Source organism: Bradyrhizobium ingae (genome assembly GCF_055791185.1).
The window spans coordinates 113,508-170,584 of sequence record NZ_JBVUBB010000010.1; the positions used below are offsets into that span (position 1 = coordinate 113,508).

Sequence of the window (57,077 nt, forward strand, 5' to 3'; positions counted from 1 at the left end):
TCCGAGCGGCTCGTCCATCATGATGATGGCCGGGGAGTAAACGATGCAACGAGCAATACCAACGCGCTGCTGCTGGCCACCTGAAAGTTGGCGGGGCTTTCGTTCATCGAACCCCTTAAGACCAACTCGATCCAACGCATCCAAGACCTTTCTTCGAATAGTCTCGGAGGGCTCTCGCCTTACACGAAGTGGGTAGGCAACGTTTTCGAAGACCGTCATATGAGGCATAAGGGCATAGTTCTGAAACACCATGCCGATGCCTCGATCGCGCGGCGGCATGCGCGTAATATCCCTGCCGGCAAGGAGTATTTCACCGGAACTAGGCGCGATCGCTCCCGAGATCAGGTTCAGGAGAGTTGTCTTTCCGGAGCCGGAGGGCCCGAGCAGGGTAAGAAACTCAGATTTGTTAACAGCCAATTGGGTGGCCTTAAGGACCGTCGCCGAACCGAAGGTCTTCGAAATCCCTCTCAAAGATATGGCTTCACCAGTGGGAAAATCGCCGGCGTGCATTCTTTTACTCCCAGAATTCGTGCTGCTCAGGGGAATGTCTGAGCTCAAGTCCGTCGCGCAGCGAACTGCAATTGTGCGTGCCTTGCTCAAGAGACTTCCTCGCCCGTGGATTTCCTCAAGCCGATTGTCACGATGCATACGAGCAAGGACAATGCGGTCAGCAAAGCAGATACGGCTGCGATGACCGGTGAGACTTCCCACTCAAGGGCGCTATACATCTTAACTGGTAGGGTCACCGTATCGCTGCCGGTGAGGAACCAAGAGATAATCACCTCGTCAAACGAAAGCAGAAACGCGAAGAAGGCGGCACTTATTAGTGATGGGACGAGCTGTGGGATCACAACCGTAAAGAACATGCGGATAGGAGCCGCCCCCATCAGCTCAGCGCCAAACTCCAGGTTTCGGTCGAGCTTCTGTACGCCTGCAATAATCATTACGATTACATACGGCAATGTTACCATCACGTGGCCCAGAACCAACGAGAGTGTGGTCCCGCCAATGCGGACATAGGAGAAGTACAAGTAGATGCCCAACCCTGAGACGATCGTGGGAATGACCAGTGGGCTAATCAGAACTCCGGAAATCAAAAGCTTTCCCAGAAATTCATAACGCGCGATCCAATATGCCGAAGGTACGCCAACAAAGAGTGCCGCAGCTGTCGAGAAAATGGCGACTTTCATGCTCGTATATAGCGGCAACAACCAAGCATCAGAGGAGAAGAAGATTCTGAACAAATCAAGCGAATATGTTGAGGGCGGAAATTCGAGCGCGTTCGTAGGCCCAAATGCCATAGGAAGCGTAACGACAACTGGTGCGAGCAGGAATATGTAGACGACGGCCGCGAGGCTGGAGCCAACGGAGCGATACCGCTGCGACAGGGGATCAAGCACTGAGTTCGCCATGATAAGCCCTCAGATCTTATGCCGACGCCAAAACGCCATCGGAACGATGAAGATTGAAGCCAATGCGAGCAAGATCACGCTTATTGCCGATGCTTTCGGCCAGTCGAGTACCCGGCGATTATAGAAGTCGACCAGGTTGGAGAGCATTTGATCCTGAGGACCGCCGAGGAGTGCGGGGATGACAAAGGCGCCCAAGGACATAACAAAAACGCTCAGCAGACCCGCAACGACACCCGGTACGCTTAGAGGGACGGTCACCGTCCAAAACATCCTCGCTGGTTTCGCGCCCATGACAGATGCAGCTCTGTAAAGCGTATTGTCGATTGCTAGTAGGCTTGCGAGCACTGGAAGGACAACGAGAGGGACCAGAAGATTGGTCATGCCGACGAGCAACCCGATACGATTCAGAACGAGCGGCAGTTGCACATCGAGGCCTGAGGCCCAGCTGAGAAGGTTGTTTATAATACCGTGCCGGCCCAAGATAATAGTGAAGGCGAAACACTTGACCAAAACGCTTGTCCAGAAGGGCAAAAGAATAAGAACCATCAGCATGGTCCGACGATCCGGGCTCTGCCTCGCCAAGTGCAGAGCGACGATGTACCCCAGTATGAGACTTAAGGCGGATGAAATTGACGCGACGACGAGGGTCGTTGTTAGTGTTTGCCTAAACAAGCTGCTTGCGACGATTGCTTTGTACGCAGAGAGTGGACCGGCGTCGGACTGGAAACCTGTCAAGAGAACGTAGCAGAGGGGTGGCAGCACTATGCCCACCGCGACCAGGACCGCGGGCGACATGAACAGTGACTGCGCTTTGAAGTCGGTCGAGCGATTCATGTGAGCATCGGCAGATGTTCGTTAGGGACGTGATCTCGCGCTACTGGCATGCGGACCGCGCGAACAATATTCCGGGATGCGTGGCCTTCTCGGCCGATCGGATGGTGTCGTCCACTGTCGACTGTTGGTGTCGATATTGGCCAGGAAGAGTTCTCGGGCCGTGTCCAGATGTGCGAACCTGTTGCACGGGGCATCGCCGCGCACGCCTCGTTCACGAGCGCAGTCAAGTGATGCTGAATTGCTGAACGAGTTATTGGATCAACCGGTGTTTTCACATTTCTGACCTTCGTCATTTACGGAGTTACTTCCGATAAAATTAGCTAGGTAGATCGACGTCCCTCAGGCCGCGCCGAGCAAAAGCTCCTGACCTGCAGCAAAAACTGCCGCGAGCACTTGAATGAGATTCGGATATCACCCGAACAACGAGCTCCGGCGCGGTCGGTTTTTATGATGCTGTAAGCCCTCTGCTCTCACCTCCCGAACGACTATTTTTATGCGATATTGTTATCCAATATCGCATATTGTTTTATGTTGGTCAAGTGGGTGTTGGCTTGTAGCGCCCATCGAACCGCCGCCGCACAAATATGGGTTGAGCTTTGTGTGCGCATTGAATAGCAATATGTACAACCGCATTTCGCAAGGATTGGCAGTGACGATGCTCGACAACAAGAACAAGAGCAGGAGTGGGCTTAATTCGCCTGCTTCATTCGCAAAGCCGGACATCGACGACCGGCTCTATCTGGGAACTATCGAGAAAGGGCTGCTGATCCTCGATACCTTTTGTGCCAATCCTCGACCGATGACGCTTGCAGAAGTCTCGGAGGCATCTGGGTTGAACAAGAGCGCGACCCAGCGAGTGCTCTACACATTGCGGGCGCTGAGGTACCTAGCCCACAGCGAAACAACGCGACAATATTCGCTGGCAGCAAGGGCGATGGACATAGGAAACGCCTATCTTCGTAGTAATCCCATAGTGGAAGCAACGTTTCCGTACTTGCTTGAGGCCAACAAACGATCGCAGGAGACAGTCAACCTCACGGAGCTCGATGGGGCGGACATCATATTTATCTCTCGTGTTCCCAGCAGGAACGTGATGAGCTCCTACGTAACGATTGGCGCGCGCCTCCCCGCTTTCGCCACTGCGCCAGGGCGCGCGATTCTGGCAAACCTCGACCCCGCCACAACTAACGAGATTTTGAAAGCCTCGAACCTTATTGCGATCAGTCCGCACACGATCACCAATCGGCAAAAACTCCTCAAAGAATTGGAGAGAGTGCGCCAAAAAGGCTTCGCCTTAGCCAACCAAGAGGCGATGCCTGGAGACATTTCGACCGCCGCGCCGGTCTTCGGTTACGACAATAAAGTTGTCGCTGCCGTCAATATCGCTGCGTCAACCGCTAATTGGACGCCTGAGAGAGTGGAGGCTGAACTGAGTCCGATTACCGTTGAAATCGCGCGTCAGATGTCCAAGGTCGTATCCCAATATAGACGAGCATGAGCAGCATTGGCTGGCGCTCTTGAAGAGTGCTGGCGCTCAGTCCGAAGCATCTATGATCTATCGGTCTGATCCCACCTGCACCTGGCCAGTGATGCCCAAAGCGCGCTGGTGGCTGCCAGTGGCGAGCGTTCAGCGCTGGCAGCGCGGGTTGGTCACCACGGCGGTCGACTCGACCGATGATGAAGCCCGCGTACGAAGCGATCGGCAGCGCGAACCGCGGTCTGCGACACTGGTGAGCCTCAGTACGACTGCATCGCCTCATTGGGGAGAGCAGGGAGCAACGTGGAGCGGACATCCCCGCTTTGATGCCGGCATTGTTCTCTCCCCGCAAGGTGACCCGACCTCCTGGCTCGGTTTTCTAAACAATGTACGCCAGAGAAACCTAAATCCATAAAGCCCGTCTATTCGCAGTGAAAAAACCTGCAAATTCGATGCAGGCGATCCCCATGTGTCCCGGTTTTTCCGCGGCACACGCTTCGGACAAACCACCATTCAAATCCGAACGGGCGAAAAGGACGCTTGACTTACCTATGCGGCCCATCCACACTATTCGATATAAGATATTGCATTCCAATATAGAGGTGAGCCGTGGAGCGCTATATTTTGATCGACAGGCAGGATGCGGTTGCTGTCATCACACTTAACAGGCCGGAAATCCTCAATGCCTGGCATGCTCCAATGCGGAGCCAGCTCGTTGACGCCCTTCTGGAGGTTCAGAGCGACCAAGCTGTCGGTGCGATTGTTCTGACGGGCGCGGGCGACCGGGCATTCTGTGCAGGTCAAGATTTCAACGAAGCGAAGACGTTCGACGGTGACACCGGTTCCAAATGGATCGGAGAGTGGGAGCGTTTGTACGATGTTATTCGCTCGCTACCCAAGCCATTGATCGCGGCTTTAAATGGTGTTGCCGCTGGTTCGGCGTTCCAAGTTGCGCTTCTCTGCGACTTTCGCATTGGCCATCCAGGAGTACGGATGGGGCAGCCCGAAATTAATTCGGGCATTGCGAGCGTCACGGGGCCGTGGATCATGCGGGAAATCCTAGGACTGGCTCGCACCACAGATTTGACCCTCACCGGCCGATTGATGGATGCGACGGAATGCCACTCGATCGGAATCATCAACAAGGTTGTTCCAGCGGAAAGTGTCCTTGATGCTTCTCTCTCGCTAGCCCGCGAGTTGGCGGAGAAACCCGCTCTTGCCATGCGCCTAGACAAGCAATGGCTTCGCGAGATGACGGAGGTCCGATTCCGCGAGTGTCTCGATGCTGCGGTGCGGATCCATCGAGAGGCCTACGCATCAGGCGAGACAGCTCGGATGATGGAAAAATTCCTGGCCGAACGTTCGGCCAGGAAGGCCTGACCATGGTCGAGTCCCTTAAAGGCTTTATTGCTGACTTCAACAAGAAAGCCGACCAGAATCCGGGCCAAATCTTTGCCAAATTCAACGGTGAGGCGATCACGTTCGCTACGTTGAAGAAACAATCTGCGACATTTGCGGCCGAGCTACGTCGTCGAGGCCTGCAGCCCGGCGATCGTGTCGCGGTAATGATGCGGAATTCGCGGCTGTCCCTACCTGTACTTTTCGGGATTGCCCGCGCAGGCGCCGTCTGGGTTCCGGTAAATGCTCAGCAGAAGGGCGAGGGGCTACGCTACATTCTCGACCACAGCAAGCCCAAACTGGTCGTCTGCGATCGGGAGTTTCTTCCGACCATTGTGGATTGCCACGCAGGGATTCCATCTGATGCGGTAATCACGAGTGGTGAACCGCGAGATGAACGTTCACTCGAGACAATTCTGCAGAAGGACTTCGCTTTCGCCGACGCTCGGATCGTAGCCGATGATCTATTCGCAATAATGTATACGTCCGGCACCACCGGACGACCGAAGGGCGTTCTCGTCACGCATGGCATGTTGCGGCTTGCTGGGGAGGCCGCTCGCATCCTGACGGCAATGAAGCAAGGGGATGTATTCTTCGTTTGGGAGCCGCTCTTCCACATCGGCGGCGCTCAATTGATCACTTTGCCGATCATCGAAGATGTCACATTGGCCATGATCGATCGTTTCAGCGCGCGTACTTTCTGGAGCCAGGTACGAAGCGCTGGCGCGACACACATTCACTATCTGGGTGGCATTTTGCAGATTCTGCTCAAGCAGCCAGAAAGCGATCTCGACCTTCAACATTCCGTCCGCATCGCTTGGGGCGGCGGCTGCCCAATTGATGTTTGGCCAAGTTTCAGGGACCGCTTCGGCGTGGAAATCCGGGAATGCTACGGCATGACAGAAGCCTCGAGCATTACCACCTGCAATACTGAAGGCGTGGTCGGTTCGGTCGGCAAGCCGATGCCTTGGTACACCGTTGACGTTGTAGGCGAGAACGGCAATCCCGTAGCTCCTGGCAGCAGAGGTGAGATCATTGTTCGGTCCTTATTGGAGGGGGCGCTTTTCAAAGGGTACCTGGACAATCAACAAGCGACCGACAAAGCGCTTGTAGCGGGAGCACTGCACACCGGCGACTCGGGCACCTTGGACACTGAAGGAAATCTCTGGTTCCACGGGCGCATCACTGACAGTGTCCGATGCAAGGGCGAGAACGTGTCGGCTTGGGAGGTTGAGCACGTCGCGGCCAGTCATCCCGCTGTCGAAGATTGTGCAATGATCGGTGTTACAGCGGGCGTCGGCGAACAGGACATCAAGCTGTTCGTGAAAGCCAGGAAAGGCAAGTCGATCGAACCGGAACGTCTATCTGGCTGGCTCTCCGAACGTCTCGCATCCTATCAGAACCCCCGCTACATCCAGGTCGTCGGTGAGTTCGAACGCACGCCAAGTCAAAGGATTATGAAGCATCTGCTTCCGAAAGACTTGGACAATTGTTGGGATCGGCTTGCGGCGCAACAGTCAGCTCGGATCTAGGCGTGCTCAGCTCCACTCGGCCATCTCGACGTGATCCAAAACAGCCATCGCTTGTGGGCAAAACGTGAGCGACTGCGAAGGGAAGAGCTAGATGGTCGGCACGGCAACAACAGCAATGGACGATCGCTTGATACTCGTCGGTTGCGGAAATATGGGTTACGCGCTTTTGAGCAGCTGGTTAGCCTCAAAGGCAGTTGATCCGAAGAATGTGCATGTAGTTGAGCCGGTGGTCGACCTTCGCGAGCGAGCGGAACGATTGGGGACCAAGGTACATGAGACGCCAGAGAGCCTGCCGGACCAGGCCGACCTAGTCATCTTCGCTCTAAAACCCCATGCAATAGCAGCAGAGGCCCCAGTTTATCGTCGTTTTTCCAGGCAAGCTGTTTTCGTTAGTATTGCTGCGGGTGTGACCATCAGGGATTTGGCGGCAGTCCTTGGAAGGGCGCGCGTGATACGGGCGATGCCCAATACTCCTGCCGCAATCGGGAAGGGGTCGACGATTGTCGTCCCCGGCGACAGCGTTCAGGATCGAGACCTAAACACCGTGGCGTCCCTGTTTGCCGCCGGAGGTCCTGTACACAAGGTGGGTAGTGAACCCTTGTTGGACGCTGCCACAGCTATCAGCGGTTCAGGCCCAGCCTATATCTTTTATTTTATGGAGTGCCTTACTACAGCCGCTCACCAACTCGGCCTTCCAAAAGAGCTCGCCGCGAAGCTCGTTAAGGAAACTGTTTACGGCGCCGGCGCTCTGGCCTTGCAAACTGACGACGAGCCGGTCCAACTCCGGCGACAAGTGACAAGCGCCAAAGGGACGACAGAAGCGGCACTCTCGGTGCTAACGGCAGAGGATGAACTCTTGTCCCTCATTTGCCGGACGACGAAAGCGGCTTTCGATCGATCAAAATCACTTTCGGCTAATGAATGAAGACCCGCGCAATCAGTTCTCCCCGGTGACTTGGCTGTCGTCGAGAATATTCCGGCGACAGCCACTCTCTCTTCGAGCGGCACGGGTTGGCTCAGAAGTCGTCTGGGACTGCGCGGGTGCGTAGGGGCAATGGAGACGAGCAATGAATACTGCCGTAAGAAATCAATCGTCGACAACCCGGGAATGCTTCATTTTTGGATAGCGTCGAAGCATACATGGATCGTGCGCTTGCACAGCCTTCCCTGTCCGAAGGATTGGCCGAACGCATCAGGGCCTGCAACTCCACTTACACTGTGGGGTTTGGCGTCCGAAACGGGGCAGAATGTATAGTTTCACGGCCAATGCGGCCCGGTGCGATGTGGTAGGCTGCCGTGCGCAGATCTTTGATCTCCGGCGGAGAAGATCCTTCTCGATAAGGGAATCACCATCCTCATAAGCCCCGATCTCTTCGTGAACGCCGGCTGGAGAAGACATCCTCTGAGCACATGAGGCATTCATGCGGATTTCAACGTTTCACCCTATCCACCTGCGAAGCAAGCGCATCACACCTCCGCACACCGCGGCGCCTTCTCCATTCGCGCGCAGTTCTGAAGCTCTCGCCTCGGGCTTGAGCCCAGCAGCGACGGGACCGGCTCGCGGTCAAATCCGGCACATCTTGCGTTATTGGCTTCGATCAGCGGCCGCCTGATCAGCAGCGGATCTTTGAGCATCAAGGCGATCGCGCTGGCGGCGTCGATCGTCGCCGGATCAACCTCGCCCGACGTCACCCGCGGCGCGGCTGGGTTGAACCAGGACCGAACCGGCGTGTTACCGAAGAATGTGCATAGATCGGGCGCGGTCCAGGGTTCGGTCAGCAAGCTCTTCGCCACGATATGATGACCCGCTGCCTCCAACGCGTAAATCTGGCGCGCGTTCGTTCCGCAGCCGGGCTTCTGCCAAAACAGAACCGTAGTCATGTCAAGAGTCCCCATTTCATCACGCTAAGTTGGATCGTTGGCGCCGCTCTGCCGTGGCCCAAGATGGTGTTGGCCTTCTCACCCCCTCCAACGTCTGCGGTGTGATCACCGTGCCATGGCAAGCTCGTCTTTCCGCGCTCAGGTGCGCTCACCTCGTCGGACGTGTCGGTAACGATGAGAATGCCGACACCTCCGAACCTTCCGGTGAGTTCGCCAATCAGGTCCGGTCCGCGGTTCTTCAGCAAAGTGACACCGAGCAACATCTGCGGCCAGTCAGTCGAAGCTCGCGGCATAGGCCTCTTCAGGCGTGGCCAGCTCGTGGGTCTCGATCTCGTCAGGAAACAGGAACTGCAACGCCGTATGGGTGATCTATTCCTGGTCGACCTCGAACACGCGCCGCCGTTTACAGCCTTGTCTGTCTCGACGCCAAACCGCATGTCGCCTTCCTTTCAAATCGCCTCACGATGCGGAGTTGGCAATTTTCGTTCCGTTCTGTGCGGTCGCAGTCCCCGCAAAATCGCGTTTTGAGAGGCGTAATCCTTGTCCTGTTTCCGACAGAACAACAAAAGGTCCGACGCACCGCCCGTCGATTGCGTCTGTCGTCCATTTTCGAGTATGCGCTCAAAGCACGCGCGGCGAATGGCACGCTAGTTGCTACTTGGCTAGTTGCTACTCGGATGTCGCAACTGCGAGTGAGGGCTGAGGCCACGCCGGCGCGTATGGCGAGCGCTGTTCTCTTTCCCGACGCCCGTGTGCCCACGTTTCTGAGAGAGAAATAATCTAGCGTAAGTCCAACGCGAAATCATTGGCAATCGGTTGATGGAGAGCAACATGGCGTCACTGAGACAAATCGCGTTTTATGGCAAGGGTGGTATCGGCAAATCGACGACCTCGCAGAACACCCTCGCCGCACTCGCCGAGATGGGTCACAAGATCCTGATCGTCGGCTGCGACCCGAAGGCGGACTCGACCCGCCTGATCCTGCACGCCAAGGCACAGGACACAATCTTGAGTCTGGCGGCAAGCGCCGGCAGCGTCGAGGACCTCGAGCTCGAGGACGTCTTGAAGGTCGGCTACAAGGACATTCGCTGCGTCGAATCCGGTGGTCCGGAGCCGGGCGTCGGGTGCGCCGGCCGCGGCGTCATCACCTCGATCAACTTCCTGGAAGAGAACGGGGCCTACGAGGACATCGATTACGTGTCATACGACGTGCTCGGCGATGTCGTCTGCGGCGGCTTTGCAATGCCGATACGTGAGAACAAGGCGCAAGAGATCTATATCGTCATGTCCGGCGAGATGATGGCGATGTATGCCGCCAACAACATTTCCAAGGGCATTCTGAAGTATGCCAATTCGGGCGGCGTGCGGCTGGGCGGCTTGATCTGCAACGAGCGCCAGACCGACAAGGAACTGGAACTGGCGGATGCGCTCGCCAAGAAGCTCGGCACCCAGCTGATCCACTTCGTGCCCCGTGACAACGTCGTCCAGCACGCCGAGCTGCGTCGCATGACGGTGCTGGAGTATGCGCCGGACTCCAAGCAGGCGGACCACTATCGCAATCTTGCGACCAAAATCCACAACAATGGCGGCAAGGGCATCATCCCGACCCCGATCAGCATGGACGAGCTTGAGGACATGCTGATGGAGCACGGCATCATGAAGCCGATCGATGAAAGTCAGGTCGGTAAGACTGCTTCCGAGCTCGCTGCGCTATCAGCGTAATCCATCTTGCCGGCCTCCAAAGGAGGCGCGCATCAAGACTGATAGGATCCAACCAGTGGAGTTGTCCGTGGCTGCAGTGCAAGAGGGTCTAATCGCTGCGAGGTCGATTCCGCCGGGTGGGACCCTCGCTGACAGGCAGGTTGTCGGAATTGAACTCTACCATGCTCTGATTGGCTGCGATCCGGCAGACGCTGACGTAAGGGATAATGACAAGTTTGACCGGCATGTGCTCGCCTCAGTTCTTTGTGCCGCTGTAATGGATGGAGGGCCGCTTCCGGAGCGCACGGGCCTGACCGCGGAGGAACTCAATGAACTCCTGGCAGAATGTTTCCCATCCGCGATGCGGACCATGATCGCGATGGAAAACTCCGGTTCAGCCAGTGACGAAGAGATCATGCTGCGCGACCTCCTGCTCGGGCAGCGATCGGCCAAGGGCGAGATCAGTCGCTGGCTCGCAGCCATGGTCGCAAGGCGTGCGATGGAAGCCAACCATTTGTGGGAAGATCTCGGATTACGCGAGCGGGCCGAGTTGACGCGCTTGCTGATGCGCCATTTTGCGCCGCTGGCGGCGCAAAACACCAAAAACATGCGCTGGAAGCGCTTCTTCTATCGCAGATTGTGCGAGAACGAAGGTTTGGTGATGTGTACGACACCGGTGTGTACGCAATGCTGCGACTTCAGTCACTGTTTCGGTGAGGAGAGCGGCGAGAGCCGGATGGCGGAGCGTCGCCGCGAACATTTGCGGGAAATAGAAAGTCATGTCGGAGCCGCGGCAAATCCGCAGATGTGAACAATCGACTATGCGCTCCGCCAGAAGTCGCGAAGGACCCCCGCATGCTGCGATGCCTGGACCCTTGGGCTTTGGCCTTGCCGGAAATTGCGCGAAAGCGTGCATGCGGCGGCTGCGCGATGCGGGCCTGCGGCCGACGCGCCGGCGCGTGCTGCTGGCTCAGCTGCTCTTTGCAAGAAATGACCGCCACGTCACTGCCGAGATGCTCTTCATCGAGTCGATCGAAGCCAACATCAAGCTCTCGGTTGCGACCGTATACAACACGCTGAACCATTTCACGCAAGCTGGCTTGTTGCGCCGGATCACGCCCGACGGCTCAAGGTCGTTCTTTGACATCGATACCAGCATCCACCCGCATTTCTATCTCGTCGGCGAAGATATTTTGATCGACATCCCCGAAAAGCTCCAGCTCGCGCGGATGCCCGAGGCCTTACCGGACCACGAGATCTCCCGGCTCGACATCATCGTCCACATTCGCCGTAAGCCAACCGACATCTGATATGTCCGACTTTCGACATTGTTACATTTATGGCAACCTCAGTTGCTGCCTAGAAGTGGAGTGATTTCAGGCAGTTCGTCAACCGCCGCCCTGGCACGGCTGTTGCTCACCAGTCAGCCGGAAAGATGGAATCTGCACATGGCCTTCGGTGGAACGACTCTGTCCGGCAGCTCGCAGACACGACAGATAGTCCTGAACGACACCACGTTGCGCGACGGCGAGCAGGCTCCCGGCGTGGCCTTTTCAACGGCGGAAAAGCTATCGATCGCGCGCGCGCTAGCAAAGGCCGGGATCACCGAGATCGAAGCTGGTACGCCGGCGATGGGCCATGACGAAGTCAGCGCGATCCGCGCTATTGTCGAAGCTGGCCTGGCCGCGACAATCATTGGTTGGTGCCGGATGAAATCTTCCGACGTCGATGCGGCAATCGATTCCGGCGTCTCAATGGTCAATGTCTCGATCCCATCCTCCGACGTGCAAATCGCGGCCAAGCTCGGCGCCGACCGGGTTGCCACGCTCGAGCAGGTGAGGCGGGTCGTCGGTTACGCTCGCGACAACGGGCTCGATGTCGCAGTCGGAGGCGAAGACTCCTCGCGCGCTGACGTCAACTTCCTGATCCAGCTGATCACCGCAGCAAAAGACGCGGGCGCCCGGCGCTTTCGTGTCGCCGATACGCTCAGCGTGCTCGACCCAGACGCAGCCTTTGCGCTGGTGGCGGCGCTACGTGCCGCCACCGATCTCGAGATCGAGTTCCACGGCCACGACGATCTGGGCCTCGCGACCGCTAACACGCTCGCCGCAATTAAGGCCGGCGCAACGCATGCCTCGGTGACCGTGATCGGCCTCGGCGAGCGTGCGGGCAACGCGCCTCTGGAAGAGGTCGCTGTCGCGCTCAAACAGCTCTATGGATGCGACACGGGCGTTGTGCTCCCGGACCTCGACAATGTCGCGGCAGTTGTCGCGGCCGCTGCCGTTCGCAGCGTTCCGCTCAATAAGGCGATCGTCGGTGAGCATATCTTTACCCACGAATCCGGGATCCATGTCGATGGCCTCCTGAAGGACCAACGCAGCTATCAGGCGCTCGATCCGCGGCTGTTCGGTCGCTCTAACCGTTTTGTCGTCGGCAAACATTCAGGGCTAGCCGCGATCACGGCGCTGCTGAACGAATTGCAGGTTTCCGTGAGCGCTGAGGAAGGCAAGGCGATCCTTGCCCGCGTTCGGCAGCATGCCGTCGAGCATAAGGGCGGGGTCGCGCGCGAGACTGTGATGGCGATCTGGCGCGAAGTCCGCGAGCGCTCCATGCTCAACGGAATGTGAGGCCGCCACGCCCCGAATAGTCGCCATTTCTGTCATCGAGGAGCTCGTTAAGTCGTCACGCCAGCAGTCTGTCCCTCGTTTGACGAGCATGCGTGGCTACCCATCCTTGCACACGGTAGAAAGAAAAGATGGAGAAAGCGAATGGCTGACGGAATCCTTCTGCGATTGAGCAAGGCGGCCGCGGCCGAGGAGTTTTTTGACTTACTCGGCGTCAAGTACGACCCCAAAATTGTCAACGTGGCTCGGCTCCACATACTGCAGCGCATGGGGCAGTATCTCGCAGACGAAGACTTGACCGGTGCGACCGATGCTGCGGTCGCGGAACGTTGTAAGGCCGTGCTGGAGCGGGCATACACGGACTTCGTCGGCTCCTCCCCAATCGATCAACGCGTTTTCAAGGTCCTCAAAGAAGCGACCGCGCCACAGGCGAAGAAAGCGTCAAACTTGGTGCAACTCGAGACGCTTTAGTCATACTCGGGTTTAAAAGGTCCTCTCACCCGTCCTGGTCGTCCCACAAGGACGGGAGTATGCAGCGTAGTCCCAGATTGCTCGCAGGCCGGTGTGTTTGTGAGACCTCTGACTTGAGACGTCGTGCTTACACTGCCTTGCGGTGGCCATGTTCTTCGTGGAGGCGGCCATAGGATGCGCCTAACACCTCTGTTCGGTCTCCGACGCGCGTCGCCGTATCCTTGTCAGCTCGAGTGCTTCCGGCTGGACGAAAGTCATGTCGCCGTGGTCGTAAGCCTCTGTATTGATATCAACTTTCGATCACGCCCGCGGTTGGTACGACACTTGCTGTCTCTATTCGCAGCAAAGCCTTGGAGAAGCGCGTGCATATCAACGTCTGCTACAAGCAAGTTGCGGCTTTCCCGCGGACTCGAGTGCCCGCCGTGAGCAAGACCGTTATGCTTCAGAGGGCGAAGCCCAACCCCCAAGTTCTGCTTTCGCTCCTGCAATGTGACCTCTGCAGCCTGCCGTCGGTGCCAACGCTTCCTTGGACCGAAGCGGCGCGGCAAAGGCAGCTGTAACCGCGATCGGGCGAGGAACGGCTGCTGTGCTGAGAGAGATGATCGTCGAACGCCAGACGAACCTGGAAGCCGATCCCGCGGCTGGGGCGCTCGGCTAACAAAGTAAGGAAACCAATTCCATGAGCTCTACACCCAAAAGTCGCGCTCCGGCCGCCGCCGCTGCTGGGCGCGCTGCGACCAAGAAGGAGTTGCCCGATCGCTTCAAGGCTTACAAGCACGTCTGGGTTTTCGTCGAGCAGGAACGTGGTGTTGTGCACCCCGTGTCCTGGGAACTCATGGGTGCCGGCCGTAAGCTCGCCGATAAGCTCAAGGTTGATCTCGCCGCTGTCATCATCGGCCCGGAGGGTGAGGCGACGCAGCAGGCCGCTGCCCAGTCCTTCTGCTATGGCGCCAACCTCGCATACATGGTCGCCCACAATCTCTTGGCCGACTATCGCAACGAGTCCTACACCAAGGCCCTGACCGATGTCGTCAACACCTACAAGCCGGAGATCCTGCTATTGGGAGCCACTACGCTCGGCCGCGATCTCGCGGGCTCGGTCGCCACGACCCTGCTTACGGGACTTACTGCAGATTGCACTGAGCTCGATGTCGATGCTGATGGATCGCTTGCTGCGACGCGACCGACTTTCGGCGGCTCTTTGCTCTGCACGATCTACACGCTGAACTACCGTCCGCAAATGGCTACGGTCCGCCCCCGCGTGATGCCGATGCCAAAGCGTGTCGCACGCCCGGTCGGCCGCATCATCACCCACCCACTCGGTCTCGTCGAAGACGACATCGTCACAAAAGTTCTCTCCTTCCTGCCCGACCGCAACTCAGCAAAATCAAATCTTGCTTATGCCGACGCGGTCGTTGCGGGCGGGCTCGGGCTCGGATCACCGGAGAACTTCCAGCTGATACATCAGCTCGCGACCGTGCTTGGGGCCGAATATGGCAGTTCGCGACCGCTCGTGCAGAAGGGCTGGGTCACCTCTGATCGCCAGATCGGCCAGACCGGCAAGACGATCCGACCAAAACTCTATATCGCCGCCGGCATTTCGGGTGCGATCCAGCACCGCGTCGGCGTCGAAGGGGCCGATCTCATCGTTGCCATCAACACCGACAAGAATGCGCCAATTTTCGACTTCGCTCATATAGGCATCGTGACCGATGCCATACATCTGTTGCCGCCGCTCACCGACGCGTTCCGCACGCGGCTGTCGCCACATTCCCGTGACCGGAAGCAGGTCGAAGGAGTCCGATCATGATCGAGGAAAAATTCGATGCCATCGTCGTTGGCGCAGGCATGGCGGGTAATGCGGCAGCGCTCACCATGGCCGAGTGCGGGATGAAGGTATTGCAGCTCGAGCGCGGCGAGTATCCGGGCTCAAAGAACGTGCAGGGCGCGATCCTCTATGCCGACATGCTGGAGAAGCTTGTTCCCGATTTCCGTGACGACGCCCCCCTTGAGCGACACCTGATCGAGCAGCGCTTCTGGATGATGGACGACCGCTCGCACACCGGCTTGCATTACCGCTCCGAGAACTTCAACGAGGAGAAACCGAACCGATACACCATCATCCGCGCTCAGTTCGACAAATGGTTCTCACAAAAGGTTCGCGAAGCCGGGGCCACAGTTTTATGCGAAACGACGGTCACAGACCTGGCCCGAGACGCCCATGGCAAGGTGATCGGCGTACGGACCGATCGGCGCGACGGGGAGATCCATGCTGACGTCGTCGTGCTGGCGGAGGGCGTCAATGGCGTGCTCGGTACACGCGCTGGCCTGCGCGAGCGGCCGCAGCCCGAGAAGGTTGCGCTCGCAGTCAAGGAAATGCACTTCCTGCCGCGGGAAACCATTGAATCGCGCTTCAATCTCAGGGGTGACCAAGGCGTGGTGATCGAGGCCGTAGGCACGATTTCTCGCGGCATGACCGGCATGGGCTTTATCTATGCCAACAAGGAATGCATCTCGCTGGGTATCGGCTGCTTGGTCGCCGACTTCCAGCGCACCGGCGAGACGCCTTACGGCCTGCTCGATCGCTTCAAGCGGCATCCTTCGGTCGCGCCTCTGATAGAAGGCTCCGAGGTGAAGGAATATTCTGCCCATCTGATCCCCGAGGGCGGCTTCAAGGCAATCCCGCAACTGTACGGCAAGGGCTGGGTCGTGGTCGGCGACGCCGCGCAGCTTAACAACACAATTCATCGCGAAGGATCGAACCTCGCGATGACGTCGGGCCGGATTGCGGCGGAAGCGATCCTTCAGATCAGGTCGCGGAACCAGCCGATGCTCCCGCAGAACCTGGCGCTATACAAGAAGAAGCTCGATGAATCCTTCGTGATCAAGGACCTAAGGAAGTACAAGGATATGCCGGCGCTGATGCACACCCGGTCGCAAAACTTCTTCCTGACCTATCCGCAACTCGTCTCCAAGGCTATGGAGAACTTTCTGCGTGTCGACGGCACGCCTAAAGTCGAAAAGGAGAAGCTCACACTTAAATCGTTCACCAAGGCGCGCTCGCGGAGCGGCCTGTTCGGCGACGCCTTCCGCCTCATGCGCGCGTGGCGGTGAACGGAGAAACAGCAGCGACCAACGACGGAGACCAAACGATGTCGATCGAGCAATCCATGCGTGTCGAGGACAAGCTATTCTACAACCGCTATCTCGTCGATACCGGTCGTCCCCACATCAAGGTGCGGCCGCACACCAAGCCTTCGCCGCAGCTTTTGTCGATGCTGAAGGCCTGCCCGGCGCGCTGCTATGAACTCAACGAACAGGGCCAAATAGAGGCCACTGTTGATGGCTGCGTCGAATGCGGCACTTGCCGGGTGATCTGCGAGGAGACCGGCGACATCGAATGGAGCTATCCCCGAGGCGGCTACGGCGTGTTGTTCAAATTCGGCTAAGCCAATACGGGCGGCTTTCGCAACGATCCGAAACAACGTGCAAACTTCGAGGCACCTTCCATGGGACTAGCCGCAGGCCAGACCGCGAGAATAATCGGGTCTTCGGCCGAATGGCAGGCCCTATTAAGGATTCTGCGTATGATCGGAGCAGATCTAACTCAATCATCGCAGAGGGGTTGATGACGACAGAACATCGCGCCCCCTACGTCCTGAGGGGCGGAGAGGAGGGGCGGGCGCGTCTTGCAGTGATCGCCCGTGTGCTGGCTGAGCCGACGCGCTTGCTGCTCGATCGATCCGAACCGCTCGAGGGCTGCACAGCTGTCGATGCGGGCTGTGGCGGTGGCGATGTGACGTTCGAACTGGCAAAGAGAGTCGGCCGATCCGGCCAAGTCATAGGTCTTGACTTCGACGAAGACAAAATCGTCCTCGCGCGAGCAGAGGCGAGGCGGCGTGGCATCCCCAATGTCGAATTCTGCTGCGCAAACGTCACACACCATTGGCCGGTGCATGGCGTGTCGCTGGTAAGTGTGCGGTTCGTGCTGACCCATCTCGTCGATCCTGTCGAGGCGCTCGGACAGGCCTACGAGGCGCTCCGTCCAGGGGGCATGATCGTGGTGCAGGATATCGACTGTGACGGCGAGTTCTGCGATCCGGCGTCGGCTGCATTTCTGCGCAAAGGCGAACTCTTTGTTGAGGCGGTGCGGCGACGTGGCGGTGACCCCTTGATCGGCCGCAGGCTTCTCCGCCTTCTCGAAGCCGCTGGCTTCTCTGATGTTCATTCCTCAATGGTCCAGCCGTACGGGCGAAATGGTGACGTCAAACGAGTTCCATTGCTGACCTTCGCGGCCATTCGCGACGCGCTGAGTCAGCTGGGGCTCGCTAGCATCGAGGAGATCGGCGGCATTACGGCCGAACTCGAAGCGTTCCTCGATAGGCCTGACACGACCGTCGGGCTGCCACGCATCTTCCATGCTTGGGGGCGAAAGCAGTGAAGCTTGAGTCTGCCGCTTGGTATCAACTCAAGCCGGTTCCGCGACCGTTCGGCAGCGCGTGGGGGCGGCGTGCCCTAAGCCGTCCTCGCCTGGGCTGCCGGTGCGAACAGTGACCACTAGCGAACGCAGACGATACGAAAGTTGCTCAGCGGTGTCTCACCACCTCACTCCACCAAACGATGTACGCCAGGACAAAGTTGTGACGACGACGATCAGCGAGGATCTTGCTGCCATGCGCAGTCATCGTAATCGCATCCACCGCTATCGCGGTTTACTTGAAGGTCAACCGACTGACCTTGAGCGACAATATCTCGAACAACGTTTGTCCGAAGAGCGCTGTGCTTTCGACGCCCTAGTGGCAGGTAGTTTTCCCCTAGTTTTTAGAATTCCCGCATGAAGCCGGTCGAAACCATCTGTTCCTGTCAGATCAAAGGTCGCCACCTTGTGCCTGGCGTCGCCTAGTTTCAGGCCACTCAATGCTCTTGGGATCGAAATCGGGTGCGCCAGAGACTGTATTTGCCGCAAGCCAAGTCGTTGTGCCTCTCGTCGGACTGATTCGCCTTTCGCGAGCCAGGCGCTCCGCAACAGGACCTTACGACATCAAGAGCCATCGAGCGTATCATCTGCGGCCCGTGATCGGCGCCCGCCTGTCATCAGAGAAGGTGCTCCTGCACATCATCAAACGCTGTACGCGATGTAGGAGTCTTCCTTGTAGTCGAGCATGTGGGCCTCACGATGTGTGACTTTCGCTGAGAAGCAGGATGAGGTGTCGTGATCAAAGCCGCTGTACGCCTCTGGGCCGTCCGGCATAAGCACGAACTGAGATCCCTCTCCCTGGTGGTGTAGGTTGGGTAAGTCGCCGCTGACGCAACTATGGCTCATGCAATCATATCCGCTAACTCGGTCCTCCCGCACCAAGACGCTGATGTGATGGGCGTCAGTCTCGTATTCGTACACCTGATGACAAGACGCCGGAGACTATGAGCTAATGCGACCGCCGCAGCGGTCGCCCGAATGCGCGGTTTCACATTGTCTCCTTGCTGATTGGCCGTCGAAACCAGAGCGAGGGCGGCTCATGTCTAGCCCCGAAACGCGCCAAGCCCACCTGTCGATTTCGTGACTAAGAAAGCAAGCGGTGTGCCGAACCACGATCGGGGTGAGATCGCGTCCGAAGAGGGCTTGAATCGGACGTTGCGTCAAGTTGTACGTAGCGAGCAAAACCGGTTCCAGAAGACATAGCCAAAATGAGACAATCCTTCTTTGTTGCTACAGTATGTACCGTATTCGGCTTGATTGGGATGAGTGGAGGTGCGCGCGCGGACACAATCGGGCACTACGACTGCACCATAGTCGCGACAGCTCGAGAGCCGGTCGGCGATCGGAATGAGCACGACATCGTCAGCTTCCAATATACGTGTCGTGGCGTGGATGGGTTATTCAAGGACGCCATAGTCACAGCAATATCTGTCGTTGAGTGTGATAACGAGAAGGGAACCTATTTGGCTTCTTTCGGTCTTCACCGCTCGCCCGCTGGCTTCGCGGCTGAGCAGCTGTTGGAGGGCATCGGCTACATTGTCATAGAGGGCGACAAAGCTGTTGGCGTCGAATCGTACGGTAAGACGTCGTTTAAGTTTGCATCCGGTACCTTGGCGGACCTCCCAGAAAAGACCCTGACATTCACGGCCACGCCCACCGGATTGGGTCGATTCAGGCTGGAGTTTACGGACTGAATTGCTCGTCAACTGAAGCCCTCGTTGTCCACTTGCAAGCAGTGAGACGTCGCTGACTTGTCTCTGATTGCTGGCAGGCTGCAGGGGTTATGCGTGTCTGCTGGCGACGCGGGCGTCCTCGCTGACGGTCGTTCCGCGGAGTCGCTCACTTGCAGCGGCTCAGCAAGTTGTCGATCCGCACGCCGTTCTGCGCGCGTCATATGGAAATGAAGGAGGGCCGGCTCAGATGCACGGCGCTCGTATTGCGCGGCCCCCTTTAGACATGAACCTGGCCAAGACCTTGGTCAGCTCTTCGACAGATCGCTGGGATATAACAGCTTCAAAGCGTTCAGCCAGTACGTCGATTGCACTGGAAACACCCCAGCCATGGCTGCCCAGTCGTAGCCCCCCCCCTTGACTCGGCAAGTCAGGCCAAATTCGAGCAAGAGGACACGAATTGGCATGCCGCGGCTAGAGGCGCAGGTCGGTCGCTGTGGAGCGATACTCGCTCCCGCGCAAACGAGCTGATATCGAAGCAAGGCAAAGAAGTCGAAATTCTCCGATAACCAGCTGCCAAACCTAGCTGGATCGCATTGACAGCGCATAATGCGCGATTGCTCATCTGGCTTAACCAGCCGTGCCAGCGCTTGGGACAAGAGCGCCGTTCGGAGGCACGGTGCTGGCGCGTCCGGTGACTTGGGGAACCGCGGAGATCCGTTTGTTCGTTACCGCGCGCGCGGCTGTCCCACCATGAACGTGCATGACGACAATAATCCACCATCGTCGCTGGACGTGGCGGTGGACCGGAAGCGTTACACGCGTGTTCGCCTGTATCCCACTGGCCCAAATCCTGCACTGCACAAATGCGAGACGCCTGAGCTTACAGAATGGAGGCGCATGTGAAACTTGATCAACCAAAACGACGATGTAGAGGTGGTTCCACTGCTGGCGAACAATGGCCGCATTTCGCCGAAAAGGCTGTCCGGCGCGAGGCTGAGGTCATCAACGACTTTAGCAGAAGCCTCGACGAACTCATTCCAGATCAATTTGCAGGCGCCGATCTAGCTTGCACAAGGACTTTCCTAGGAGCCGAAGGCCACCAACCTGATCTTGATCGCTTGCCCGGGGATGCACCCGCTCGCTGGCGCCGATCATGCCACTTGCGGTGATGCGGGCTTGGGAGATCTCGATGGTCGATCAATTGGATCTAGCATCATTCAAGCTGCACCCTGAGCGTGACGCAGTGCTCGGCGAAGTGCATGCGCGCCCGTTTACCGGTCTCGTTTCATCGCTTGGCATGGTCCGCTTCGTATTTCTCGCAAAGGGCGACGATGCCGCACGCGATCGCCGCCGGTTTATCGAGTTCTGCCGGGCGCACAAGGTGCCACCGCCGGAGGCGTCCGCGAAACATCATCAGATCGGGTTCGGACCGGTAGTGCTGCGCTGGGAGCAGCATTCGGAATTTGCTACTTTCACGTGGATCTGGAGCACTGCGAACAGTCCAGCAACTCGGCAATTCGGCGATGTCCGTGACAGCGTTCGATCACTAATCCGCGCACTATCGCAGACCGGAGAATTGCTCGCCGCGATCAAGCTAGAAGTAGAGCGGGGTGCTTCTCCAACGGAACGCGCCGAGCAGATTTTTGACAAAAGTAGTCTGGCGATGGTCCACGTCAAGGGAGGCGCAGGCGCCGTGGCCTCCGACTTCCGCGCAGACGAAAGAGGTTTTACGAGAATTCTAGTCTACGATCTCGGACTGACGCCGCACGATCTCGGCGCACTGGTACAACGTCTCCTGGAAATCGAGACCTACCGCTCGTTAGCGCTGCTTGGTCTGTCGACCGCGCTGGAGCTTGCGCCGTCGGTCGATCGGATTGATCGTCGTCTCGTCGAAGTGCTCGAGGAGATGCAGGGCGCCGAAGGGCTGAAGGTCAACAACCATCTGCTTGAGGAACTGACCGCATTGGCCGTCTCCTTCGAACGAGACGTCGCCGGCAGTCTGTTCCGTTTCGGTGCCAGCAGAGCATACAACGAGCTCGTGCAATCCCGACTGTCGATCATCGAAGGCGAAGATGTCGTGGGTTATCCGACCTGGTCGTCGTTCCTGGGCCGCCGTATGACGCCCGCGATACGAACCTGTGCGACGATGGAGGAGCGTCAGGCCAATCTATCAGAGAAGTTGGCTCGTGCCGCCGATCTGTTGCGAACACGCGTCGACGTGGAAATCGAACAACAGAATCGCGATCTTCTACACTCGATCAACGAGCGCACGAGACAGCAACTCCGGCTGCAGTCTACGGTGGAGGGGTTGTCAGTCGGGGCCATCGGATACTATGTGGTCAGCCTGTTTGCCTATCTCGCAAAGGGCGCGCAAGACGTCGGACTGCACGTCGAGCCCGCGTCTGTAACTGCGGCCTTCGTGCCGATCGCCGTCGGCGTGATCTGGCTGGTGAGCTACAACATTCGGAAACGGCACCTTAAGCCCGACGATGCACCGTCCAGGGTTCGCAAATAAGTTTGCCAAGGACGAGAATCTTGCTGTGCGCGCGAGGCTCGGCGATGTGCATGCTTCAATTTCGTGTGGGGGCCCTGCCGCTGTGCGCCTCTGCGTGATCTGCCGTCGTGTAGGCTGACTATTCGCGTGTCTTTGTGGATAGGCTGACGTTCTGTATTGTCATAGATGCAACGGATCGTCGAGGCAATAGGACGGCTCGGCGTGGTTCCTTACGAGCACGGGACGTTTAGGTCGCGCATCGTGCTTTGTCGGAGTGTCTACAGTGTGACAGTCGGTTGGTCGGAGTGATGTTCGGTTTGCTACAAATTGTCCGAGAATAACCGAGCGAAGCGCATCCGCCCGAACAGAAATGTGCTGCCAAAATGGCCGAAACAACCCGCTGAGACCGCTTTGATCTTGATGAAGGTCTGGCAATCGGGCGCGAACAGATACAAATTGACATCAGCTAAATTCACGCGGTTCGAGCATATGAGAAGCTTGCAACAAATGTAAGCTCGCCTCGGCACACCACTTGCTTTGTTCAAACCAGCATCACTAGGCCCCCCCTGGTGGTGTAGGGGCGGACTCGGCGCTTCTCCAGGTCCAGGCGTCGAGGCCGCCCTGCGGTGCTTTCTAGGGGTCGCCGTCGGGGACCGATATCAAAGGGTATGTTGCCGACCGCTGCGGTCGCGTTCGCCCGGACTTTTGAACCGTCTTGTCATCAAGCTGTACGCACCCGAAATCCGGCGCATGGCAGGATCAGCGTTGCCGAGAGTTGGGACCGTTCGAGCGGTACGGGCTTGTTAGCCTTTGCGATCTCTTGGGCGAGGTCCGCTTCGCGCGATGGACCCGATCGCAGAATCTGAATCTTCCAGCCGAGGAATTCCGTCAGAGGAATAACGGAGATTGGGCTCCACGAAGCCGGAAAGCGGCGTAGCTGCGACTTATGTTAACGCGCTAATGCGCCGAATCGCCGACGAACCAATGGAAGACGCATGTGCTGGATACGATCGACGTCGAATATTCCACTCGCATCCCCACGTAATATCGGCCTATGCGACAATCGTGCAGCGCTCCGCACGCCCGAGCGATGGGACCCGTTATCACCCATTATAACGACTGGATGAACATAGATCCAACCGGCTTGTAGAGCCCTTGATCTATCTGCGCACCGCTCTCACGATCGATGCCAGAGGCTGGGCAAATTCGGTTAAGATGCAGGTTCTGAATGGCCGATTGATCGGGAGCTCTGAATTCGCCTTCCCGCCGGAGCCATTCAATCGTGCCTCGCACCTCATTACGCCGAACGCCAATCGTACCGGCAAGGCCGCCTTTGCCCAAGATGGACTTAAAGATGGACACTGGAGAAATTCTGCGCTTCAGGCTGACAGAGAGGCGGAAGGTTAATCGTCCAGGCGGCGCAGTCGGTGAAGTCATCAACCAAGGCCGCTCGTAAGCGCCAGATCCGAAATGACGGCGCTCACGCACTGAGGGTTGGCCCGCTTCTTGCTGCCCGTGCGTCCATCGATGCCTCAAAGAAGACGAGAGGGTTCATGGAGGTAGCGACGGAAACATTCTATAGCGTAATCAGGCGACAGGGCATCACGCGCCGAAGCTTTCATAAATTCTGCAGCCTGACGGCGGCGAGCCTCGGGCTTGCGCCGCTGGCGGCGAGCCGCATTGCCACCGCGCTCGAAACAGAGCCGCGAATGCCGGTGATTTGGATGCATGGGCTCGAATGCACCTGCTGCTCTGAAAGCTTCATCCGTTCGGCTCATCCCTTGGTGAAGGATGCCGTGCTGTCGATGATCTCGCTCGACTATGACGACACCATTATGGCGGCAGCCGGACATCAGGCCGAAGCGATCCTCCAAGAGACCCGCGCCAAGTACAGGGGCCGGTATGTGCTCGCGGTCGAAGGCAATCCGCCCCTGAACGAGGGCGGTATGTTCTGCATCGACGGCGGCAAGCCATTCGTCGAGAAACTGAAGATGATGGCCGAGGATGCGATGGCGGTCATCGCCTGGGGGACTTGCGCCTCCTGGGGCTGCGTTCAGGCGGCCAGGCCCAATCCGACGCGGGCAACGCCCATCGACAAGGTCATAACCAACAAGCCGATCATCAAGGTGCCGGGATGTCCACCGATCGCCGAGGTCATGACCGGCATAGTCACCTTCATTATCACCTTCGGCAAGTTGCCCGAGCTCGATCGCCAGGGGCGGCCCAAGATGTTCTATTCGCAGCGCATCCACGACAAATGCTACCGGAGGCCGCATTTCGATGCAGGCCAATTCGTCGAGGAATGGGACGATGAGGCAGCGCGCAAAGGATATTGCCTGTATAAGATCGGCTGCAAGGGACCAGCTGCCTACAACGCCTGTTCCACGGTGCGCTGGAACGGTGGCATCTCCTTCCCGATCCAGTCCGGCCACGGCTGCATCGGCTGCTCGGAAGACGGGTTCTGGGACAAGGGCTCGTTCTACGACCGTCTCACCAACATCAAGCAGTTCGGTATCGAGAAGAATGCCGACCAGATCGGCATGGCGGTAGCGGGCGCCGTTGGAGCTGCGGTCGGCGCGCATGCCGCGGTGACGGCCGTAAAATGGCTCGCCAGCAAGCGCGAAGACGCAAATCAAGATCACTAGTCGATTTCAGGGACCGCAAGCGATGGGCATCCGGACACCCAACGGGTTCAATCTCGAGGATTCCGGCAGGCGCATCGTTGTTGATCCGCTGACCCGCATCGAAGGTCACATGCGGGTCGAGGTCAATGTCGACTCCGACAACGTGATCCGCAATGCGGTCTCCACGGGCACGATGTGGCGCGGCATAGAGACCATCTTGAAGGGCCGCGATCCGCGCGACGCCTGGGCCTTCACCGAGCGGATCTGCGGCGTCTGTACCGGAACGCATGCGCTCACTTCAGTGCGCGGTGTCGAGAACGCGCTCGGTATCACCATTCCGGAGAACGCCAACTCGATCCGCAACATGATGCAGCTGTGCCTTCTGGTGCATGACCATCTCGTGCACTTCTATCACCTGCATGCGCTCGACTGGGTCGACGTGATCTCGGCACTCAATGCCGATCCGAAAGCGACATCGGCGCTGGCGCAGTCGGTCTCGTCCTGGCCGTTGTCCTCGCCCGGCTATTTCAAGGATCTCCAGATCAGGCTGACGAAGTTCGTCGCATCCGGCCAGCTCGGACCGTTCAAGAACGGCTATTGGGGCCATGCCGCCTACAAATTGCCCTCCGAAGCGAACCTGATGGTGGTCGCGCATTACTTGGAAGCGCTCGATTTCCAGAAGGATATCGTCAAGATCCACGCCATCTATGGCGGCAAGAACCCGCATCCGAACTGGCTGGTCGGCGGCGTGCCCTGCGCAATCAACGTCGACGGCACCGGCGCGGTCGGCGCCGTCAATATGGAGCGGCTCAACCTCGTCTCCTCCATCATCAACCGCTGCATCGAGTTCACCGAAAAGGTCTATCTGCCCGATATCGTCACGATTGGCTCGTTCTACAAGGACTGGCTCTATGGCGGCGGCCTCTCGGGCAAGAGCGTGATGGCCTATGGCGACATCCCGGAGACGGCTAACGACTATTCGGCCGGCAATCTGAAGCTGCCGCGCGGCGTGATCATTGACGGCAATCTCAATGAAGTGCTGCCAATCGATCATGCGGACCCCGAGCAGATCCAGGAGTTCGTCATCCACTCCTGGTACAAATATGCCGATGAGTCCAAGGGCTTGCATCCCTGGGAAGGCGTCACCGAGCCGAACTATGTGCTCGGTCCCAATGCCAAGGGCACCAAGACCGACATCAAGGAGCTCGACGAGGGTGGCAAGTATTCCTGGATCAAGGCGCCGCGCTGGCGCGGCAATGCGGTGGAGGTTGGGCCGCTCGCCCGTTACATCATCGGCTATGCGCAGAACAAGCCCGAGTTCAAGGAGCCGACGGAAAAGCTGCTCAAGACGCTCGGCCTGCCCCTCATCGCGCTGTTCTCCACGCTCGGCCGTACCGCGGCGCGGGCGCTGGAATGCCAATGGGCGGCGCACCAGATGCGCTACTTCCAAGACAAGCTGGTCGCGCGCATCAAGGCCGGTGACTCCTCGACCGCGAGTATCGACAAATGGAAGCCGGATAGCTGGCCGCAGGAAGCCAAAGGCTACGGCTTCACCGAGGCCCCGCGCGGCGCGCTCGCGCACTGGATCAAGATCAAAGCAGCTAAAATCGACAACTACCAGTGCGTGGTGCCCACCACCTGGAACGGCTCGCCGCGGGATCCCAAGGGCAATATCGGCGCCTTTGAAGCCTCGTTGATGGATACGCCTATGGCGGATTTGCAACAGCCGCTGGAGATCCTACGTACCATCCACTCCTTCGATCCGTGCCTGGCCTGTTCGACGCATGTGATGTCGCCAGACGGCCAGGAAATGGCGACGGTTAAGGTCAGGTAAGGAGGAAGGAACGCCATGATGAGTGCAGTTGCGCCCCCGCCGGAAACTGAGCCGGACCTTGCTGCGGACGCGACCGATGCCGCCGGCGAGCACGCCATCGCGCGGCCCGTGTATATCTACGAAGCGCCGGTGCGAATCTGCCACTGGGTGAGTGCGTTTTCGATTTTCGTGTTGGTGGTTACCGGCTATCTGATCGGAACGCCGCTGCCGTCGTTCGCGGGCGAAGCGTCCGACAATTTCGTGATGGGCTATATCCGCTTTGCCCATTTTGCGGCAGGACAGGTGCTCGCGGTGTCCTTTCTCACCCGCATCCTATGGGCCTTCGCCGGCAACTACCATTCCCGGCAGATATTCTACATTCCGGTGCATCGTAGGCAGTTCTGGAAGGACGTCTTGCACGAGATCCGCTGCTATGCCTTCCTAGAGCGCAAGCCGAAGTTGTATCTCGGCCATAATCCGCTGGCGCAGACCGCGATGTTCACGTGCTTCACGTTGGGCGTGGCCTTCATGATTGTCACGGGATTGGCCCTCTATTCGGAAGGCACCGGGAACGACAGCTGGCAGCACAAGCTGTTCGGCTGGGTGTTTGCGATCTGGTCGAACAGCCAGGACGTGCGCACCTGGCACCATCTGGGCATGTGGATGCTGATCACATTCCTTATGCTGCACGTCTATGCCGTCATTCGCGAAGATATTATGTCGGGCCAGAGCATCATCTCCTCGATGATCTCCGGTGTACGTCGGCACCGAGACAAGGCGTCTAGGCCGGTGCCGACATGTTTACAGCCAACGCGCATCCTGGTGCTCGGTATCGGCAATATTCTTTGGGCAGACGAAGGGTTTGGAGTGCGAGCCGTGGAAGAATTCCATCGCCGCTACGCGGTACCCGATAACGTCACCATCCTGGACGGCGGTACACAGGGGCTCCAACTTGTGAACTATCTTCGGGAATCTGACTGCCTGATCGTATTCGACGCGGTCGATTATGGCCTAGAGCCTGGACAGTTGAAGGTCGTGCGTGACGAGGACGTGCCGCGGTTCACCGGCGTTAGGAAGATGAGCCTGCATCATACCGGTTTTCAGGAGGTTATCAGTGCAACTGATCTGCTCGGACATTGCCCAAAACACCTCGTGCTGGTCGGTTGTCAGCCACTCGACCTCGAGGACTGGGGCGGGTCCCTGACACGGGCGGTGCGCAATCAGATCGATCCTGCGGTAGAACTTGCCAGCTCAATCCTAGCTGAATGGGGCGTGGAGGTGACGCCACGCATTGCACCATTGCGGGAATCCGAGTGGTTGCTCGCCAACGGCATCGATCACCTGCATTACGAGATGAGAGCGTGGACCTGAACGGTCAGCGAACTGTCGGAGACATCGCAGATGTGTCTTGGTTTGCCTATGACGATTATCGAAACCGACGGCATCTCGGCGCTTTGCGAGTTTCGCGGCGTACGGCGGCGTGTCTCGGTACTCTTGCTCTCCAGTCCGCCTGTCCATGCCAAGGTGCTGGTCCATGTCGATACCGCGGTTCGGCGTCTAGAGGATCAGGAAGCGCGGCTGATTGCCGATGCGATTGAAGGCATCGGCGCAGCGCTCAATGGCGAGGCTTGCGAGCGCTTCTTCTCCGACCTGATCGACCGCGAGCCGATACTGCCCGAGCATCTCCGGCTCGACCTGGCCAATGGCCATCTTCGGCACTCCAACACGAACGATACGACCAGTGCCGGGTTCATGGAAACGGTTGCGAAGCTCGAAAACGAGCCTCTGGTCCAAGGAGATGACTGTGATCCGATCTTAACAGCGGACTTTTCATCTGAAAGCGCGGCGTCGCACGCGTGGGAAAATATCTGACATGGTCAGAACCGGAAGGCTTACGCCACAGGAACGCCTGATCTGTCGCGACGCGACCGGTCCGAGGTCGGTTTTAGTTGCCTTGATCGCTCTCCAGCCGAGTCCGATGAGGCAGGCGTGGTGACCGTGTTGTTGTCGGCGGCCGATCCCGAAGGACTTGCGGAGGCGACCGAGGCTGCCGTCGTTCCGCCCGAGCTGGTCAATGAGTTTGTTGGGCGGCTGTGTGGCGCGGTGATCGCACGCAAGGCCGAGGGTGACCTCGCTCAGGGCTCTTTAATGCGAGGACAGCCGATGGTGATGTTGCTCGCCAAGGCGGAAACACTCGGGCTGATCGCAAGAACGATTAAGGCTTGGTCGATCTATGTCGACCGTATCTCCAAGCTGATCGGCCGACTGCACCGAGAGGCGGCCGCAGTCGTAGGAGCCGCTGTCTCGTACCATAGATCACAGGGTGTCGGACGATGAAGGCGGGCTTCTGGTCGAAGGCTGAAGACGCGGAGCAGCCAATCTACCCCGAGAAGAGCTTTGACGCGACTGGCGGCATCCTGACCGCAGCGGGCGCCTTGGCGAGGCTTGCGTCGCTCGACAGTGCGGAGCTGGCCAGGAATTGCCCGAGGGCGGTCGAGCTATTGTCAAAGCTCGCCATCACTATCGCCAGCCAAGAGGTCGCCGCCGCGACGCGACTGTTCAGCCTCGGCAATCTCGACAATCTCGAACGCAAGCTGATTGCCGATGTGCTCGGCGAAGGCGAAGTGGCCGGTCTCATCGCGCTGCCGGATGGATCGCTCGCGCAAATCAAGGAATCGGTGCTGGCCGGGATCTGGCGCGTGCGGTTCGAGACGGATGAGGCATCCGAGTATCTCGAGGTCGGGGCTATCCCGGAAATCGTGAAGCGCGCGGCCGCCGATTTCACGACGGTAGATTTCGAGATCGGTCAGGTGCCGGAGGGCTCCATGAACGTGCTGCCGGTGCTTGCCGAAATCCGAGAGCGTGCGCTGGCCTGGCGCCCGGGCATCCTCTCGCAGATCATCAATTTTACGCTGCTGCCGATGAGTCCGGTCGACATGAGCTTCCTCCATGAGACGATCCGGAACGGGCCGATCCAACTCGTCTCGCGCGGCTACGGCACATGTCGCATGTTTGCGACCGGAATCCGCAATGTCTGGTCGGTGCAGTTCTTCAGTGCGATGGACACCATCATCCTCGACACGCTCGAGATCGGCGGCGTGCCCAAGGTTGCGCTCGCGGCCGACGAGGATTTCGAGGATTCCGCCGAGCGGTTGCGCGAAATCATCGAGGCCTATTTCAAATGACGGGTTTCGAGCATCTTGACGTGCGCCAGCATCTTACCGACGGCACGCGACTGGTATGTTGCATTCGGTCTATGATCCCGCTGACGGCGAGGGGCAGGTCGCGCCTCGCACGCGGATCGCGGCGTTGCCGCAGGACCGGCACTGTCCGGATTGCGACGCCTCGAGATCAAACTTCCTGGCGATGGAATGGTGATGGGCAAGGCGCATACCCAGCTCAGCGTGGCCAATGCCGTGGCGTGGGGCGAACGGTCGGCCGTCGCTTATCGCAAGATCGGCGATTGTGCGGCGTGCGATCTGCCGATGCGGCGGTCGGTTTCGGCCTTTTTAACGGCACCATCGTCACCATCATGGTGACGCCCTGGTTCCCGACCGTGGTGAGTCAGGCGGCCGACCTCGTGCAGAAGGCGTTCGAGCCCCGGCCGCCGTTGAACCTTCCCGCGGGAAATATCGAGTTCGCGCTCAGCGAAGTCGAGGCGCTTGGCCGTATCGCAACTTACTCACTCTTCTCTGCGGTGTTCGAATTCGCAGACATGATTTCGGTGCAGGCGACGGCAGAGGCCGCGCTCCCAGCCTTGATGCTGCCGGCTAACGCGGAGGAGGTGGTCCACCGGTACGAGCCCGGCGTGACTTTCTCATTGTGACGGAGCGGCATGCATGAGCCCGGCCTTCCGCAACGAGATCGACATCACGGTCTGGCGCGCCGGCCGCACCATCGCGGACGTTGCAATCCTGCCGCGCAGCCGACCGCCTTTGGCGCGCCTGTTTGCGGGAAAGCCGGTCGCGTCGTTGCTGTCTGTCCTGCCGCGCCTATTTTCGCCGTGCTCGGCAGCCCATCAGGCGGCATTCCTGTCGGCGGTCGAGGCTGCGCACGGCAAGGTATCCTCTGCCGGGACATTGCAGCGCCGCGTCACGGCCGTGATCGCCGAGCGTCTGACCGAGCTGTTGCGGGGGCTGTTCGTAGGTTGGCGCACGCTGGACGGCCCGAGTGCCGCCGTGGCTCGTGCCGCGATGCTGGCCACGACCGCGCTCAGCGGCGGCGAGGGGGCGTCACGGGGCGCGGCCCTGTCGCAAATCAGGACGTCGCTCAACGCGCTAGGCATCACGGGCGAGGAGCTGGCTCCGGCGCCGGGCAGCGCACTGGCCACGCATCTTGCGAGCCTCAACGGCAACGCGCTGTCGCTTTCGGTGGTCGAGCAGTCATTCTTGTCAGCGGCCGACGATCTTGACGTCGTCATGCGGATGGTGGCAGCCGGCCCGGCCTTTTCCGATGCGCCCGATCTTCAGGGCCGCATTCCGGAGACCGGCGTCTGGGCGCGCCGGATTGGGCGTGAGTCGATTATTCCGCGGGACGCCGGCACTGCCGAGCGCCTGAAGGCGCGGATCACTGAGATAGCCCGGCTTTGCGCCTGGCTTGAAGGTAGGACGCAAGTGCTGGAAAACGGCATCATCGAGAGCTATCGCCTCGGCGCCGGCAAAGGTGCGGCCGCTGTCGAATGCGCCCGCGGCCGGCTTTACCACGTCATTGCGCTCGATGACGACGATTGCATCGTCCGTTTCGAGTTCCTGGCCCCGACAGAATGGAACTTCCATGCGCGCGGACCGCTGGTCCGCAGGCTGCGAGGCTCCCTGCCGGCCGACGGGCGGCAGGGACAGGACGCGGTGCAAAACCTCGTCAGCTCGTTCGATCCATGCGTCGGCTTCACACTCAGCTTCCGCGAGGTCGGTCATGCATGAAATGGCGCTATGCGAAGGGATCATCGGGATCGTCGAGGAAGAAGCGCGCAAGCACGCGTTCTCAAAGGTGAAGGTGGTATTCCTCGAGATCGGAGCGCTCAGTCATGCTGCGCCGGAGGCGATGACGTTCTGCTTCGAGGCGGTCGCCGCGCGGACCATCGCGCGAGGCGCGAGGCTCGAAATCGTCGAGACGCCAGCAATAGCCTGGTGCGTGGCCTGCTCGACGAGCGTCGAGATCAGGCATCGTTATGGACCGTGCCCGTCCTGCGGCAGTCATCAATTGCAGGTGACCGGCGGGGAAGAAATGCGCGTCAAGGAACTGGAGGTCGACTGATGTGTACGGTTTGCGGCTGCGGTGACAGAAAATGGGCCGTCGAGCATGCACATGATTATGATTATGATCATAATCATGGTGGACACCATCATCACCCTCATGGACCCGGCCACGATCGCCATCACCATCATCATCATGGTGGGACCCATATTGATGAGTATGGCGACGTCGGGCTGCTCGATTGCAGTGCGAGTCCGGCTGGCCGCCGGATTGCCGGCGTGAGCCGCGATCGTATCATCCAGGTCGAACGCGACATCCTCGGCAAGAACGAAAGGCTCGCCGGCGACAACCGCGCACGCTTCCGTGCTGACGGTGTGCTCGCGTTCAACCTGGTCTCGAGCCCCGGCGCAGGCAAGACCTCGCTGTTGGTTCGCGCCGTCGTTGAACTGAAAGACAGCTTTCCGGTCGGCGTGATCGAGGGCGACCAGCAGACGTCCAACGACGCCGAGCGGATCCGCGCGACCGGCGTGCCGGCCATCCAGGTCAACACCGGCAAGGGCTGCCATCTCGATGCCGCGATGGTGGGCGCGGCCTACGACCGGCTGCCTCGCCTGAACAGTGGCGTTCTTTTTATCGAGAATGTCGGCAATCTCGTCTGTCCTGCGGGATTCGATCTCGGCGAAGCATGCAAGATCGTGGTGTTCTCGACCGCCGAGGGCGAAGACAAGCCGCTCAAATATCCCGACATGTTCGCTGCCTCGTCCCTGATGCTGATCAACAAGATCGATCTTCTCCCCGTGCTCGGTTTCGATCTCGCCAGGACTATCGAATTCGCGCGGCGGGTTAACCCCCGGATCGAGGTGCTGACGGTGTCGGCGCGCACTGGTGAAGGATTGGCGGCATTCTATGCCTGGATCCGCAAGCAAGCGGAGAAGATGAGGCCGGTCGATATGGCCACCGCAGGATGATCATGCGCGGACAGACCACGGCTCAGAATGGACAGCGGCTACGCCTGCACGTGCGCGGCGCCGTGCAGGGCGTCGGCTTCCGACCCTATGTCTACGGCCTCGCCGCGCGTTATCGCCTCGGCGGCTTCGTCGCTAACGATCCGCACGGCGTTGTGATCGAAGTCGAGGGCGAGCGCATGTCCGATTTCGTCGCTGCACTGCCGCTTGAAAAGCCGCCGCTTGCGCGGATCGACGAGATTTCCATCCAGAGCATCGCTGCCGTCTTGAGCGACGAATTCTGCATTCGCGCCAGCGAACAGGGCAAGGTGTCGACGCGGATCGTCGCGGACGCCGCGACCTGTCCGCAGTGCCTGAGCGAGCTGTTCGATCCGAGCAGCCGCTTCCACCTCTATCCCTTCGTCAATTGCACCCATTGCGGTCCACGCTATACCATCGCCGAGCAGCTGCCCTATGATCGCTCCGCCACGGCGATGAAGCGCTTCGCCATGTGCGCGGCGTGCGCGAACGACTATGGCGATCCCACAAGCCGGCGATTCCATGCCGAGGCGATCGCCTGTCCGCAATGTGGCCCGAGGCTCAGCCATAGTGCCGGGGAGATCGCCGCTGCGATCGCTTCGGGCAAGATTGTCGCGATCAAGGGGCTCGGCGGCTATCAGCTCGTCTGCGACGCGCGCGACGATGATGTCGTGCAGCGCTTGCGCCGGCGGAAACAGCGAGACCAGAAGCCTTTTGCCGTGATGGTGGGCTCGGTCGACGCGGTTTCGGAGATCGCAAGGGCCAGCATGGCTGAACTTTCCCTGTTGGAATCCTCGCCGCGGCCGATCGTGTTGTTGATGTCACGCCAACGACTTGCATCCGCGATCGCACCGGAGCTGTCGCGCATCGGCGTCATGTTGCCGGTCGCTCCGCTACATCACCTGGTGTTCCATGAACTGAGTTCGAACCATCCGCGGTCGGACAAAAACTGGGTGATCGTCGCTACCAGCGCCAATCCCGGCGGCGAGCCGCTTTTGATCGACAATCGGGAGGCGGCGCAGCGCCTTGGCGCCATTGCGGATCTTATCGTCACCCATGATCGCGACATCGTGACGCGCGCCGACGATTCGGTCGCGTCGGTCGTGGCAGGACGGATGCGGTTCATTCGTCGGGCGAGGGGCTATGTTCCCGAGCCGGTCCGGCTTGCGCGGTCGCTGCCGCCCGTGCTCGCCGTCGGCGGAGCCTTGAAATCGACAGTCACGGTCACGCGTGGCAACGAGGCCTTCGTATCCCAGCACATCGGCGATCTCGATACCGCGGAAGGCATCCGCTTCTTCGAGGAAACTGTGCGGCACCTGATCGCGACACTGGATGTCGAGCCGGTCGTCATTGCGCATGACCTGCATCCCAACATGGCATCGACCCGCTTCGCCGAGGCGAGCAGCCAGCGGCTGATCGCTGTCCAGCATCATCATGCTCATGCTGCCTCGGTCATGGCGGAGCACGGTATCGAGGAATCTACGCTGGCGCTCGTGCTCGATGGCTTCGGCTATGGCAGCGATCGCGGCAATTGGGGCGGCGAAATTCTGCTCTGTGACGGAGCCCGCTTCCAGCGGATCGGACATCTGGCGCCGCTCAAGATGCCGGGCGGAGAGCGCGCTGCGCGCGAGCCATGGCGAATGGCGGCGAGCGTGCTGCATTCCCTGGGGCGCGGCGAGGCGATCCCGCGCCGGTTCGCGAGCCGGCCGCAGTCCGCGCGGCTCTGCGCGTTGCTCGACCAATCCGACGTGCCCGCGACGACCAGCGCCGGCCGGCTGTTCGATGCGGCGGCAGGATTGCTTGGTCTCTCCTCCGTCCAGAGCTATGAGGGCGAGGCCGCGCTGAAGCTGGAGGCGCGCGTGCGCGGCTCCCGTGTCGTAGAGGATGGGTGGGTCGTCGAAGACGGCGTGCTGTCAATGCATCCGCTGCTCGATCGCCTTAGCGCCGATGCGCTCGATCCGACCGAAGGAGCCGAACTCTTCCATGGCACCTTTGCCGCCGCTTGCGTTGACTGGATCGCGCGTGCGGCGCAGCAGACAGGCCTCACGCGCGTAACTTTAAGTGGCGGCTGCTTCCTCAATACCATCCTTGCTGAAGAGATCGAGCGCGGCTGCCTCGCCGTCGGTCTCAGGCCGCTGCTCCCGCGCCAGGTGCCACCCAACGACGGTGGCCTGAGCCTCGGGCAGGCCTGGATCGCGGCCCTGCTACTCCTCGAACACCAAGGCTCAGAAGGAATCGCCTGATGTGTCTCGCCATACCCGCTGAAGTCATGAAGCTTCTCACTGAGGATATGGCCGTGGTCTCCATTGATGGCGTCAGCAAGGAGATATCCGTAGCGCTGGTCGAGGATATCGCCATAGGCGACTACGTGATCATCCACGTCGGCTACGCTCTGGCCAAGATCGATCCGCAGGAGGCGAGGCGCACGCTCGAGCTCCTGCGCGAGCTCAGCATCGAAGGGCAGCGAGCCTCGCAGTGAAATACGCCGACGAATTTCGGGACAAGGCGATTGCGCTGGGGCTGGCGAAGACGATCCACGCCGCGGCCGATCCGGAAAGATCCTATCGCTTCATGGAATTCTGCGGCGGCCATACGCACGCGATCTCGCGCTATGGCCTTGAGGACATCCTGCCGAGCAACGTGCGGATGATCCATGGCCCCGGCTGCCCGGTCTGCGTGCTGCCGGTCGGGCGAATCGATATGGCGATCCGGCTCGCCGAGCGGCCCGATGTCATCCTGTGCGTCTATGGCGACCTGATGCGTGTGCCGGCTTCGCAAGGTGCTTCTCTGCTCAAAGCAAAGGCCGGCGGTGCCGATATCCGCATGGTCTATTCCACCATCGATACGATCCGGATCGCAGAGGAGAACCCCGCCCGCGAGGTCGTATTCTTCGCCATCGGCTTTGAGACCACGGCGCCGCCGACGGCCGTCATGGTCCGTCTGGCCGAAAAAAAGCAGCTTTCGAATTTCAGCGTGTTCTGCAACCACGTGCTGACGCCGCCGGCGATGCAGAACATTCTGGAGAGCCCCGACATCGGCAATATCGGCCATGTCGAGATCGACGGTTTCGTCGGGCCGGGCCATGTCTCGACCATCATCGGCACGGCGCCTTATGAGTTTTTCGCGGAGGAGTTCGGTAAGCCGGTCGTGATCGCCGGTTTCGAGCCACTCGACATGATGCAGGCTATCCTGATGCTGGTCCGGCAAGTCAACGAGCATCGCCACGAAGTGGAAAACCAGTATCGCCGCGCGGTGACCCGCGACGGCAATCCGCGGGCCAAGGAGGAGATTTCCGACATTTTCGAGCTGCGAGATCGGTTCGAATGGCGTGGGCTCGGTGAAGTTCCCTACAGCGGGCTGAAGCTGAAGCGCGCTCATCGCATACACGACGCCGAGCTGCGCTTCGACATGCGCGAGCTATGGGTTGCGGACAATCGGGCCTGTGAGTGCGGCGCCATCTTGCGCGGGGCAAAGAAGCCGGTGGATTGCAAGCTTTTCGGGACGGTGTGCACGCCAGAAATGCCGGTGGGGTCCTGCATGGTCTCCTCAGAAGGCGCCTGCGCCGCGCATTGGACCTATCGCCGCTTCCGGGATCAAGAGCAGAGGGGAGCTTCATGAAAGGCCATCAACGCAAGCTCGACATCAGGAACGGCTGCATCGACCTGTCTCACGGCTCCGGCGGCCGTGCGATGGCGCAACTGATTTCGGGGCTGTTCCACGAGGCCTTCGGCAATGAATGGCTGGCGCGCGGCAATGATCAGTCGGCCTTCGACGTCGGCGCCGGTCGCATGGTGATGACGAGCGATGGCTACGTCGTCTCGCCACTGTTCTTCCCGGGCGGGAATATCGGTTCGTTGGCCGTGCACGGCACGGTCAACGACATCGCAATGGCCGGGGCGAGGCCGCTTTACCTGTCGGCGAGCTTCATCATCGAGGAGGGGTTTCCCTTCTGCGACCTCAAGAGAATCGCCGATTCCATGGGCGAAGCAGCGCGATTGGCCGGCGTCCACATCATCACCGGCGACACCAAGGTGGTCGAACGCGGCAAGGCCGACGGCCTGTTCATCTCGACAGCCGGCGTCGGTGTGGTGCCCGACGGGCTCAATCTCTCCGCGGAGAACGCGTGCGTCGGAGACCGCGTTCTGATCTCGGGCACGCTCGGCGATCATGGCATCGCCATCATGTCCAAGCGGCAGAACCTCGCCTTCGAAACCGAGATCGCCTCCGATTCGGCAGCGCTCCACGATCTCGTCCTGAAGATGGTTCAGGCCGGAGGCTACGGCATTCGCCTGATGCGTGACCCCACGCGCGGCGGGCTTGCCGCGACCCTGAACGAGATCGCCCAGCAATCCGACGTCGGCTTCCGCTTGCAGGAAGAGGCAATCCCGGTGAAACCGGGCGTGGCGGCGGCCTGCGAGCTCCTCGGTCTCGATCCGCTTCATGTCGCCAATGAAGGCAAGCTGGTTGCGATCGTGTCGCCCGATGTCGTCAATGCCGTGCTCGCTGCCATGCGGGCGCATCCGCTCGGCTGCGATGCCGCCGACATCGGCGAGGCGATCGCCGACGTGCGTCATTTCGTGCAGATGATCACCAGTCTTGGCGGCGGCAGCATCGTCGACTGGCTATCGGGCGAGCAACTGCCGCGCATTTGCTGAGGATGAGGCATACAGGATAGGACTATGGAACGTTGACCGGCGGTATGGACACGGTGGCGTGCGGCACGAAAGCATCTTGGTGGCGACCCTTTACCACCAACATGATTGCAAATGCCAGAATGAGAAGCAGGAACTGACGCATTCGACGAAGTTATCCCGGAAGCTGTATCGCAATTGTGAAGCTCATAACATCATGAGCTGAATGGGACTAAATAATATTGGCGCACAAAGGACTCGGAGGCTCGTTGAACAGCCCCTAGTTATTCGATTTCTTTGCTCGCGCCGCAAGTCGGCTACCCATCCTCAGATCACGCCGGAAAACTGCACTTTCGTCCGGAAGCAGCAGGATTGTTGCGTCGAATTCGACCAATTATTGATGTTTCAGGCAGTCACCGGACACTTTCCTCCCTGCTGCAATCGAGGGCTGTATGATGCACAGCCATGACCTTGTTTCCGCTAGCCTACTGGCGCTGACCGCGACGGGCCTCGCGCTGCTCTGCTCGAGCCTGCTCGCCTTCGCCTTCATTTGAAGTCAACGTAGCGTTCGCGCCTTGCGGCTTAAGGTTGGCCCGGCAACGATGGCTAACTCTCAAATGACTAAGAATCAAGAAAGCGCAAGTTGGATCCACGGCAACCGCGCGATCTCTGCCGGCGTGGATTTGCGCAGTCACAGGGCTTCTTTCATGGCCTGTGTCACCTGCGCGAACCCACCGGTGCTCTCGTAAGCCGCATGCTGGAATCGGGCGCTCCTGAAGAGATCGACAATAGTCTTTGCCGGTGAATAGATGCGGACAGGGACATTCTCGATCGTGTGGTGTTCGATGCCCTTGTCGAACACCTTGGGTCCAAAGCGGATGATTTCAATTCCGGGACGCTCGATCCTTGGCCGCCATTCGCGCGCTTTCAGGAAGGCTTCCAGGACATCCCCGTCCGACGCGGGTGTCCCACCCAACGCGGTCTCACCTGGATACGCATAAATCCCACCCGAAAGCTTCCTGAGTGTGCAGCTCTCAACCGATTCCCTCAAGGTGCCGGTCGACAGATCCCTACCCACGGGCCAAATCCGCCCGTCGACTGGCGTACCCCGGCTTCAAATGCCGTTTAAGTTCCTCGGGTGGCGGGCCGCGCGCTTCAGCAAGACGTTCGGCCTCGGCCCTGATCGGCTCACCGCCGGCGCCATGGACGAGGGTCCGCTCCTCCGAGAGCGTGCCCCGCGGCTTCCAACGCAAGTCTTACAGCCGTTGAATCCGGGCCGGAGCGGGACAGTGCGCGTTGCTGCCGAGAGTCCAATCGCGATCGCCCCTTAGCAATACCTTGCGGACGTGGGCTAGCGAGGCATTGTAGCGGCAACTTCAGGCGTGGGCCGATCTCTGCAAAGCCAGCCTTGAAGTACAATGCCAAGCTGGAGTTGCGGCTCCACATCGGCTGTTTGGGCGCCGCCAATTCAAGTTGGCCCCAGGCCTTTACCCTCCCCAGGCCTACGGCAGCCTCAATGAGACGCATCGCAACCCCTGACGATCGCTGGTCCGGCACCACGTAGAGTTCGGTGATCGTGGCGTACCTTCCGCGTGCGAAAAGAGCCGCGCTTTCCGACAACATGATGACGCCGACCGGGCGATCCTCGGCGAAAGCTAGGAACCCATAGATACGCTCTTCCATAGCAAGGAGTTCGGCTACAAGCTGGGTATCTGGTCCGGCTTGTACCTGGCCGCCGCCAAGTTCGGCGGCTAGGGCAGCAACCATATGGGTCACCGTTGGGGCGTCATCGACAGACACTTCGCGCGTCGTTACCATATGTGATCCTCCTCTGAGCTCAAGCAACATGGCATCCGATTAAGCGGCAGCATCGCGACCAGCGTGGTCGCCAGCGCGACCGCAAACGACGTTCCACGCGCCACTCGACTGACGAAGGCCAGCGCCGCTAACAGCAGTATCGCGCCTTGAGCGAAGTTCGGGACACCGGAGGCCTTGTAAATCAGCCAAGACTGATGGCGATTAGCAAATGTAGTCCCCCGGAGAGCAGCGCGAGAGCTATTAACCGACATCGTTGTCCAGTGGTGAAATCCTCTCAGACAATCTTCGAATGCGCGAGTCCAAGACAAACTCTTTTTGATAGGGCGAAGATAACCAGACCTTTGTATTTTCCCAGTAGACGCATCGATCCTTGCTCGCAGTGAAAAACACGGGCACGCATCAGGAGAGGACGAAATCGTGCAAGTCGCTGATAACCCCACGCGCGCAGCTGCTTTTGGCGTCCCGCTGGCTCATGCGTCCGCCGCGCGCGCAACCCGTTTAAGCTTCGTTCATTGCTTCTCTCACCTTAGCTGACGAAGCGGCCCGCCTCATTCATCGTCCAGTTCGCTGGTGGTATTCTAATTTGAATCCACTCGTTTTAGATCGGCCACCGAACACCGGTGCACGACGATATTGCTTCTTGAAAGCGCAGCGCTCGTCGAATTTGTTCAACTGTCGCTGGGAGCCGCTCGGCGAGCTCAGGCTCGGCGATCAACTGTCGTAATTGAAAGTCCGCGCTGGACGCGCAAATGCAAGATTCTCCTGCCACAATGCCAATCTCCAATTCCAATTGTAGCTAGTTGTGCAAGTCGATGCGCGCAAGCAATCCTCGGTCCAGGATCGCGATTTCGCGCTGAGTATTGCCGATGAACTCTAGAATGCCTGCCTTGTGCAGCTGAGACACCGCGCGCGAAACCGTTTCGAGCGTCAAGCCAAGGTAATCAGCGATATCGCGGCGGGACATCGGCAGCGAGATTATGCCGGCGGCGGTCAGACGCTCGTCCATTTCTAGTAAAAACGCAGCAACCTTCTCAAGTGACGTCTTGCGTCCCAGCAGGAGCATGTGGTTTTCCGCGTGCTGTAGGTTGCTAGTCGTCAGACCAAGTAGGTCGCGCGACACCAGGGTATCTTTCTCGGCCACCAGCTCGAGGCTTTGTCGTTTCATCAGGCGAAGAGTGGTCTCAACAACAGCTTCAGTTGTAAAGCGGTGCGTTCCACCGTTCCCGAGCCCAAAAATATCGCCAACCAAATGAAACGCACCGATCTGACGCCGACCGTCGGAGAGCAGTTTGTAACTCCGCACCGCACCTCGTGTTACGAGATAGACGTAATCGGCGGGTTCCTTTTCACCGTAGATTTCTTTCCCTTTTTTGTACGTGAACTCGCCTAGATTGACGATCGGGTTTGAGCCGCTCGCCAAGCCGAAGTCTTTGAGCGAGTTTGGGCGAGGCGTTTGGTCTGTCGTGATGCGAACAAACATCGGCCGGCTCCTAGATCAAAACCCAACTCGACTAAAAACTGTTGCGAGACAAGGTGCCGTGTCGCCGGCACGTCTAGCAGCGTTCAGCGACTCTAATGATGACATTAGTTTCCACAAGAATAGCAAGGCCGTCAACCTCGAGTGTTGAACAAGGCCAGATACAATCTGACGATAATGGATCGGTGGCTGATAGCTTGCGGCCTGGTTTTGAATCCAAGCTCACGGACCGTCGTGAGATCTGGCAAAGGCTACACTAACGATTTCCGGCGTCCTGAAGCTGTTTAAGGTGGAAATGCGTCGCCGTTCCGCAATAACTCGCCGTATCTCGACTTGACCGGATTTTCGGGCCTGTGAATACGCGCGAAGCATCGTTGAGGTGCATCAACAAAAGATCTGGTCGGCGATGCTATGCGAGTTCGTCTTCAAATATGGAGGCTGAAATGCATTATCGAGTACGATCAATTTTCGCCGTGGCCGTTCTTGGCTTGATACCGATCTCTGCAGAGGCCGCTTCAGAGTGCCCGGTCACCGGCGTCCAGTCGAGTTGGGGTGTGAATTCAAGTGGCTACTTCAGTGTTTCGGCCGGTGGCACATGTCTATTGCCGCTCAAAATGGACGGAGTGATTGCCGCTTCGACCATCTCGCAAAAGCCCGCACATGGGACGCTAAAGAAGCTGAATGTATCGACATACACTTACACGCCCAAGGCAGGTTACAAGGGCAGCGATGCGTTTGCCGTCAGCTTTACGGGAAAGGGCCCCTCGGGTTCGGGAGAGTCGGTAATCACAATGAACGCGACAGTTCAGTGACACGCGAGCCGTAGTCAGTTTGGTGATGGACCTGCTGGCCAAGCCTAACGTCGGGAGTGACCTTGCTCCCGGCGTTGCTCAAAGGCTGCCGATGAAGCAAGAGCACTGCCGTCTGCACATTCTCTTCCGCTCAGGAATCGGCGGGCGACGCGCTTCTCGCCGCACGTATTGACGAACATCAGGTACTTTCGTCGATTGTCATAAAATCGAAAGTTCTTCGTGGGTTCGACTTCGGTGATCGCTTGAACCTCGGGGCGCGCAGATTCAGTTCGTGCAGCGGACGACACGTTAGCCTCCTTCTTCATGATGGTAGGAGTGTCTTTCGCGACGTCACCGAGCCCTCGACCATGCACGGCTTGGCGGAGAACCGCCGCACGAGATCAGCCTCGCATTTCTGGCAGGGCGCCCCCCAAAACGGCGTTTGGCCTCCGGAATGAGCAACTGGAGAACCGTGCGCATTGTTGGCGCCGAGAGCAGCTGCCGCGCAACCGGGACTGAAGCGAGGGCGCCGCCTAGGCGAGCAATTGCGCAGCGGCCGACGGGAGCGAGTTCGGACCTCTGACAATCAGAAACCAGTTCCCTTGAAGCGATCAACGGCAAGACTCCAACCTGGCAAGCTCTCCCCCTTCGCATTTACTCAAAAAAATCTTCAATCGCCAGCTTGCGCAAATCCGGCAGCGCAGCCTGCAGACTTTCGTGAGTGATCCCAGTCCGACCACGCAAGCCTGGCGAGCCGCCAGGCGATATCATCCGAGAACCGTCGCCTGACGGTGCGAGCCGGATGGCCTGCGACGATTGTGTAGACCGGCACATCCTTGGTAAGGATTGCACCGCCAGCAACCACGGCACCAGTGCCGATGTTGCGGCCGGGAAGTACGATTGCGCCGTGACCGATCCAGACATCGTGACCGATCTGGACCTGATGCTGTCTCCGCCAATCGAAGAATTCTGCCTCGTCACTCTCGTTCGGAAAATAGGCGCTTGTCCGATAGGTGAAATGCGACTGGCCCGCGCGGTGCATCGGATGGTTGCCGGGGTTGATTCGGGCCATTGCCGCAATCGAGCAAAAGTTTCCGATTGTCGTGTAGGTGATCTGGGAATCGTTTTCGACGTAGGAATAATCGCCCATCGTCGCTTCTCGCAGGATCGTGGGCGCGCCGACCTCACAATATGCGCCGAGTTTTGTATCGTGCAGTCGTGCAGTCGGATGGACGGTAGGTTGGACTGAGACGGTTTTGGCGGCCATGGCGGCTCCGCAAATCAAAGGATGGGCACTCGTCTCGAACGGATTGACACTCGTGACCTGCAGAATCGCCGGACGGAAGGCCCGGCGCCGGCAAGACCTCAATCCGTCTCGAAGACACTGTCGGCGAGCAGTTCGGTCGGATTGCGTTCCGCCACGATCTGTCCCTTCTGGACGATCAGCGCTCGGGCAACCAGCGAGGCTAGGAAACTGAGATCCTGATCGGCAATGATCATGGCCGTCTTTTCCAGCCGGTGAATTGACGATAGGCATTCGGCGATTTCGTCAGTCACCGAGGGCTGAATGCCCTCTGTCGGTTCATCGAGCAGAAGAAGCCGCGGCGAGCGAACCATGGCGCGTGCAAGCGCCAGCAACTGCCGTTCGCCCCCACTCAACGCACCGCTAGGGCGAGCGAGAAGCTTTTCGAGCCTCGGAAAGAGGGACAATATTTCGGCAATCGGCTTTGCCTTTCCGGCACCGGGCATCATGCCCGCGAGCAAGAGGTTCTCCTTGACGGTGAGGCCAGCAAAACCCGCTCCACCTTGCGGCATGTAACTAAAGCCGAGACGACTACGTTGATGGGCGGGCAGAGCTTCGATGGCAACACCGTCCAGCACGATACGGCCACCTTGAACCGGCAACAGCCCCATGACAGTCTTGAGCAAGGTGGTCTTGCCAATACCATTGATGCCGATGATCCCGAGAATCTCATGAGCGCCGACATCAAAGCTTAAGCTACGCAGAACCTGTATTTTGCCGTAGCCGGAGACCAAGCGTTCACCTTTCAGCATGAATGGCGTCTTTCTTGCGGCCGAGATAGATATCTCGCACAGTCTGGTTTGCCTCGATCTTGTCCATGGTGTCCTCCACCAACACTTTCCCCCTGTGCAGGACAGTGACCCTTTGTGCGAGACGGGCGATGAACTCCAGGTCGTGCTCGACCACGATCACCGTGGCGTGGGCGTTGAGACGTTTGATGATGTCGACGGTCTTCAACATCTCATCCCGCGTCATGCCGGCGGTGGGCTCGTCGAGGAGCGCGAGACGGGGATCGCTCGCGAGCAGTATGCCGAGTTCGCACCATTGGCGATGCGCATGCGAAAGCGTCACAGCCGGCTGCTTTGCGCGCCCGTCATCAAAGCCGATCTCCTCCAGTGCCAGCTCGACAACTCTGTCCAGATCGCGCTTGGGCAGTCCTCTTCGTAGGGCGGCGAGGCGGATGTTCTCCCGGACGTCCAGGTTAGGGTAGATGCTGGGAATCTGGTTTTTGATGGCGATGCCCAGGCGCGCAATGCGATGGGTGGCGAGGCCTTGCAGATTCTGGCCCTCGAACAGGACGTGCCCGCTGGTCGGCTGGTGTTGATGGGTGAGGCATTTGAAGAGTGTGCTCTTGCCAGCGCCGTTCGGGCCTATGAGGCAGCGGATTTCGCCGGCGGTCACGACGAGGTCGACGCCATCAACTGCGGCAACACCGCCGAACCGCTTAACAAGGCCTTTCGTAGCGAGAATGGCTGAGCCGCTCATGCCGGTTCCTCCGTCCGCCTCATGATGCCAGAACGGCTCTGGAGCCTAGGTCTCGACAACTTAAGAATCATCGGCAGCAGGCCTTGAGGGGCGAGCAGCACGAACAGGATAATCGTCGCGCCGAAAATGAGCTCCGTATTGAAAATCTGGTTGGCGCCGAGCTGGCTGCCGAGAAGCTGGAAGCCGAAGCTTGCCGCGACGGGGCCGATAAAGGTCCCGAGTCCGCCGGCGATCACCCACAGAACGAATTGCGAGGCTTGCGGAAGATCGAAAACATTCGGACTGACGAAACCCATGACCGCCGTGTAAAGTGCTCCACCGAGCCCCGCGATGGCAGCACTCACGGCAAAGCCAACGAGCTTGTAGGCGCGGATGTCGTAGCCAAGTAGCTCGCTCCGCAACTCACTTTCGCGGATCGCCGTCATGATAAGCCCGGCATCGCTCGAACGCAGGAACGAGAGCAAAATGTAAGCCCCTGCAAGCGCCAGAAAATAAATTGAGAACGTCACTTCCGTGGATAGAAATGCCTGCGGATCACCTGGCATATTGAGCGAGGGTACTGCCGTGATCCCATTGAAGCCGCCGAGAGGCACCGGACCGATATGAAATGAGGGATCGGCAGTCGACGTCATGAAGGAATAGAAAATCAGCGTCACGCAGAGCGTAATGACGCCGAGATAGACGTCGCCCAGACGGCTGAAGAACAGAAAGTAACCAAGAATGAGCGAGAATGCGACCGGCAACAGGGTTCCGATCAAAACGGAAAGCGTGCTGTCGCCGAGATTGGAGACCGCGATTGCATAGGCGTAGGCACCGAGACCGAAAAAGACCGAATGTCCGAGGTTGAGTATCCCCAGCGTCCCCCAGACAAAGGCGAGACCGAGCGCTGCGATCGCCATGGCCGAAAAGGCGGACAGATTGATGAGGTCGAGTGGCTCCAGAACGAACGGCCCAAAAGCCGCGAAGAGCACGAGAGCGGCTGGAAACAAGGCATGTTTGAGTCGGCGCAGCATGACGTTATCGGCCTCCGGTCCACAAGCTAGAGATGCCGGTCGGAAACAGGCGCAGGATGATCACGGCCAAAAGCAGCAGCGAGGCCTGGCCAACGACCGGCGTTGCGAAATAGGAGAGCAATGCCTCGACCGGTCCGAGGATCGTTGCGGCTGACAAAAAGCCGGTAATCAGCGCCCCGCCGCCGCTGATCACGGTGACGAAGGCGCGTGCAACATAGGCGGCGCCCATGTGAGGAAGGACGCCGGATATCGGCGCAAGCAACGCGCCGGCCAGGCCACTGATTGCTGTGCCGATGATGAAAGTGGTCGCATACACGCGATCACAATTGATCCCGAGGGTGGTCGCCATCTCCGAATTTTGCATCGCCGCCCTCGCGATCAATCCGTATTTCGTCCAGTGCAACACCAGAAGAGAACACACGACGAGCAGGGCTGTGATTGCAATCAAGAGAAGTTGGTAAGCACCGATGGAATAGGCTCCGATTGGAATATTGCCGAGCGGCGCGCTTACACCCATCGTTGTGTTGCCGAAGACGGCGGTCACCGCGCCAATCAAGAACAGGCTAAGCCCCCAGGTTGCCAACATCGTCGTGACCAGATGACCGTAGAGTCGACGAATGATGAGCCGCTCCACCACAGCTCCGATAATGCCGACGACCATTGGAGCGACGACCAGCATGGAGAGCCAAAGATTTACGCCGGCATGATTGGCGATCACGGTGGCGTATCCGCCTAGCATGATGAACTCGCCATGAGCAAAGTTGATCACCCGCATCATGCCGAAAATGATGGCGAGCCCCAAGCTGATCAGGGCGAGAAGGGCAATGGAATTGACCACCGCGAAGCACAATATGGCGAACTGGTCCATAGTCTATCCTGGTCTGCGAAGACTGAGACAGGCGAATAAGGAGGCGGCGCCGTCGAGACGGCGCCGCGAGCGCCGGCCACTTAGATCTGCGGCATCAGAAAATCGGTCTGCTTCGGATTGGTGAAGACGTTGCACTTGCCGCCATACGTATCAGGCGGAATCTGCTCGCTCTTCTCGATCAGGCTCCAGACGCGGTTCTTGACCTTGATGATGTGAACGTCTTGCGTCGTATTGTGGGTGGGGCCATCAGTGGTCATGACTCCGGCCGGTCCTTCCCACCGGATGCCGCTTTCGAGGGCCGCGAGAACTGATTCCCGCTCGAAGCTGCCGGCACGCTTGACGGCTTCCGCCCACAGCATGACGCCGCTGTAGCCGCCAAACACTTCGCCATTGATGTAGGGGTGGTTCTTACCGCCGACGGATTCAACCCTTGCCAGAAATTCCTTGTTCTTCGGCGTGTCGAGTTCCTGGAAGTAATTGTAGGCGACGATCACGCCGTCGGTTTCCTCTGGAGCAAGAACCTCGTGCTCATTGCCTGCGGCAAACACGATCGAGATGATCGGAATCTTGTTCAACATTCCGGCCGCCGCCCATTGCCGATAGAACGACATGGCCGGACCGCCAACGAGGCAGGAATGGACGATATCCGGCTTGGCGGCCTGGATTTTTGCGATGGCCGAGGTGAAATCCGTGACGTTCAGAGGATAGTAATCATCGGCCAAGACCTCGCCACCTTGGCGCTTGGCCATCACGTGGTTCCAGATGCCGAAATTGCGGGGCGCGTTGTAGTCCGAAGCGATATAGTAAAGCTTCTTGCCGAGATTCTTGAAGGACCATTCGAGCAGCGGAACCACCTGCTGGTTGCCGCCCGTATTGACGCAGAATGTGTTCTTCTCGCAAAGCCCGCCTTCATAGAAGGAGCCGTAGATGAAGGGGATCTTGTACTTGCGCAAGACGGGCCGCGTGGCTTCGCGCGCAGCGCCGCTGAGCGCACCCTGCACCATCACGACCTTGTCGTTGAGCGCCGCCTTCTGCGCATATTGCGGATATTTGTTGATGTCGGACTGGCAGTCGTAGACCTTGAGCTCGACTTTTTTGCCGAGCAGCCCGCCGGCGGCATTGATCTCCTCGACGGCCACTTTCATGCACAGATTCGACGGCACGCCGTAAATATCAAAAGGCCCCGATAAATCGTGCAGCGAGGCGATAGCGACGGTATCAGCTGCGGCCCAAGCACGGCCGGCAAATGAGCCGGCGATGGATGCAGCGGAGAGCGCGGTGGAAGCGCCGAGAAACGTGCGACGGGACAATTTCACGAGAATTCTCCTTCGGTTGCTCGAAAGAAGAGCCACGCTTTCTTCCGAGTGGTGCGTCTAACAGGCAAGCAAATAAGGCTGCGTCGCCACTTGGAAATGAGGCGCCGCACGTTCGATGATCTACATCTGCGGCATCAAGAACTCCGTCTGGTACGGTCGGGTAAAGAGGTTGCACCTGCAACGGTTACGAACAACCGCTCCGCCGGGGTTAAGCGACGGATGGGCATGGGTCACGGATGGAGGGGCTTAAGACCCCGCCGCGAAATCAGAGCTGAGATCGTCGCGCTATTGGAACGACTTGGCGCTCGACGGGTAGGTCCGGTTCGTACAGATACTTTGCGCTTGTATCGAGAAAATCATGGGTGTGGATGACCACGGCATCGGCGTTTAGGAAGGCGATCGCATAGGCCGGAGGCTCCATACTGCAGGGAATTCCTCGCTCGTAACTAAAATCGAGCCACAATTGGTGATTGAGCCCCCGCAAGGTGGAAAAGGGAATGTTTTGCCAGCTTCCGGTGATCGGGCGATGCACATGCCCGAAGAATAGATGGCGGATGGAATGCCCGGCGAGAATTCGTCCGAACGCTGCGCCATCGTCTAGCATGATGTCGTCCGCAGGCCTGAAGTGAACCGACAGGGGCGGGTGATGCATGAAAAGATAAATTGGCCTGCCGTGCGCCTCTTCCAAGCCTGCGCGCAACCACGCCTGGCGCTGTTCACAGTAGAGGCCGGCATGGCTATCTGATCGTTTGGTATCGAGGAAAAGGAAGCGTCCCGCCGCCGTGTCGAGCACGGACTGAACGAAGCCGAAATCGTCGACCGGAGCTTCGGGAAATACGCTACGGAAATTGGCGCGATCGTCATGGTTGCCCATGAGAAGCCGCACCGGCATCGGCAAGACCCCGAGCGCCTCGTGTAGGCGAGCGTAGGCTCTCCGCTCGCCATGATGAGCAAGATCGCCCGTGATGACGCAAAGCTCGGCATCTGCATGATGCTCAGCCACATCGGCCAAGCAGGCTGCCAAGCGCTCGCCTGGATCGCTGTCGAAGAGACGATCACCTGCTGGAACCAGGTGAAGGTCGGTTATCTGGATGATTTTCATGTGCGGTGTTTGCCAGCGGCTTTGCGCTTTCACGAGGCAATGGCTTGTTCGGAGCGCGTTGAGTTCGCGTTCCAGAGCCGGCGGGATGCAATCTCGGCGCCTTGCACAAGCGACTCGAGCTTGCGCCAGGCAATGTCCGGGTCGACGGTGTGAAAGGTCGCAAAGCTCGCGAAGCCGCAGTCCGTTCCAGCAATCACGCGCTCGCGGCCGACCAGATTGGCGTACTGCTCGATGCGCTGCGCGACGACTTCGGGATGCTCAATGTAGTTCGTGCAGGTATCGATAACCCCGGGTACAATAATCTTGTCATCGGGAAGCCGCGTTTCCTTGAACAGGCTCCATTCATGCGAGTGGCGTGGATTCGCCGCTTCCAGCAGAAGCGCCATTGGCCGCGCTTTGATGATGATATCGAAGATCTCGTGGAGATCGATGTCATGGTGATGCGGCGATTCATAATTGCCCCAGCATAGATGCAGGCGCATCCGATCGGCGGGAATGTCGCGCAGAGCATGATTGAGCACTTCGACGTGAAGAGCGATTTCCTTGCGGAACTCCGCCACATCCATTGGTTTTGCTCGAAAATGGCGACCGAGAGCCAAATCCGGACAATCAATCTGCAGGAGCAAGCCTGATGCAGCGACGGCATCGTATTCATGCTTCATCGCATCGCCCAGCGCATAGAGGTAGGCTTCCTGCGATGGATAATATTTGTTCGGCATGTAGTGTGCCATGATCCCCGGAGACGAAGCGTTCATAAACGCTTCCTCGACAGAAGCCGTGTTGAGTGCCGCCTTGAGATTGGCGATATCCGTCGCCACCGCCGCCTCTCCCTGGTACTTGAGAGGCCCCACGCAGGCGGGAGTCTTGATATCCAGACTGACCCGCTTTGCGAAATTCGTGAATTCCGCCAGTTCGGACAAGGCAAGCGGCTGATCAACGCCCGTCAAACCTGTCATTCGTTCGCGCGCATAGGTCGAGTAGGCGTATTTGCTCATCTCGCCATCATCGACAACCGATAGGTCGATACTCGCCTGCTTCTTGACGATGTCGACGACCGCTGAACTGATGCTGGCCGCCAGCAGCGGATCGCGGTCGGCGTCAAGTCCGCCTTTTTCTTTCGCCAGCAGCATCTCCTCCAACAGCTGCGGCCGTGGCAAACTGCCGACATGTGTGGTGAGGATGCGATCGGTGCTAATTTTCATTCGTCTCTCCTATTAATTGTGGCGAACTCGGCTGACGTCCCCCGTCCCCGCTTTTGCGGAGCGAGGATCACCTCCTTCACTCGTGATTTCATTGGGCGTGAGCGATGCGCTCTCTGTTACGAGCCGAGAGCGCATAGCGGCTTGTCGCCTGCTTCCGGAGAAGAGACGTAGCAAGCGTTGTTGACGCGTAAATGTCTTGATATTAGCCTTGCTAATAGAAGAAGTATTGCTTCTATTAAATGAGCTGGCTTCCAAATCGGCTCAGTATCGCCGTTGCCGCTTTTGTCCTGCGCGACGAGCCTGCTGATCGCAGTCAATCATCCCGGCCCGTACCACCGTTCTCGCTGAGAAAATCCAACGAACAGCTTTAATTGTCGGTACGCTCCGTTCCAAAGTGGTTCGCGGCTGGCACTATCATTTTAAGATGTTTCCTTCGCGCAGAGAAGTCGCTGCTAAGCTGAGGTTGTCTGGTTTGCCTATACGCGAGACTAACGAGCGAGGCTCCAAGCTCTGCTTGGAGAAGCAGCAGAAGTTTGACATTTCGTATACCATGTGATGTTCATTCCCAAGTACCACAGGAAGACTGTACGGCGAACCTGAGGCAATATCTTAGAAAGTTGCTTCGTCGATTTGTAATGCAGCAGCAGAGCTCGGTTGAGGAAGGGGATATGAGAACCTTCTGGGGGCCGGGAATACTCTGTTTTGACCGTCGGCCGAGACGAACCCGTGGGTAGAGAATGCATCAGGAAACAAGAGGCCGAAGTCACGCACCTTTATCCACTGTCCAGGTGGCACTGAGTCCCCCTTTAGGCGTCCTGATCAATTGGGGTTGCACTGGCGACGCCAACGTCGAGCTTGAGCGGCCCAACGGTTTTTGGGTCTGCCAGAGACAACGGACGGTGCGCGAAAAGCCCTTGCCCCCGCTTGGGAATGCGAATCCATCGCAATAGGATGAGCAGGCTTCGACAGCATGAAAATCAGTTCTCACCAGATTGTGGCCTTTACAGAGGTCTTCAGGCGGAGAAGCGTTTCGGAAGCTGCAGCCGTCCTCGGTGTCACCCAATCGGCCGTCACCCAGCACCTTGCCAAGCTCGAGCAACATATGGGGACGACACTCTTCATTCGGCATCGCACCGGGCTCGTACCTACAAAACCCGCTCAGGAACTGTTTGCGCTAACTGATCGCGTTCGCGTTCTGGAGCAGCTGGTCGCGGAGAAGATCAATGCTTACAATGACCTGTCGGCTGGCCATCTAACGGTGATCGCGAACGCGCCGTGTCCAGCGATGCCGATTATTTCCGAATTCAACCGACGTTTTCCCGCAGTGAGAATCACGTTTTCACTAGTGCCCTGGGAGCTTGCTAAGCAGCGACTTGAAGCGCGTGATGTCGATATTGCTATCATCACTGAACCTGATGACCTTGCCAGCCTATTCCACGTGGAGCTAAGCAAAACGCGGCTTGTGGCGCTCGTGCGGCGCGAGCATCGGCTCGCCTGCAGACCGACACTCAGTCTGGCTGAACTTGCACAAGAAAGGATCATTCTAACCGAGGATGGTTCTCTGACATTACGAGAAGTGGAAAAGGCCTGTCTTGAGAACAGTATAAATATGCCGAATGTTATTAAGATGGCGACTTATCCCGTTCTAAAGGAAGCCGTTCTGCACGGAATCGGGGTAGGTATACTTCTTCAAGATAGCGTTTTTCCGGCAGAGGAGCTCGTGTACAAGCCTGTCGATGAATTCTGCAGTGATTTCAAGACGTATATAGTCACGACATCGGATAAGAGACGCCTACGATGCGTGGAATCGTTCTTTGAAACCGTTCAGATCTCTATTGAGAATCAACCAAGCATTCGCCACGCCGAGACAGATTAGAAATCCTATCGCAGCCGCCTTGTGCGGACTTAAGGAACATCGTTCGAGGTGGTTGCTCCACGACGGCGCCTGTTAGAATACGCTCTTGGATGGTGAGCATCAAGTTGGTCACATGCCTATCTCGGGATTCATTCCGCTAGCAATGCAACAGCGCTGTACGCGGCGTCGCGCGGCATGATGGTCGCTCGGTTTGCCTAAGGCGTTTCAAGCGGCAGGCGTCGACCATTGCTTATTTTGATCGAGCAGGGCGAAGATGCGGTCCGCTGATACCGGCCGACCGATGAGATATCCTTGGACTTCATCACAGCTGGTTTGCCGCAAATACCCGAGCTGCTCGGTGGTCTCGACGCCTTCCGCGACCACGCCAATGTGTAGATCCTGCGCCAGCGTGATCATTGACTTTACGACAGCCGCGCTATCCGGCCGTGTCAGCATTTCGCGTATAAAGGACTGATCGATCTTGATGCGGGTATAAGGCAATTTTAGCAAATAGGTCAGTGACAAAAATGCCGTTCCGAAATCGTCAAGCGCAACCGTCCGCCCCCCCCCAATTGCAGGAGTGAATTCAGGATCGATGATGCCGGCCCGTACTTTGAAATCAGCATCGACTCCGTTATTTCGATTTCAAGACGGCCAGGGGCAACTCTGGCCTGCGCCAGGGCCTGCACGATTGCTTGCACGATAACGCGCCGCAAACCACGGCAGTTGCCCAGATCAGGGCATAGTTTCTGTTGGGCGAGTGCCAGAGAGCAATCGCAAGCACGGTCGCATTGCAGGCGTTGGCCAGCATTATGCCGAGGGAATAACCAAGTACGAGGGAGATCTGCTCCGCGCGAATGTCCCTGCGACCGCTTCATCGGTCGCCGGGCCGCCGAAAGCCGCCAGATCCCCCGCGAATAGCTTCGAGAGATACGAGCTCAGATACCCCGCGGGACTGGCTCTAACGTTGCCACCAGTGCTGGAAGGTCGCGGCAAACATTTGAGAAAAGATAAATTCTCGTAGTTCGCCACGTCCGGCGCGGCTGGGGTGGCCGAACTCATTATCTAGCGGTGGCTAAGGGGGCCGAGAGCTGGGCCGACCCCGTATCCTTTGTCACCGCAAACGCGGGGGCACAGTTCTGTGCTTTGCGTACTGACCTATTTTTAAGCGATCGCCGAATTCAGCTACCCGGCCATGATGGCAGCTTGTGCGCGCCCCTGAATTAGAGGGTAGGGCGGTATGAGATCGACCGTGCTCTACGAAAAGATCACGAACGCGTCGCAAGTTACGGCTGCCTACGCTGACGACTTTCTCTCTCGATCAGATGGGTAGGATGACGCTGCTTGTGCCAATCGTGGTTGCGCGACATCTGGCCGCTTTCCCGCGCCATGTCCGATAGAACGAAGCAATGCTGCGCGTTCACCGCAAGAAACGCACGATACGGACCGCAAGGGCAGGTCTAATGTTGCCAAGGCCAATAGAGGTGATGTGTGGGCAGGACGATCTTCGCATCCCTCTAGCCGATGTCCCATTCCCGAGACCTAAGTACGAGCGCTGGCGGCGGAAGGCGCTTGAGGCGGTGACCGACTGTTTTCTCGTCGGGCCAAGGCGGGACTGCTGCCCTCGCTCCTACGGAGCAATCGTGGGTGTTTCATGCGCAATCGTGACCTTGTGTCCGACAGCTTCCTGACTCTGACCGCGGTCGGTCTGGTGATGCTCTGCTCGAGCCTGCTCGCCTTTGCGTTCACTTAAAGCGACGCGCTCGTTGCGTTTTTGCGCCTTGACCAAGCAATAAGTGCCTGGCGGCCAGCAAGCCCAGCAGCACGGTGCCTGACACCGAAAACCGATTGACATTTTCGACCAGCTTGCGGGCAGCGGCTTCCGGGGGGGCAAAGGCGCGTTCGGTGGTCACCGCCAGAACTTGTGGTTCAGACAAGATTTCATAGCCGCGAGCCTCCGAACGTTGTGGAAAGACAACGCAGATGAAAACGGCATAGCTCACGCGCCATTGCAGGATGGCAACAGTTCTTTGGCTTTATCCAGTGCTTTTGCAGTCCGCCGCGGTAAGGCCGATCGAGGTGTTTCGAGGCTAGCCCCTCAGAAACAGGTCTGGCCCGGATCAATTTGAAGGACATTGTCCAGGTTAACACTAACTCCGCCTTGTCGGCGCGGCGGAACGCCATTCTTGTTAGAGCGATCCAGATGATGGATTGCAGTGCGGCTCGCACTCAAACTGGAAGTGAAATGTGACGATTATCCTAGTCCTGCTAGGGAGCGCAATCATCGGACTGGCGACGGGCCTGTTCTTTCGGGTCTGGGCTATGGTGGTAGTGTCTCCGGCGATCGCGATCCTCGCCGCGATCATTCTTCAGGCCTCCGACTTTGGCTTCTTCGCTGGGGTGTCCGTCGTCACCGGATGCCTGGTCGTCAGCCAGATCGCCTACCTGCTGGCAGCAGCGCTCCACCTGCATAAGGGGGACATCTCAGTTCAGGACGAAGCCTACGGTGACCCAGGCGAACACTGCCATCAGGACGTCCGCGACAAGCACCAGTAGCGCAAGGCCCGTCCAGGACGGCAGCTTTCGGCGCAACCGGAGGGTTTTTCGCCGTGTCAGCAGACGGCCCCGTAAGAACGGAGGTACGTACCTGACAGCAATGGCAGCCGCACTTTTTTGAAACACCATGGATCTCATTGCGGCACACCTTTCAATGCTACTGGTCGGTTTGCCGTTTCATCAGCAAGAGCAGTGCCAGTGCGGAGCATGCGCGGCAGCGGCACGGCGAAGGCGCGGAATGACAGCGTTGGAAGTGTGGCACGGAACCTGCGGTCAACGTGGCACGGGCGGTGCCTCCGTTAGGGCATGTGGCGCTTTCACCGGAAGCGCTTGCGGTTTTGACGCTGAATATCCAGATGCGCCATGTCATCGGGCATAATCTTGGCGTCGCGGATGCAGCTTTCGCTGAGCGCGCCGCTGATGCTCGCCTGGGCGAGACCGTGCCACTTGTCGGTGCTGACATCCTGCAATTTGCGGAAATCGGCCAGATGGTCGTAAATGGCATAGACGCGTGGCTGGCGAACGGCTCACCACCGCCCGTCGAGAATCCGACGACCAACCGGCCGTGGCGCCGCGTGCAAGGGAGCCTACTGCCATGAAGATTGGCGAGTTGGGACGGCTCGCGGTCAACATTGGGCTATGGATCGCTAAGGAGTCGACCCACGGCTATAGCGATTTCATACCCGAGAATGAGTTGATCGCCGCGTTTCCAGATGCGCCGATTGATGAATTGGGTTTTGCCCTAGCCGAGCTATCAACGGTGATTTCATCAACACGATCCCGTTTATAGCAAAGCAGCTGCCGAGCATGAAAGCAATGCCGGCCTCTACACTACGTTCGACCCCTATGCCTTGAAGACCGATCCCGCTGCTGATGTCGTGACCCTCGTCGACATGGCCCTCAAAGAAGGAAACTATCGGGGTTGAGGAATTGTATAAGGAAACGGGCTGGCCGCTCCGGCACTTTAATCCAGCTTTTGCTATCTCATTTCGCAGCTTCCGGTGCAGCAAGAAGAAATCGACAGGAAAGACACATCCAGCAGACCGCAAGCGGTGGATGCACTTTCTCGTTCTCGCACGTCAAGGCGGGCGCGATCTTGGCGCGGACTTTCTGGCGCGCTGGCTCGTCGAGGCCGAGGGTTGGAACGTCGAGTCTGCCTATGATTTGGCCACAGCCGGCTTGCCGTTCTGGTAGCGCCGCGCAATTTACACCAGCAACTCCCGCTGACGCGCGTCACGTTGCGCTTTGAAAGCAGCGACGAAGATCTCAAGGCCGGCCGAGGTTAAACCGTTCTCAGTGACCAGACCCAGCCGCATAAGGTTGACCGTCTCGATTAGGCTGTCACCATGCGTGGAACCCCCGCCGAACAGCTTGATGACAATTCTCTGCTCCCTGCGAGTTAGCTTGTTCCAGAGCGTCAAGTCGGGCATCCCAACGCCTCACGCGAATCGCTGCACTGATGGATTAGCCGATCGCCCAGAGGCGAAATCGTGGCAGCGGCCTCAACGCTGTGAGCGGAGACTGCGTTTTTTGTAGATGCCCTGATGGTACCGAGCTCGTGAGGCGGGCGATGATGATCGTGCACGGAGCCGATCCGCCCTAGAAAATGCGAGTTCGCTTGCGCCTGTTACGTCGCCGACGCTCGATCGCCAACACCTTGGGCGCGAGCCGACTGGTGTGGGCGGGAAATGGCGCAAATGCGTAGAAGGTCCCGGCGAGGAGCACGCCGGGGCCTTTTCGTTTAACGCTGATGGCCCAGTCCAACTCCAAGGCTGCGAGCCTTCTGTCTCAACGAGCCTTCGGCTCGCTTCTTCACAGCCTCGCGGGCGTCACCGCCGCAAGCTTGCATTGCCTGATCGGCTGCCGCGTCTAACATCGCAGCGTCCGAAAGCAGATTCGGCGCGGGCCCGGGTCTGTCATCCAGGCCGGCGCGCCCGCCGGCGATCCGATCTCGATGAAAGAGGCGTCTTGCCGGCCGCCGAAGGTGCTGTCCTTCGGTCTCAGTCGCCAGGGTCTCGCCCGCCCGGTAGGCTGCGGCGGCGACAGCCGACCGGCCGTCTCTCCGGCTGACGTTCTTGACGCGCAAGTGGTAGATGGCCACGGACGCGTCACTCAGCACGGTTGAAGCGCGCCCCCTCTCGGGACGCGCCGGCGTCCAGGGGGCCTGGCACTTGTCCGTTTTCCCCAACGCGGCGCGCGTTAGCCGCAAACCAGCGGAACGCATCGTCCCCACTTCCAGAAATACGATGCGTACTTGTTGGCGGCGATGCGTAAGTGAGCCGTTCTTGCAGGAAACCTGCAAAATGCTGGCACACTGCTGGTTGTTTGACCAGATTGATAGGGGTAGGCTCAGCTCAGGGTTGTGGGCGTAGTGTTGAGTAGTTTGTTCAACTTCTCGAGGGAGCTGAGCATCTTCCGCTTGGCTGGCAGTTTGGGCTGGAAGCTCGCTCGCCATGTCAAGGCGGAGCGGTTTCGCCAGCGCGTTGCGCAGAAATACGACGTCAAGACTGCCGAAGCGGTCGCCGCTGCGATCACCTCCGGCCGCAGCCATCAGGCCACCCTTGATCGGGACGAGACTGCAGAGCGCGAGAGGCTCCTGATCCAGCCACCGCCGCTGCATGGGTCGGCTACCTGGCCGGACGCTGCTGACGTAGGACGCTTCTTCAAAGGACGTGACCACTTCGACAGCCCCTCGTCCATTCTGCTCGGGACCTTTCAGGATGGCGGCGCGCGTAAACCGGCAAGGTTCGTACACTGGGACGGCGAAGGACACCTTCTGACCGTCGCTACCACCCCGGGCGCCGAATTCGGTGACGACGATCATCCCGAACCTGCTGCGCTACCGCGGAAGTGTTGTTGTGCTCGATCCGAGGGGCGAGCTCTGCCACCGACCTCGGCCTGGCGGGCAAAGCACGTGGGGCCGGTCGACCGGATCGCGCCGCTCGATGACGGGTCGGACCCGACCACCTATCATTTTTCCCAGAGACGGGTTTAATCCCCTCGCACGCATTCGGTCCCAGCATCAGGCGCGCGGTTTGGCACAGCTGATGTTTCCGCGCGACCCGAAGGAGAA

At 58.8% G+C, this 57,077-nt stretch carries 54 protein-coding genes and 4 pseudogenes (2 of these 58 cut by a window edge); 38 read left to right on the forward strand and 20 right to left on the reverse strand.

Features of this window, described 5'->3' with window-relative positions; all coding sequences use genetic code 11:
- The 3 genes from ACV1FX_RS17375 to ACV1FX_RS17385 all read right to left on the reverse strand — a co-directional run.
- Positions 1 to 510: the 5' portion of an ABC transporter ATP-binding protein gene (locus tag ACV1FX_RS17375; RefSeq protein ID WP_473118765.1), read on the reverse strand. Its footprint begins 582 nt before the window's first position; only the first 510 of its 1,092 coding nucleotides appear in the window; its start codon is at positions 508 to 510; its stop codon lies beyond the left edge, outside the window.
- 86 nt (positions 511 to 596) lie between these two features.
- Complete coding sequence (locus ACV1FX_RS17380; RefSeq protein WP_473118766.1) at positions 597 to 1,412, reverse strand: ABC transporter permease; 816 nt, start codon at positions 1,410 to 1,412, stop codon at positions 597 to 599.
- Between the two features lie 9 nt (positions 1,413 to 1,421).
- The gene (locus ACV1FX_RS17385; protein ID WP_473118767.1) at positions 1,422 to 2,246 is read right to left on the reverse strand and encodes an ABC transporter permease; all 825 of its coding nucleotides are present in this window, start codon (positions 2,244 to 2,246) and stop codon (positions 1,422 to 1,424) included.
- 619 nt (positions 2,247 to 2,865) lie between these two features.
- On the opposite strand from ACV1FX_RS17385, the gene ACV1FX_RS17390 reads away from it, so the two are divergent.
- The 4 genes from ACV1FX_RS17390 (at position 2,866) to proC (ending at position 7,578) form a co-directional block, all read left to right on the forward strand.
- Complete coding sequence (locus ACV1FX_RS17390) at positions 2,866 to 3,744, forward strand: IclR family transcriptional regulator (protein WP_473118768.1); 879 nt, start codon at positions 2,866 to 2,868, stop codon at positions 3,742 to 3,744.
- A gap of 588 nt (positions 3,745 to 4,332) precedes the next feature.
- On the forward strand, positions 4,333 to 5,103 hold the full coding sequence (locus ACV1FX_RS17395; protein ID WP_473118769.1) for an enoyl-CoA hydratase/isomerase family protein: 771 nt from the start codon (positions 4,333 to 4,335) through the stop codon (positions 5,101 to 5,103).
- A gap of 2 nt (positions 5,104 to 5,105) precedes the next feature.
- Complete coding sequence (locus tag ACV1FX_RS17400) at positions 5,106 to 6,653, forward strand: class I adenylate-forming enzyme family protein (protein ID WP_473118770.1); 1,548 nt, start codon at positions 5,106 to 5,108, stop codon at positions 6,651 to 6,653.
- Between the two features lie 91 nt (positions 6,654 to 6,744).
- Complete coding sequence (proC, locus tag ACV1FX_RS17405; RefSeq protein WP_473118771.1) at positions 6,745 to 7,578, forward strand: pyrroline-5-carboxylate reductase; 834 nt, start codon at positions 6,745 to 6,747, stop codon at positions 7,576 to 7,578.
- Between the two features lie 542 nt (positions 7,579 to 8,120).
- Here proC and ACV1FX_RS17410 read toward each other — a convergent pair.
- The gene (locus ACV1FX_RS17410) at positions 8,121 to 8,534 is read right to left on the reverse strand and encodes an ArsC/Spx/MgsR family protein (protein WP_473118772.1); all 414 of its coding nucleotides are present in this window, start codon (positions 8,532 to 8,534) and stop codon (positions 8,121 to 8,123) included.
- An 831-nt stretch (positions 8,535 to 9,365) separates the two neighbouring features.
- On the opposite strand from ACV1FX_RS17410, the gene nifH reads away from it, so the two are divergent.
- The 29 genes and pseudogenes from nifH (at position 9,366) to hypE (ending at position 37,242) form a co-directional block, all read left to right on the forward strand.
- The gene (gene nifH / locus ACV1FX_RS17415; RefSeq protein WP_254103481.1) at positions 9,366 to 10,256 is read left to right on the forward strand and encodes a nitrogenase iron protein; all 891 of its coding nucleotides are present in this window, start codon (positions 9,366 to 9,368) and stop codon (positions 10,254 to 10,256) included.
- 91 nt (positions 10,257 to 10,347) lie between these two features.
- Positions 10,348 to 11,046, forward strand: a complete 699-nt coding sequence (locus ACV1FX_RS17420; protein WP_473118839.1) for a nitrogen fixation protein NifQ — start codon at positions 10,348 to 10,350, stop codon at positions 11,044 to 11,046.
- Positions 11,015 to 11,545, forward strand: a complete 531-nt coding sequence (irrA, locus tag ACV1FX_RS17425) for an iron response transcriptional regulator IrrA (RefSeq protein ID WP_473118773.1) — start codon at positions 11,015 to 11,017, stop codon at positions 11,543 to 11,545. Before ACV1FX_RS17420 ends, irrA begins: the two co-directional genes overlap by 32 nt.
- 138 nt (positions 11,546 to 11,683) lie before the next feature.
- Positions 11,684 to 12,862, forward strand: a complete 1,179-nt coding sequence (gene nifV / locus ACV1FX_RS17430) for a homocitrate synthase (protein WP_473118774.1) — start codon at positions 11,684 to 11,686, stop codon at positions 12,860 to 12,862.
- Positions 12,863 to 13,003: 141 nt separating this feature from the next.
- Positions 13,004 to 13,330, forward strand: coding sequence for a nitrogenase stabilizing/protective protein NifW (gene nifW, locus ACV1FX_RS17435; RefSeq protein ID WP_473118775.1), 327 nt, complete (start codon positions 13,004 to 13,006; stop codon positions 13,328 to 13,330).
- Positions 13,331 to 14,009: 679 nt separating this feature from the next.
- Positions 14,010 to 15,140, forward strand: coding sequence for an electron transfer flavoprotein subunit alpha/FixB family protein (locus ACV1FX_RS17440; RefSeq protein ID WP_473118776.1), 1,131 nt, complete (start codon positions 14,010 to 14,012; stop codon positions 15,138 to 15,140).
- Positions 15,137 to 16,444 carry an FAD-dependent oxidoreductase gene (locus tag ACV1FX_RS17445; protein WP_473118777.1) on the forward strand — a complete coding sequence of 436 codons (1,308 nt, stop codon included), beginning with the start codon at positions 15,137 to 15,139 and terminating at the stop codon, positions 16,442 to 16,444. The genes ACV1FX_RS17440 and ACV1FX_RS17445 overlap by 4 nt, the downstream gene beginning before the upstream one ends.
- A gap of 38 nt (positions 16,445 to 16,482) precedes the next feature.
- The gene (locus ACV1FX_RS17450) at positions 16,483 to 16,779 is read left to right on the forward strand and encodes a ferredoxin family protein (protein ID WP_254103511.1); all 297 of its coding nucleotides are present in this window, start codon (positions 16,483 to 16,485) and stop codon (positions 16,777 to 16,779) included.
- Between the two features lie 179 nt (positions 16,780 to 16,958).
- Positions 16,959 to 17,771, forward strand: coding sequence for a class I SAM-dependent methyltransferase (locus ACV1FX_RS17455; RefSeq protein WP_473118778.1), 813 nt, complete (start codon positions 16,959 to 16,961; stop codon positions 17,769 to 17,771).
- A 199-nt stretch (positions 17,772 to 17,970) separates the two neighbouring features.
- Positions 17,971 to 18,168, forward strand: coding sequence for a hypothetical protein (locus tag ACV1FX_RS17460; RefSeq protein WP_473118779.1), 198 nt, complete (start codon positions 17,971 to 17,973; stop codon positions 18,166 to 18,168).
- Between the two features lie 847 nt (positions 18,169 to 19,015).
- Positions 19,016 to 19,501, forward strand: coding sequence for a hypothetical protein (locus tag ACV1FX_RS17465; protein WP_473118780.1), 486 nt, complete (start codon positions 19,016 to 19,018; stop codon positions 19,499 to 19,501).
- Positions 19,502 to 20,669: 1,168 nt separating this feature from the next.
- Positions 20,670 to 21,995 carry a DUF3422 family protein gene (locus ACV1FX_RS17470; protein WP_027525689.1) on the forward strand — a complete coding sequence of 442 codons (1,326 nt, stop codon included), beginning with the start codon at positions 20,670 to 20,672 and terminating at the stop codon, positions 21,993 to 21,995.
- Positions 21,996 to 23,129: 1,134 nt separating this feature from the next.
- Entirely contained in the window at positions 23,130 to 23,381 is a 252-nt protein-coding gene (locus ACV1FX_RS17475; protein WP_473118781.1) for a hypothetical protein, read from the forward strand.
- A 146-nt stretch (positions 23,382 to 23,527) separates the two neighbouring features.
- A complete protein-coding gene (locus tag ACV1FX_RS17480; protein ID WP_473118782.1) occupies positions 23,528 to 24,619 on the forward strand; it encodes a hydrogenase small subunit in 1,092 nt (363 codons plus the stop codon).
- Between the two features lie 22 nt (positions 24,620 to 24,641).
- Positions 24,642 to 26,432, forward strand: coding sequence for a nickel-dependent hydrogenase large subunit (locus ACV1FX_RS17485; protein WP_473118783.1), 1,791 nt, complete (start codon positions 24,642 to 24,644; stop codon positions 26,430 to 26,432).
- Between the two features lie 15 nt (positions 26,433 to 26,447).
- A pseudogene (gene cybH, locus ACV1FX_RS17490) lies at positions 26,448 to 27,185 on the forward strand (Ni/Fe-hydrogenase, b-type cytochrome subunit); the annotation flags it as partial.
- Between the two features lie 15 nt (positions 27,186 to 27,200).
- Positions 27,201 to 27,782, forward strand: a complete 582-nt coding sequence (locus ACV1FX_RS17495; protein WP_473118840.1) for a HyaD/HybD family hydrogenase maturation endopeptidase — start codon at positions 27,201 to 27,203, stop codon at positions 27,780 to 27,782.
- Between the two features lie 30 nt (positions 27,783 to 27,812).
- Positions 27,813 to 28,100: pseudogene (locus ACV1FX_RS17500) on the forward strand (HypC/HybG/HupF family hydrogenase formation chaperone); the annotation flags it as partial.
- A 300-nt stretch (positions 28,101 to 28,400) separates the two neighbouring features.
- Positions 28,401 to 28,748 (forward strand): thioredoxin domain-containing protein, encoded by a 348-nt coding sequence (locus ACV1FX_RS17505; protein ID WP_473118784.1) that lies wholly within the window; start codon positions 28,401 to 28,403, stop codon positions 28,746 to 28,748.
- A complete protein-coding gene (locus ACV1FX_RS17510; protein WP_473118785.1) occupies positions 28,745 to 29,596 on the forward strand; it encodes a hydrogenase expression/formation protein in 852 nt (283 codons plus the stop codon). Before ACV1FX_RS17505 ends, ACV1FX_RS17510 begins: the two co-directional genes overlap by 4 nt.
- 55 nt (positions 29,597 to 29,651) lie before the next feature.
- Positions 29,652 to 29,789 carry a rubredoxin gene (locus tag ACV1FX_RS17515; protein ID WP_254103522.1) on the forward strand — a complete coding sequence of 46 codons (138 nt, stop codon included), beginning with the start codon at positions 29,652 to 29,654 and terminating at the stop codon, positions 29,787 to 29,789.
- Positions 29,790 to 29,883: 94 nt separating this feature from the next.
- A complete protein-coding gene (hybE, locus tag ACV1FX_RS17520) occupies positions 29,884 to 30,237 on the forward strand; it encodes a [NiFe]-hydrogenase assembly chaperone HybE (protein WP_473118786.1) in 354 nt (117 codons plus the stop codon).
- A gap of 13 nt (positions 30,238 to 30,250) precedes the next feature.
- The gene (locus ACV1FX_RS17525) at positions 30,251 to 31,330 is read left to right on the forward strand and encodes a hypothetical protein (protein WP_473118787.1); all 1,080 of its coding nucleotides are present in this window, start codon (positions 30,251 to 30,253) and stop codon (positions 31,328 to 31,330) included.
- Positions 31,323 to 31,664: a hydrogenase maturation nickel metallochaperone HypA gene (gene hypA, locus ACV1FX_RS17530; protein ID WP_473118788.1), complete on the forward strand. Its 342-nt coding sequence runs from the start codon at positions 31,323 to 31,325 to the stop codon at positions 31,662 to 31,664. The genes ACV1FX_RS17525 and hypA overlap by 8 nt, the downstream gene beginning before the upstream one ends.
- A complete protein-coding gene (hypB, locus tag ACV1FX_RS17535; RefSeq protein ID WP_473118841.1) occupies positions 31,664 to 32,572 on the forward strand; it encodes a hydrogenase nickel incorporation protein HypB in 909 nt (302 codons plus the stop codon). The genes hypA and hypB overlap by 1 nt, the downstream gene beginning before the upstream one ends.
- Positions 32,569 to 34,830, forward strand: a complete 2,262-nt coding sequence (hypF, locus tag ACV1FX_RS17540; RefSeq protein WP_473118789.1) for a carbamoyltransferase HypF — start codon at positions 32,569 to 32,571, stop codon at positions 34,828 to 34,830. Before hypB ends, hypF begins: the two co-directional genes overlap by 4 nt.
- Positions 34,830 to 35,066, forward strand: a complete 237-nt coding sequence (locus ACV1FX_RS17545) for a HypC/HybG/HupF family hydrogenase formation chaperone (RefSeq protein ID WP_473118790.1) — start codon at positions 34,830 to 34,832, stop codon at positions 35,064 to 35,066. The genes hypF and ACV1FX_RS17545 overlap by 1 nt, the downstream gene beginning before the upstream one ends.
- Positions 35,063 to 36,205, forward strand: coding sequence for a hydrogenase formation protein HypD (gene hypD, locus ACV1FX_RS17550; RefSeq protein WP_473118791.1), 1,143 nt, complete (start codon positions 35,063 to 35,065; stop codon positions 36,203 to 36,205). Before ACV1FX_RS17545 ends, hypD begins: the two co-directional genes overlap by 4 nt.
- Positions 36,202 to 37,242: a hydrogenase expression/formation protein HypE gene (gene hypE, locus ACV1FX_RS17555; protein ID WP_473118792.1), complete on the forward strand. Its 1,041-nt coding sequence runs from the start codon at positions 36,202 to 36,204 to the stop codon at positions 37,240 to 37,242. Before hypD ends, hypE begins: the two co-directional genes overlap by 4 nt.
- A gap of 667 nt (positions 37,243 to 37,909) precedes the next feature.
- Here hypE and ACV1FX_RS17560 read toward each other — a convergent pair.
- The 3 genes from ACV1FX_RS17560 to ACV1FX_RS17570 all read right to left on the reverse strand — a co-directional run bounded on the left by ACV1FX_RS17560 (position 37,910) and on the right by ACV1FX_RS17570 (position 40,516).
- Entirely contained in the window at positions 37,910 to 38,296 is a 387-nt protein-coding gene (locus ACV1FX_RS17560; protein WP_473118793.1) for a type IV toxin-antitoxin system AbiEi family antitoxin domain-containing protein, read from the reverse strand.
- Positions 38,297 to 38,406: 110 nt separating this feature from the next.
- Positions 38,407 to 39,066, reverse strand: a complete 660-nt coding sequence (locus ACV1FX_RS17565; protein WP_473118794.1) for a GNAT family N-acetyltransferase — start codon at positions 39,064 to 39,066, stop codon at positions 38,407 to 38,409.
- A gap of 766 nt (positions 39,067 to 39,832) precedes the next feature.
- Entirely contained in the window at positions 39,833 to 40,516 is a 684-nt protein-coding gene (locus tag ACV1FX_RS17570) for a helix-turn-helix domain-containing protein (protein ID WP_254103531.1), read from the reverse strand.
- A 440-nt stretch (positions 40,517 to 40,956) separates the two neighbouring features.
- On the opposite strand from ACV1FX_RS17570, the gene ACV1FX_RS17575 reads away from it, so the two are divergent.
- Entirely contained in the window at positions 40,957 to 41,325 is a 369-nt protein-coding gene (locus tag ACV1FX_RS17575) for a hypothetical protein (RefSeq protein ID WP_473118795.1), read from the forward strand.
- A gap of 633 nt (positions 41,326 to 41,958) precedes the next feature.
- Here ACV1FX_RS17575 and ACV1FX_RS17580 read toward each other — a convergent pair.
- The 8 genes and pseudogenes from ACV1FX_RS17580 to ACV1FX_RS17615 form a co-directional block, all read right to left on the reverse strand.
- Positions 41,959 to 42,571 (reverse strand): annotated as a pseudogene (locus ACV1FX_RS17580) (LbetaH domain-containing protein).
- Positions 42,572 to 42,669: 98 nt separating this feature from the next.
- Positions 42,670 to 43,359, reverse strand: coding sequence for an ABC transporter ATP-binding protein (locus ACV1FX_RS17585; RefSeq protein ID WP_473118796.1), 690 nt, complete (start codon positions 43,357 to 43,359; stop codon positions 42,670 to 42,672).
- The gene (locus ACV1FX_RS17590) at positions 43,346 to 44,092 is read right to left on the reverse strand and encodes an ATP-binding cassette domain-containing protein (protein WP_473118797.1); all 747 of its coding nucleotides are present in this window, start codon (positions 44,090 to 44,092) and stop codon (positions 43,346 to 43,348) included. The genes ACV1FX_RS17585 and ACV1FX_RS17590 overlap by 14 nt, the downstream gene beginning before the upstream one ends.
- Positions 44,089 to 45,105, reverse strand: coding sequence for a branched-chain amino acid ABC transporter permease (locus ACV1FX_RS17595; protein WP_473118798.1), 1,017 nt, complete (start codon positions 45,103 to 45,105; stop codon positions 44,089 to 44,091). Before ACV1FX_RS17595 ends, ACV1FX_RS17590 begins: the two co-directional genes overlap by 4 nt.
- Before the next feature lie 4 nt (positions 45,106 to 45,109).
- The gene (locus ACV1FX_RS17600; RefSeq protein ID WP_473118799.1) at positions 45,110 to 45,973 is read right to left on the reverse strand and encodes a branched-chain amino acid ABC transporter permease; all 864 of its coding nucleotides are present in this window, start codon (positions 45,971 to 45,973) and stop codon (positions 45,110 to 45,112) included.
- A gap of 80 nt (positions 45,974 to 46,053) precedes the next feature.
- A complete protein-coding gene (locus ACV1FX_RS17605; protein WP_473118800.1) occupies positions 46,054 to 47,289 on the reverse strand; it encodes an urea ABC transporter substrate-binding protein in 1,236 nt (411 codons plus the stop codon).
- A gap of 265 nt (positions 47,290 to 47,554) precedes the next feature.
- The gene (locus tag ACV1FX_RS17610) at positions 47,555 to 48,391 is read right to left on the reverse strand and encodes a phosphodiesterase (RefSeq protein ID WP_473118801.1); all 837 of its coding nucleotides are present in this window, start codon (positions 48,389 to 48,391) and stop codon (positions 47,555 to 47,557) included.
- A 29-nt stretch (positions 48,392 to 48,420) separates the two neighbouring features.
- Positions 48,421 to 49,593, reverse strand: a complete 1,173-nt coding sequence (locus tag ACV1FX_RS17615; protein WP_473118802.1) for a cobalamin-independent methionine synthase II family protein — start codon at positions 49,591 to 49,593, stop codon at positions 48,421 to 48,423.
- A gap of 970 nt (positions 49,594 to 50,563) precedes the next feature.
- Between ACV1FX_RS17615 and ACV1FX_RS17620 the strand changes: the two genes are divergently transcribed.
- Positions 50,564 to 51,469 carry a LysR family transcriptional regulator gene (locus ACV1FX_RS17620; protein WP_473118803.1) on the forward strand — a complete coding sequence of 302 codons (906 nt, stop codon included), beginning with the start codon at positions 50,564 to 50,566 and terminating at the stop codon, positions 51,467 to 51,469.
- Positions 51,470 to 51,673: 204 nt separating this feature from the next.
- Here the strand turns inward: ACV1FX_RS17620 and ACV1FX_RS17625 are convergent.
- Positions 51,674 to 52,152, reverse strand: a pseudogene (locus tag ACV1FX_RS17625) (EAL domain-containing protein); the annotation flags it as partial.
- Between the two features lie 1,041 nt (positions 52,153 to 53,193).
- On the reverse strand, positions 53,194 to 53,451 hold the full coding sequence (locus ACV1FX_RS17630; protein WP_473118804.1) for a hypothetical protein: 258 nt from the start codon (positions 53,449 to 53,451) through the stop codon (positions 53,194 to 53,196).
- Between the two features lie 244 nt (positions 53,452 to 53,695).
- Here ACV1FX_RS17630 and ACV1FX_RS17635 point away from each other — a divergent pair, with 244 nt between their 5' ends.
- On the forward strand, positions 53,696 to 54,004 hold the full coding sequence (locus tag ACV1FX_RS17635) for a hypothetical protein (protein ID WP_473118805.1): 309 nt from the start codon (positions 53,696 to 53,698) through the stop codon (positions 54,002 to 54,004).
- 317 nt (positions 54,005 to 54,321) lie between these two features.
- Here the strand turns inward: ACV1FX_RS17635 and ACV1FX_RS17640 are convergent, their stop codons facing one another.
- On the reverse strand, positions 54,322 to 54,474 hold the full coding sequence (locus ACV1FX_RS17640) for a hypothetical protein (RefSeq protein ID WP_473118806.1): 153 nt from the start codon (positions 54,472 to 54,474) through the stop codon (positions 54,322 to 54,324).
- 125 nt (positions 54,475 to 54,599) lie between these two features.
- Here ACV1FX_RS17640 and ACV1FX_RS17645 point away from each other — a divergent pair, with 125 nt between their 5' ends.
- Positions 54,600 to 54,794, forward strand: coding sequence for a hypothetical protein (locus tag ACV1FX_RS17645; protein ID WP_473118807.1), 195 nt, complete (start codon positions 54,600 to 54,602; stop codon positions 54,792 to 54,794).
- Positions 54,795 to 55,209: 415 nt separating this feature from the next.
- Here the strand turns inward: ACV1FX_RS17645 and ACV1FX_RS17650 are convergent, their stop codons facing one another.
- Both ACV1FX_RS17650 and ACV1FX_RS17655 read right to left on the reverse strand, forming a co-directional pair.
- On the reverse strand, positions 55,210 to 55,425 hold the full coding sequence (locus ACV1FX_RS17650; protein WP_473118808.1) for a hypothetical protein: 216 nt from the start codon (positions 55,423 to 55,425) through the stop codon (positions 55,210 to 55,212).
- A gap of 320 nt (positions 55,426 to 55,745) precedes the next feature.
- Complete coding sequence (locus tag ACV1FX_RS17655) at positions 55,746 to 56,828, reverse strand: hypothetical protein (protein ID WP_473118809.1); 1,083 nt, start codon at positions 56,826 to 56,828, stop codon at positions 55,746 to 55,748.
- Between ACV1FX_RS17655 and ACV1FX_RS17660 the strand changes: the two genes are divergently transcribed.
- Positions 56,815 to 57,077 carry the 5' portion of a hypothetical protein gene (locus ACV1FX_RS17660; RefSeq protein ID WP_473118810.1) on the forward strand. The gene runs 70 nt beyond the window's last position, so the window shows 263 of its 333 coding nt (coding positions 1-263); it begins with the start codon at positions 56,815 to 56,817; its stop codon lies beyond the right edge, outside the window. The two genes, ACV1FX_RS17655 and ACV1FX_RS17660, sit on opposite strands and share 14 nt — an antisense overlap.

Coding starts and splice junctions, on each gene's coding strand:
- ACV1FX_RS17615 (WP_473118802.1), bottom strand. CDS start 49,593: ATGAAAATTAGCACCGATCGCATCCTCACCACACATGTCGGCAGTTTG.
- ACV1FX_RS17390 (WP_473118768.1), top strand. CDS start 2,866: ATGTACAACCGCATTTCGCAAGGATTGGCAGTGACGATGCTCGACAAC.
- hypF (WP_473118789.1), top strand. CDS start 32,569: ATGATCATGCGCGGACAGACCACGGCTCAGAATGGACAGCGGCTACGC.
- ACV1FX_RS17575 (WP_473118795.1), top strand. CDS start 40,957: ATGCATTATCGAGTACGATCAATTTTCGCCGTGGCCGTTCTTGGCTTG.
- ACV1FX_RS17380 (WP_473118766.1), bottom strand. CDS start 1,412: ATGGCGAACTCAGTGCTTGATCCCCTGTCGCAGCGGTATCGCTCCGTT.
- ACV1FX_RS17600 (WP_473118799.1), bottom strand. CDS start 45,973: ATGGACCAGTTCGCCATATTGTGCTTCGCGGTGGTCAATTCCATTGCC.
- ACV1FX_RS17525 (WP_473118787.1), top strand. CDS start 30,251: ATGAGCCCGGCCTTCCGCAACGAGATCGACATCACGGTCTGGCGCGCC.
- nifH (WP_254103481.1), top strand. CDS start 9,366: ATGGCGTCACTGAGACAAATCGCGTTTTATGGCAAGGGTGGTATCGGC.
- ACV1FX_RS17480 (WP_473118782.1), top strand. CDS start 23,528: ATGGAGGTAGCGACGGAAACATTCTATAGCGTAATCAGGCGACAGGGC.
- ACV1FX_RS17485 (WP_473118783.1), top strand. CDS start 24,642: ATGGGCATCCGGACACCCAACGGGTTCAATCTCGAGGATTCCGGCAGG.
- ACV1FX_RS17410 (WP_473118772.1), bottom strand. CDS start 8,534: ATGACTACGGTTCTGTTTTGGCAGAAGCCCGGCTGCGGAACGAACGCG.
- ACV1FX_RS17545 (WP_473118790.1), top strand. CDS start 34,830: ATGTGTCTCGCCATACCCGCTGAAGTCATGAAGCTTCTCACTGAGGAT.
- nifV (WP_473118774.1), top strand. CDS start 11,684: ATGGCCTTCGGTGGAACGACTCTGTCCGGCAGCTCGCAGACACGACAG.
- ACV1FX_RS17510 (WP_473118785.1), top strand. CDS start 28,745: ATGAAGGCGGGCTTCTGGTCGAAGGCTGAAGACGCGGAGCAGCCAATC.
- hypB (WP_473118841.1), top strand. CDS start 31,664: ATGTGTACGGTTTGCGGCTGCGGTGACAGAAAATGGGCCGTCGAGCAT.
- ACV1FX_RS17445 (WP_473118777.1), top strand. CDS start 15,137: ATGATCGAGGAAAAATTCGATGCCATCGTCGTTGGCGCAGGCATGGCG.
- ACV1FX_RS17465 (WP_473118780.1), top strand. CDS start 19,016: ATGAGACAATCCTTCTTTGTTGCTACAGTATGTACCGTATTCGGCTTG.
- ACV1FX_RS17455 (WP_473118778.1), top strand. CDS start 16,959: ATGACGACAGAACATCGCGCCCCCTACGTCCTGAGGGGCGGAGAGGAG.
- ACV1FX_RS17610 (WP_473118801.1), bottom strand. CDS start 48,391: ATGAAAATCATCCAGATAACCGACCTTCACCTGGTTCCAGCAGGTGAT.
- ACV1FX_RS17470 (WP_027525689.1), top strand. CDS start 20,670: ATGGTCGATCAATTGGATCTAGCATCATTCAAGCTGCACCCTGAGCGT.
- proC (WP_473118771.1), top strand. CDS start 6,745: ATGGTCGGCACGGCAACAACAGCAATGGACGATCGCTTGATACTCGTC.
- ACV1FX_RS17590 (WP_473118797.1), bottom strand. CDS start 44,092: ATGAGCGGCTCAGCCATTCTCGCTACGAAAGGCCTTGTTAAGCGGTTC.
- ACV1FX_RS17565 (WP_473118794.1), bottom strand. CDS start 39,066: ATGTTGCTTGAGCTCAGAGGAGGATCACATATGGTAACGACGCGCGAA.
- ACV1FX_RS17385 (WP_473118767.1), bottom strand. CDS start 2,246: ATGAATCGCTCGACCGACTTCAAAGCGCAGTCACTGTTCATGTCGCCC.
- hypA (WP_473118788.1), top strand. CDS start 31,323: ATGCATGAAATGGCGCTATGCGAAGGGATCATCGGGATCGTCGAGGAA.
- irrA (WP_473118773.1), top strand. CDS start 11,015: ATGTCGGAGCCGCGGCAAATCCGCAGATGTGAACAATCGACTATGCGC.
- hypE (WP_473118792.1), top strand. CDS start 36,202: ATGAAAGGCCATCAACGCAAGCTCGACATCAGGAACGGCTGCATCGAC.
- ACV1FX_RS17440 (WP_473118776.1), top strand. CDS start 14,010: ATGAGCTCTACACCCAAAAGTCGCGCTCCGGCCGCCGCCGCTGCTGGG.
- ACV1FX_RS17585 (WP_473118796.1), bottom strand. CDS start 43,359: ATGCTGAAAGGTGAACGCTTGGTCTCCGGCTACGGCAAAATACAGGTT.
- ACV1FX_RS17515 (WP_254103522.1), top strand. CDS start 29,652: ATGTTGCATTCGGTCTATGATCCCGCTGACGGCGAGGGGCAGGTCGCG.
- ACV1FX_RS17655 (WP_473118809.1), bottom strand. CDS start 56,828: ATGATCGTCGTCACCGAATTCGGCGCCCGGGGTGGTAGCGACGGTCAG.
- ACV1FX_RS17645 (WP_473118807.1), top strand. CDS start 54,600: ATGAAGATTGGCGAGTTGGGACGGCTCGCGGTCAACATTGGGCTATGG.
- ACV1FX_RS17400 (WP_473118770.1), top strand. CDS start 5,106: ATGGTCGAGTCCCTTAAAGGCTTTATTGCTGACTTCAACAAGAAAGCC.
- ACV1FX_RS17620 (WP_473118803.1), top strand. CDS start 50,564: ATGAAAATCAGTTCTCACCAGATTGTGGCCTTTACAGAGGTCTTCAGG.
- ACV1FX_RS17570 (WP_254103531.1), bottom strand. CDS start 40,516: ATGTTTGTTCGCATCACGACAGACCAAACGCCTCGCCCAAACTCGCTC.
- ACV1FX_RS17595 (WP_473118798.1), bottom strand. CDS start 45,105: ATGCTGCGCCGACTCAAACATGCCTTGTTTCCAGCCGCTCTCGTGCTC.
- nifW (WP_473118775.1), top strand. CDS start 13,004: ATGGCTGACGGAATCCTTCTGCGATTGAGCAAGGCGGCCGCGGCCGAG.
- ACV1FX_RS17450 (WP_254103511.1), top strand. CDS start 16,483: ATGTCGATCGAGCAATCCATGCGTGTCGAGGACAAGCTATTCTACAAC.